Below are 57671 nucleotides of genomic sequence, written 5' to 3' on the forward strand. Positions count from 1 at the left end.
TGAAACGACTCCACGCCGATGATAGTGCGGATACCCGTGTGAAAGTAGGTAATCGCCAGGCTCTCCCTTGAAACCCCTCAGTACGAAAGTACTGGGGGGTTTTGCTTTTGCGGCTGGGGTTTCGCGGCAGTGATTTTACGGCTGCGATTTGCGGCAACGATTTTGCGCGATCACGTTTGCCAAATGAAATGTGAATCGCGGAGCGCGAAACCCAACACCCCGCGATTCAGGCCCGGCCTCAAGCCTTCTTCAACTGCTCCCGGATCGGCAGCGCGCGGATGCGCTTGCCGGTAGCTGCAAAGATCGCATTGCACAGCGCAGGCGCGATGGTCGGCATGGCCGGCTCACCAACGCCGCCAAGCGGTGCATCGAACCTGCCCGGCACCAGATGCACATGGATCTGGCGCGGCGCCGAGGGCGCGCGCATCACCTCGTACTGGTGGAAGTTGTCCTGCTGGGCGCGCCCGTCCTTGAAGGTGATCTCGCCCGTGGTGGCCAGGCTGATGCCCATGATGCAGGCGCCTTCCACCTGTGAGCGGATGCGGTCCGGGTTGACCTGGGCGCCGCAGTCCACCGCCATGTCGATGCGCGGCACGCTGATGCTGCCGTCATCGGCCACCACCACTTCGACCACTGCCGCCACGTAGGTCACGAAGCTGTAGCAGACAGCCAGCCCCAGCCCGCGTCCCTTCGGCAGCGTCTTGCCCCAGCCAGCTTCGTGCGTGGCCAGTTCAATCACGCCGCGCAGGCGGCCGATATCAAGCGGGTACTGCTGTGGCGATTCGCCGTAGTTCCAGGTATCGGACAGCTGCGTCGGGTCGATGCGCCGGTCCGGGCCGAGCAGCGCCAGCAGGTAGTCGCGATGATCGTGCCCGGCTGCCGTCGCCAGTTCGGCCGCGAACGATTGCACTGCGAAGGCGTGGGGGATGTTGGACACTGAGCGGAACCAGCCGATGCGGGTGTGCGCCTCCACTTCGGGGTTCTCCACGCGCACGTTGGGGATGTCGAATGGCATGTTCACCGCCGACATGCCAAGCTCGAACGTGGCTTCGTTCTTGGCGCCGGCCACGAAGGTCGACGTGATGGTGGAGGCGGCGGTGCGATGCAGCCACGCCTGCGTCTTGCCGTCGGCGCCGAGCATGGCTTCCATGTGCTCGACGGAGACGGTGTGGAAGTAGTCGTGATGCAGGTCGTCGTCGCGCGTCCAGGTTACCTTGACCGGCTTGCCGCCCATGGCCTTGGACAGCAGCGCGGCCTCGGCGGCGAAGTCCGGCTTGGACTTGCGGCCAAAGCCGCCGCCCAGCAGCGTCACGTGCACCGTGACGTCCTCCGGTTTCAGGCCGAGATGCCCGGCCACGGTTTCGCGCGTGGCCTGCGGCGCCTGCACCGACGTCCAGACTTCGCACTTGCCATCGGCGATGCGCGCCGTGGCAACCGGCGGCTCCATCGTGGCGTGCGCGATATGCGGCAGGTAATACTGCGCGGTGATGCGCTTGCCGGGGCCCGACAGGGCGGCCATCGTGTCGCCCTGGTTGCGCACCACCTTGCCGGGCTGGCTTGCGGCCTTTTCCATCGCGGCACGGAACGCACCGGACTCGTAGCTGGCGTTGGGGCCATCGTCCCAGCGCAGCTTCAGCGCCTCGCGGCCCTTGATGGCCGACCAGGTATTGGTGGCGATCACCGCCACGCCGCCCAGTGGGTTGAACATGGCGGGCACGGGGCTGCCGGCCAGTTCCACCACCTTGATCACGCCGGGCACCTTCATCGCCTGCGTGGAGTCAACGCCGGCGAGCTTGCCGCCGAACACCGGCGGGCGTGCGATGACGGCGTACAGCATGCCGTCGAGCCGCACGTCGATGCCGTACTGCGCGCGGCCAGTGGCAATGCCGTGGCCATCGATGCTGCGCGTGCTGTCCTTGCCGATATAGCGGAATTGGGCCGGATCCTTCAGCCTGAGGCTGGCGGCCGCCGGCACGGGCAGGCGCGCGGCATCCTTTGCCAGCGCACCAAAGCCAAGGCTCTTGCCGCTCGGCACGTGGACCACCGCGTGGTTGCGCGCCTGGACTTCGCTTACCGGCACATTCCAGCGGGCGGCGGCAGCAGCTTCCAGCATCATCCGCGCACTTGCGCCTACGCGCCGCATGGGCTCGAAGAAATGCCGCACGCTGCGCGAGCCGTCGGTGTTCTGGTTGCCGTAGCGGATTTCATCGCCGGGCGCCTGCACCACCAGCACCTGCGCCCAGTCGGCTTCGAGCTCGTCGGCCACCACCATCGGCAGGCTGGTGCGCACGCCTTGCCCCATCTCGGAGCGGTGGCAGACGATGCTTACCTTGCCATCTTCGGCAATGGAGAGGAACACCAGCGGGCTATCCACGGCGCCGCCAGGCATGCCGTCGCGGCCGTACTTCTTGGGCTCATCCGCTGCCAGCACGATGCCGTCCAGGCCAACAGTCAACGTCAGGCCGGCGAGGGCGCCCATGCTCTTGAGCCAGGTGCGGCGCCCGGCAGATTGCAGCGTGCTCATTTGGCGCTCCTCTTGCCCGTCGGCTGGGCAGACGGCTTTGCAGCCACGTTCGATTTAGCAACGTGCTGGATGGCGGCGCGGATGCGCGTATAGGTGCCGCAGCGGCAGATGTTGCCGCTCATGGCCCCGTCGATGTCTTCTTCGCTCGGGTGCGGGTTGGTGTGCAGCAGCGCGGTGGCAGACATCAACTGCCCCGCCTGGCAGTAGCCGCACTGCGGCACGCCGAATTCCTCCCACGCTGCCTGCAAGGCCTGCCCGATCTTGTCGGCCGACAAGCCCTCGATGGTGGTGATCTTCTTGCCGGCTACTGCCGAGATCGGGGTCACGCAGGAGCGGATCGGCTGGCCGTCCAGATGCATGGTGCAGGCGCCGCACAGGGCCATGCCGCAGCCAAACTTGGTGCCGGTCAGGCCGAGGTGATCGCGTACCGCCCATAGCAGCGGGGCGTCATCGGGCAGGTCGATCTTCTGCGGCTTACCGTTGATCGTGATGGTTCTCATGTTTTTTTGTGGGGGTGGTGCAACGGGGACGAGGGCTGGCGGACGAGCCAGGTGCCTGCGCTGCTTTGCGCAAAGCGCATTGTGATGCCGGCGGCTGGTACTGGGGAATGGCGTTGGCGGGATTTGTTAATTCCACAAACTGGAATGATGGCACTGCGGAGAACACTCTCGCGCCATCTATACGGCGATTGTCGACAATCGGAATGCGGCTGCCAGAGCCTATGGACCGGCAATCCGACGGTAGAATCCGACTAGCATTCCGCTGACACGATCTGGAGATTGCCGATGGTTCGCCTGCTGATGCTCTTGCTTGGCGTGGATTACTTGCGTATGCGATGGCGCACGCTGGCTTGGGCCGGATCCATCAGCGTGATCACCGGGGGTGCACTGTTTATCGACGCACTCGATGGCCGGCTCGATTTCCCGATCGAGCCGTTTGCATGGCTGCTGTTGCTCGAAGGGCTGGCTACCATGGCGGTGGCGTGGACCGGAATGGGCGGCCAGCGCACGCTGCGCTATGTCAAGGGTATGGCGTTCAGCGTGGCGGCGATCCTCGTGCTGGCCGGCCATCACCATGGCCACATGATCCTGTCGCTGTTGTTCGGCCTGCTGTTTCTGGCCGACGGACTGCTGCAGGTGGCATCGGCACGCCTGGTGCGCTTTCGTACGTGGCGGCTGGCGATGGCAGGTGGCATCGTCGAGATTGCAGTGGCGATCTTCTTTGTCCAGCCCTACCCCACGCACTACGCGGGCACCGTGCCCTACTGCGTGGGCCTTGGCCTGCTTTTCGGTGGCTGGAACATGCTGCTGCTCGCATCGCGCGTGCGCAGGCTGACCGGAAATCCGGGACTGCCGGGCACATCGGAAGCCGGCTCGGCTGATGATGCGGACCAGCGACTCACGACATGGAGCGGCCCGCCCGCAGCCAACGAACACGCGTTGACCGTGCACGTCTGGACGCCGGTGGGATCGGCAAAGACCGAAGCGCGCCGCCAGCCGATCATCGACCGCTATATCGCCGCGGTGGACCAAAATGGCGTGATCTCCACCGGCCACGCGGCACTGGAATCGCCAGAAGGCGTCTACATCAGCCTCTACCCGGCGGTCGAGATCGACCGCGCGCCCGACGATTTCACCCGACTGCTGCGCGCCACGCGCGAGAACGACGTACCTGGCACTTTCCAACCCGACTATCCGACCGAATCGAAAGCGTGGTGTCCGTCGACGGTGCAGGTGCGCATCCGCAACTACGACGCGCAGCGCCTGCGCGAATTCTGGGATGCCTATCAGCGTGACACCACGTACAACCTGACCCACCGCAACTGCTCAAGTACAGTGGCACGGGCGCTCGATGCCGCGCTGGAAGGCGCCGGCGCGCGCGTATGGACGCGGCTGGACGGGTGGTGGCCGTTGTTCCGCCTGGTACTGACTCCTGAACTATGGGTCGCGGCGCATCTACGCAAGCGCGCCGCGACGATGGCGTGGACGCCGGGCCTGACCCTCGACTACGCGCGCGCCATGAGCATGCTGGCCGATCCGCGTCCCTTCGCCTGGGCCACGTTCATCGGCACGCTGAAGCGGCGCAGTTCCGCCAGCCCGGCGGACGATCGAGACGCCTAGGAGCTGGCGACGGCGGAGCCAACTATAGCTTCGGACGCGTCACCCCCCTTCCGGTGCCGAAATTCGTCTGGTGGCAGGCCCATCAGGCGATGGAACATAGCGATGAACGCTGATGCGCTGCCGTAACCGAGGCGGGATGCAATCTCCTCGACCGTGTGCGATGCATTTAGCAAAGGTATCGCTTTAACAACCCGTAGCCGTTGCCTCCATTCGGCCAATGACATACCTAGATTTTTCCGGGCGCGCCGTGCTAGCGTCCGTTCGGTCGTTTTGGCCAGCTCAGCGAGCGCGGGCAGTTGGGGAGTATCACCAGGAGCATTTTCCAGGAGTCGGAGGATAGGTTCTAGCAGTGGGTCGGTTGTGTACTGGAGGTAACTGCCATCGCCTTGCTATGATGCGGGAACGCCCCGCGGACTCTACAGCCACGGGGCTGTTTCCTGTGCCGGGACCGTCAGCTTGCGCTGCTGTCCCGGCGCCGTTCAATGCAGATACGGCAGTACCTTGGTGTGCTCGGCCTGCACCGCCTGCAGCTCGTGCGGCTTGAGTCCAAGCAAAGCGAGGATGGTCGGCGCGATCTGGTTGGTCTGGACCGGTTCGTCGACGATGTTCTGGTCGATGCCTGCACCCCACACAACGATGGGTACGTGACGGTCCTGCTTGGCATCACCGCCGTGTTCGGCGATCTTCGACAGTTTGCCGCCGGCCCAGACGGTACCTTGCTGCGCAATGCCGACGAGATCCGGCGCGCGATCGTCGCCGTGCGCCACGCCGAACAGGTCAGCGGCTTCTTCGCTGGCGTAGATCTTTCTCACCCCTGCCTGGCTGAAGGCCTTGGCGATGGCGTTGCCAGCAGCGTCGGAGCCGAGGCCGTTGCCGGAATAGCCGAGCAGGAAGCTCCTGGCAAAGCTGATCGCGGCGGGGGAACGGTCGTTGAACCACATCAGGATCCCGTCATCGTCGATCGCATGGGCCACCAGATGGGATCTGGACGAGTCCTTGCATGTGGCGGCGTATTTTTCCCAGGCGCAGTTCAGCGCATCGATCATGTCGCCATCGTTGATGATGGTGAGATCGGCGCGGTTCCGCGGGGACTGGCCGTGCTTGGCCGACAGGACTACCACGGTGCTGGTGCGGTCGAGGGCGCCGACCATTGTCGCCAGCTGGTTGTTGACGAAGGTCAGCGCGCTTTGCAGCACCACGCCGGGCGTGGTCCCGTTCATGGTGTAGCCGCCCAGGCCGCCGGCAACCTTGGTGGCGGTGTTGTTCGGATCCGTGTAGTAGCTGGATTTGTTGAGCTTCTGCGCGGTCGACACGGCCTGGAAGTTCATGCCGAAGATGGCGGGGGTGCCCGGTGAGCCGTTGCCGGCATGGTCGTGGCCCTTGATCCAGTTCAGGACGGCTTGTACCTTGAGGCTGTCGTAGCGCTGTGTGTTGGTGTTGTCCTTGGTCCAGTCGTCACCCGGGCCGGCGGGCAGCGACGGATCGGTTACCGAGCTGTTGATTTCGGGGGCAAACAGATCGTCGATACCCTGGCCGGACGGCCCGTTGAGGATCTCGTAGGCGGCGTGCTTGTCCGACCAGGCGGTGCGCAGTCCATGCTTGTGCGCGACCTCGAATATCGTGTTGACCTTGAGATACTGATGCGGATAAACCGGCTGGCAGGTCTGCGCAGAGACCGGCAGCAACGCCGGGTTGATCAGGTCTTGCGGGTGCCCGGTCAGCTGCGAAATCCTGGAAAAATCCGAGTACAGGCCGGGGATGCCTTGCCCGCTGTCCAGCCGGTTCAGGTCTTTCGCAATCACTTCGGCGTAATACACTTCAGCGCCTGGCTTGGTGCTGCGGCAACTGGCTGCCTTGGTGCCGGCCGGCAGCAGGCTGCGGCTGTAGGCGTCGTCGTAGTAGATGCCGGTGGTCCTGGGGTTGCCACCCGTGGCCTGGCCGACCATGCCGGGGAAAGAGTCCGAGGGGAACGGCGTTTGTGCATTCCGGTAGGCAACGCCATGGCGGACAAGTTGCGCAAGGCTGGAGGCCGGATTTGCGTTGACGAACCAGTCCAGGTCGGCCTGATGCAGGCCATCGACCGAAACCAGCAGCACATGCTTGGCACGCGGCTGACGGGCGTCGTCGTCCGCGCGTGCGGACGTGGCCAGTCCGCATGACAGCGACAGCGCCACGGCCAGGGTAAGCCTTTTTGTTGCTCGCATGATATCTCCTCGAATGACTGCCACAGGGCAGCCGGGAGACGCTATCAACCGCCCATGTCCGATCGGTGTCAGCGAATGGCCGGAGAGGTAACAAATTGTATGGGTGCCTTGAAGCTCCCGGAGTCGGGCATGCCCCGCGTCGGCAAGCCGCGAGGCGAACAAGCGAATCGAGCACGAGGCCGGCGGGCTTTGACGCCGCGGGCATGCCACGACACCGCATCTCAGGCGGTGTCGTGGCGGATGGCCAGTTGCGGGTACGGCATCAGACGTTGGCGCCTTCGGTGAAGACATCGACCTTGCCGCTGCGAGCGCCGTCGGTGTAGGCATCGAAGCTGCGGGCCGGTGTAGCCGAGACGCCGGTGCGATCCAGGCCGGCAACCAGCGCGCCATCGGTGTACGGGTCAAACTTGCCGGCACGTGCGCCATCGGTGTAGGCATCGAAGCCGCGAGCCGGCGAAGCCGAAACCCCCGAGCGGTCCAGGCCGGCGATGCGTGCGCCTTCGGTGAAGGTATCCAGCTTGCCGCTGCGCGCACCGTCGGTGAAGGTGTCGGTGGACCGGAAGTCGTAGCCATACTTGTCGGCGGGGACCGAGGTGCGGAATTCATAGCCGTACTTGTCGCCGGCGAGGGTGTCCTTGGCGGAGGCGGCCTGGGCGGCGCCAATGGCGGCGAGCGACAGCACGAGGGTGGAAGCGAGCTTGAGGGCGAAGGTCTTGGTCATGATGTTCTCCAGTATCTTAAAATTCGTTGAATTTCGTTGATTGTTCGCTGCGACTGCCAGAACGTTGCTTTGTTTGTGCGCGCCGTCCATGTAACGAACTATAGGAGAGTCATCGGCGCGTTAGACTAGTCTTATCCGGATAGTTTATTCAGAATTTTTGAATTAACGTCGGCGGCATCAGGTTGCTGGCAGCGCTCGGCGCTGACAAGGTGCCTTAGCGAGGTCGCTGCTCTGCGCAATGGCACGAGCGCCCCGGCTCGCAAGCCGGATCTCCGGGTTTCCGGCTCCCGCATTTTCCAAGGCGCCCGGCGCGTGTATCCCGCCGTGGCCGGCTCCTGGGGCCATCGTTGCTTTTTTTCCACTTCGGCTTCCTGTAGAAAGTCACGTTAGACTGGTCCCACTGTTTGATCGGGCACGTTTCAACTGGTGCACGATTTCGGCTGAAACGCGCAAGGCCAGCGGTGAGAGTCACATGGGCAACTGTTTGACGTCGAGGGCGGTGAATCATGGCATTTACATACACGCTGATTGATCTCGCTGGTTCCATAGCGCTGCTGCTGTTGGGCACCCAAATGGTTCAAACCGGTCTGCAGCGCGCCTTCGGCGCCGGCCTTCGGTCCCTCCTGGGTCGGGCGCTAAGCGGGCGATTCCGCGCCTTTCTCGGTGGAATGGGTGTCACGGCGATATTGCAAAGCAGTACGGCGACCGGACTCATGACTGCCGGCTTTGCTGCCGAGGGGCTCGCCGAGCTTGTCCCCGCCCTTGCCGTCATGCTCGGCGCAAACGTCGGCGCGACTTTTCTCGTGCAAGCGCTGTCCTTTGAGGTCGCGGCAGTCTCACCTGCGCTGATCCTGGTTGGTGTGCTGATGTTCCGCAAGGTATCGAACACGCGTGCGCACGATCTGGGCCGCATGTTCATTGGTTTGGGCTTGATGCTGCTCGCGCTGAACCAGCTGCTGATGTTGATGACGGATTATGAGGATGCCCCCAATCTTCGCATGCTGCTGGGCGCCGCATCCACCGTACCGGTGGTCGATGTTCTGCTGGCCGTCGGCTTGACCTGGGCCGCAAATTCGAATGTGGCGATCGTTCTGCTCGTCACGGCGCTTTGCGCAAAGAACGTGGTCCCGCCGGATACCGCTTTTGCACTGGTATTGGGTGCGAACCTCGGCACCGCGATCAACCCCGTGCTGGCAGCAACCACGCCGAGCGATCCGGCATCAAGGCGACTACAGGTTGGAAACCTGCTCATGCGCGCGGTCGGCGTCGCGGTGGCACTCGCTGCGCTCGGGCCAATAGGCCGGTTCATGGTCACGATCGAACCTGACAATGCGCGTGTGGTTGCCGATTTTCATACGCTATTCAACCTGGCTCTCGCCTGCCTGTTCCTGCCGTTGCTTTCCGTCTACGCGGCCCTGCTAAGGCGGCTGATGCCGCCGCTTGTGGAGGTCTCCGACGCATCACCGCCACTTCACCTCGATCCGGCTGCGAGGCGGATTCCGATGATGGCGCGCGGCAACGTGGCGCGCCTGGCTGATGTCCTCGGCGAGATGCTGTCGGGTCCCCGCGACGCGTCGGTTGAACGCGACCGAAAACGCATCGCGGAGGTCGGTCAGCGTGACGACATCCTGGATAGCCTGCATGGCACGACCGGGCCGCACCTGAGGTCTCTCGATCCCGAGCATTTCGTGGAGAACGACCTTCCGCGCTTGAGCCAGAGAAGATACGCGGCGTATGGCGAAGAGAGCATTGAATTCAAGATCAAGGAACACCGAGGCTACACGCTCGAACACGTTGGCGCATTTGGCAAGCCGCAGACATTTTACCCCGCGAAGTCACTGTGGCTCACTTTGCAGGATCTCCAGGTCGTCCAAGAACTAGAGCCAGCTGGAGGTGCAACGCAATCGACGCTCGCTACCTACATCCACGGGACCGCGCGCTTCGACGACAGTCGCTTGTCCATTATTGGTGAATCCGAGAACGGCACGCGTACGGTCCAGATCTCCTTCGCAGCCCGCGAAATCGGCGTGGCGGACCAGCAAGGCCTTCGTGAATGGCAAGAAGCGCTTGGCATTACCTTCTCCGACGCGCCGCTTGGCACAGCAAGGCTCGGCTATAACCGCTCTGACCGCGAGATGCAGGAGCCGGACCAGTGGTGGGCGTCGTGCCACGTGCCAGAAAGCAGCCTGCAAGCGCTTTGCGAGGGCGTTGAGAGCGGCCGGCTCACCGCCGTTAAGGTCGGGCTATGCCTGCGCAACATTTACATGTCCGACCAGGGTATGGCTGCGCTGCCAGGGGAGGCATGCCTGTTCCTTAGACCCGGCAAGAGCGATAACACCGTGGAGTCGCCGGAAATCGCAAGCGGATATGTTGTTCATCTCTCGCTGGATCTGTCGAAAGTCAGCTTGCGCCGGCTCGAAGAAGAACAGGGTTCGCACGAGGTGCCGCCGCTTCAAGAGCAGATAAACACTACTGGGACAGATGCCATTGGCGTACTGGTGGAGAAGCTCGGCAAGCTGGTCGCAAGCTTGAAATGGCTGGCGGCGCTTGTCGCTATCCTGGTTATCGTTTTTGCATTGAAAAACCGATGATCGAGAGCGTGTCGCATATTGCGTAATTGCTCAAGAAGAGCAACCGATGTCTAGGCTCTACGGCTTGAGGAGCGGCATCACCTGCGTCTCAAGTTGCGGCAGGTCGATGGTCGGCTCAGCGTGCCAGCCGTCCCGTTGCAGGATGCCGTTCCGATCGATTACGAACGTGACCGGGATCCGCCATAGGCGGCCAAAAGCCTTCACGTCAGCATCGCCGATAAAGGCCAGCGCAAAGGAGAAGGATTTCATCACCGAAAGTGCTTCCGCCTGATCGCTGGCCTTGTCGATATTGACAGCGATGACGTCCACCCCCAGCTTGTGATTCTTTTCGTAGAACGCCTCAAGCGCGGGCATCTCCTTGCGACACGGCGCGCACCAGCTTGCCCAGAAATTGACAATCGTAACGCGGCCTGCCGCAGTGGCTGGCGTTACGTGCCGCCCGTCCGCGAGCTTGATGTCGAAGGCCGGGACCGGCTCACCGACCTTAAGCTCGCCTGCGATAGCCGGCACCGGCACTGACAACAGGGCGGATAGCAACATTGGCAGCGCGCGCATCATTGACTCCTCGTGGCACTGCCGGAAGGCAGCCTTGCTGCGGGATGCGGACTCAGCGGCGCGAAAACGCCATGCACCACCCGTGAGGACTGATAGGGCCCTCCAGGATCTTGCAGGTGCCAGTATCGGAATCCGGTGCTGTCGAGGGCCTGAATGAACTACAGTCGGAGCACGAATGCCCATCCTTAGGGCTCTCCTGGTAGTGGAGCATCCCCTTCGTCGCGGAAGCGGACTTGGCGGCTGGCGAGTGAATCGCGATCGGAATCAGAGCAATGGATCCGAGCATGATGGTGCCGCGACGAAGCAAGTTTCGGCGGGACAACGGTATGATTTTCTTCACGGTGTTTCCTCCCTGATACAGGCTTAGAACATGAACCACGCATAGAAGAACAGGGTGTTGTTATCCGCTGCGCGTCTGAGCGTCGAATCGTAGTTCGAGTGGCTACCATTGAACTTGGTATAGCCCGTATATTGCAGACCAAAACGCACGTTCATTTGCGGGTCCCAGGCAAATTTAAACTTCGGCCAATAGTTCAGCTCGACGAGATAGCCCGTCGTATCCGGCTTGCCCGTTGTCGTGCCAAACCTGGCGAAATCGGCGTCGCCTGTCACCTTGAATGCACCGGCGGTAATGCCATAGGTGCGGTCGAATAGATAGGTGATCTTCGCTCGGGTCGAACGCAGGCTCGAGCTGGGATTGTCATTGCTCCCGTTGGGAAAGCCGGATCGCCAGTCGGTTTTTTCGTTGATCATGGCAGCCTGCGCGCTGATGATGTGGCGATCATCCTTGCTGAAGAACTGGTATTGGGCATCGAATCCAAGATCGCGAAACCGGTCTGCGGGTGTTCCGCCGCTGTCCGGCACTTCGACCGAGGCAATTGTTCCAAAGTGACCGATCATGAAACTCTGGTGTTCATCGCCGATGGTATAGGCGATTCGCCAGTACGGATTGGCACCAGAGAGTGAAACTCTTTGACTATCCGGGGTGCCCGCGCGCAAGACAGAGAGTGCCCCTTTTGCCGTTTGATATGAGGTCGCCTCAAGGTATAGGGAATCCAGCACGTGCGCATAGGCACCAATCCCCGCAACCCGGGCACCCGACTCCAGGAACGTTAGTGTGCCTCGGCCCGGGGCTGCGATGCTCGGGCTCCAGTACGGAAAGCTCCAGGCCGGTGCCGTATTGAAAACGTCCTGAACGGTGGGGTTGTTGTGCAATGTCAGGCCGACAATCGTTGGCTTTTCTTCCGACCCGAACATTTTCACCACACGTAGATCCGTATTGTCGAGCGCACTGTGCCCGGCGAACGTCTGGTTATCCGTGGTGCTGATATTGTTATAGGTCCACTGGATGAAAGCACCGGCGTTGTCCGTGATCTTCCCGCCGGAGAACAGGCTGATGGCTTCCGCAACAAACTCGTTGTTCTTGCCGTAGAGCTTATCGCCGGTCGATTTGTCGGTGTTGTCGTTGATGGAGTTGCGCGAGAAGACTGCCATCAGCGCTAGCGGAACCTTCTCGCGTTCACCCAGCGTGTATCCGCCAAGTTTGAATTTCCGTCCGAATGGTGTCAGCTCAGGATAGATCGTGTGACAGGACGCGCAATTCAGGCCGGTTTGCCTGGCAAAAAGCGGATTGGCCTCTGTCCGCGGAATGAAGCCAAAAATGACGATCAGCCAAAGCGCAAGCACGGGGCTTCTAATGACAGCACAGAGGGTCTTCATTGCGGTTCTCCCGTCGGCCTTCCGCTCGGCTTCAGTCTTACAGAAAACTCTAGGTCAGCCACGCGCAGTCGTTAAGGGGGAGATCTACTCCTGCTCGCTTGGGTGCATCCATCCTTCGCTTGGGATAGAGCGCATCGCGAGCGCGCCCTCGCGCGAGGGCGTAACGGGATGGGATGGTTTGCCCTACCACAGCTGTAGGGAACCAACCCATGCCGTATCTCATTGCTCATCTGCACAATGCAGTCTGGGGGATCTCCAGATGCGTGCTCGCGTGTTGCCGCCCTTGCTGAGAGTTGGCTTTTTCATTGCGTCCTTCGCACTGGGCCTGGCTTGCCCGCGCATGGCAAAGGCCCAGATATTCGGCGCCGTCGGTGCCGATGGATCGATCATGCTGACAGACAGACCGGGCAATCCGGCGCTGCACCTGGTTGTCACTTCCAGCGAGCCGCCAGCGCGGGGTGCAAGAAAGGACAATGCCACCGGTGCTTCCGCGACGATGGATTCCGCTCAGTATTCCGAGATCATCGCCGAGGCGAGCCGCGATGCCCGGGTGCCACCGGAGCTGATAACGGCGGTGATCGTGGTCGAATCCGGATACAACCCGAACGCGGTGTCCAAGAAGGGAGCGCGTGGCCTGATGCAGTTGATGCCAGAGACCGCCAGGCGGTTTTCCGCGGGAGACATCCTCAATCCCCGCGACAATGTGTTGGCCGGCGCCAAATACCTGCGCTTTCTCCTGGATCTGTTCAGAGACGATGTTGAGCTGGCACTGGCGGCGTACAACGCGGGAGAGAATGCGGTGATCCGGGCGGGCTATCACATCCCGGCGTATGCGGAAACGCAAAGCTACGTGCCGATGGTGATGGCGCACTACCGGCGCTTGAGCGGTAGCAGGAGCCCCTAGGCAGCGGGTGCGCGCGCATGGCGCTCGGAGCGATTGATAACCCGCTTCTCGCCTCCCGCCGGCGGGCCGGAGGCGCCTGTCGTCCCTATTGCTGAATCGTCGCGCGTTGCATCTGGGCACTGATGAACCCGGCGCTCGCGTTCTTGAGGGCGAGCACTTGCAACTGCTGGCGAATTGCGCCCTTCATCTGATCGAATGTCGGCACCCGGGTCGCACGCTTGGCTTCCAGCTTGACGATCACGCGGACGTTATCGACGGCAATCGGCGCGGGCGTAACGCCGCCGGCGGAGAGTTGCGTCACGGCCTGCGCGACCGCTAGCGGCACACCTTGCGTCTTTCCCTCGGCCGCGGGCGTTTTGAAACTGACCCATGGCATTTCACCACCGTCTTCCTTGCTCGAAGCAATGCTGTACTCGCGCACGAGCGCGTCGAAGGCCGCACCTGAGCGCAATCGTTCAAGCACTTTCGCTGCCGTAGCATCGTCAGCCACGGATAGAATCCGCAGCTTATACTCCTCGTCGCCCATCAAGCCAACGATCTCGTGGTAGCGCGCGTTGACCTGCGCGTCGGTGATCGGCTCGGGATGGATGTTGTCCCGCAAGTAGAGTTCTGTCTCCGCAGCAACCTTGCTGGCATTGACCGCTTCCTGTACCGCCGGCTTCATGCCGTAGTTCTGCTTTTCGGCACCCTGGCGCAAGACCTCGCGCGCAATGAGTTCCTGCTTGAACAGCCGGCGCAGCTCGGGCGTATCCGGCTGACGCGCCGCGCGCATGGCGTCGCCGAGCCGCGCTAGCGGAATTGCCACGCCATTCACGATCGCCAACGTGTCCGTTGGCAAGCTGCCGCCTTCCTTGCTGATGGCCTGCTGGGCGAAAACGGGTGCTGCTTGGCCAAGCGCGAAGGCGATGGAAACGGCGATGACGGTCAAGGCATTCGTTTTCATTTGCATCTCCCAGTTGCGTGTCGTCAACAAGATCGCTGCCGTGGGTCGAGGGATGGCAGCGGCACGCCGCGGCGCTTGATTCCTCCCGGCCTTTGCATTTTGCTGGTGGCCGGTCAAGCTCGCCATGGGTCAACACCCTACAGATGAGGTAGGGCTACCCACCAAGGAGCCGCATCGTACAGGCGATGAATGATGGGGGGCGTGATCCGCACCGCCTTGCATTGGGGGATCTTGCCCATGCCTTTTGGCGTGGATTACCACTGTTCTTGTTACCCGCTTGGCCGAGCATAGTGATAGAAGCCCGGGACTGGCGTTGCCTCGCTTCGCCCCCGGATGTCCCGGGCCGTTATTGAATCGCTGAGGGAGACCATCATGAACAAGCTCACCGCCGCCGCACTTGCTTGCAGCTTGGCGTTCACAGCTGCAGGCGTTCTTGCTGCCGATGACACGGTTGGCGACATCGCCATCAAAAGCCTGATGAATCACGAAGTCACGGCCCAGGAAGGAGCTCCGAGCGATGCGGAGAACAACCGTGGCATGGCTGCGGAGCCGATGAAGGACGAGCCGGCGAGTCCCGACAGCATGAGCGAGCAGCAGATGAAAGACGAGCCGATGAGCCACGACAGCGTGGCCGACGATGGCGCCAGGAATCCGACGGAGCAGTAGTCCGGATCGCTGATGGCGAGGCGCCTGCGCAGCTTGCCCAGATCGTGCCGCTATTCCGGCCCGGCCTTGAACTGGTCATGACGCGAGGCCTTTCTCTCTCGGCACAAGCAGAACACCCAGGCCTTCAGGGACAGCTAGCCCCGTGTGCCAAGCGCCTTGGCGCGTACCGTTGCTTGCCGCACAGAGTGCCGGGCGTCCACGGCATTGCGCGTCAAGCGCCGTTTGGGCCGATGCATGGAACGTCCGCATTCGCTATATGCAGGCCAACCGTGACGTTATTGTATTAGCGGCAATGCATTGAGCTTGTGTTTGAATGGGTTGTGCCGAATACAGCCCTAATCCATCTGGGTGGTGTATCTCCGTGAATTTAGTTCCTAGCCTTGTATTACAGAAAGTTACGAAACGCGAAGACCAGCTGGGAGAGGTCATGATGAGCAAGCGCCGGGAGGGCCGCACCGACCTGCTGCGACATCTCCATGTCAGCGGAGAATCGTGCCGAAGCCATCACCATCTGGCCACCAGGCGTTGTGGGCGCGGCTCCTCGTCAGGTCCCTTGATTCCGAGTGGGTGCTGGCCGGCCAATGCTCCGCGTGCGCGCCACAGCGGCAGCCTAAGGCGTACCTGCATCGTTCAGACCAAGCGCATAGCGAGAATGATCGCGTGACGCAGCACGGTTTCGCGCCCCGTCCCCCGGAGGGCACTTTTTTCATGCCGGCGGCACTTACGGCCGCACATTGTTTCAAGCCATGCTTTATAGGAGATTATCGCTGATTTTGGCAAATCGCAACAATGAATAACAGAAGAAAATAGGGTGGTAAAGGGAGGGGGAAGTGAATATAAAATATAATGTTCTGATCGTCGAAGATCATCACCTTCTACGAAGCGGCCTACGCTCGATGGTATCCGGCATCGGCGAGTTCAATGTCGTCGGTGAGGCGAAAGACGGCAGAGAGGCGTGTCATCTTGCTATCTCATTGAATCCGGACCTGATCCTGATGGATTTATCGATGCCCGGCATGAATGGAATCGATGCGATCTCCGCGATCCGACGCCGAACGCCAGCCGTTCGGATCATTGCGCTCACTGTTCACCAAAGCGACGAGTACGTCCGGGAGGCGCTGCGCGCTGGAGTGGACGGCTACGTCTTGAAGGATTCTTCATTCGAAGACCTGGTTTTTGCGATGCATGCCGTCATGCAGGGCAAGAAGCATCTGAGTTCGGAAATGTATGGAAACCTGGTGGAATCGTTTGTTAGCGGAAATGACCATTTGGCTTCGAATAAGAATGCGTGGGATGTGCTTACGGCCAGGGAACGCAGCGTCCTGAAGCTCGTTGCGGAAGGACGATCCAATAAGCAGGCTGGGCAATACCTGAACCTCAGCCCAAAGACCATCGAGAAGTATCGTGCCAGTCTGATGCATAAGTTAGGGATCACAAATCTGACTGGGCTGGTTCTGATCGCAATCAACATGGGCCTGATCACCTCCCTGGCCAAGCGATACTATGATCCGAATCGCAATGAAGACCCGCCGCTGACGCATGCACATGAAGCGCCCAATGACAGCGCGAGCAGCGCCGATGACGTTCGGGATGGCCAGTCCGGCAGCACCGCCGGAAACGAGGATCGGCTTGGTTGTCCTCGTCGCGACGCTCAAGAGTAGGTTGGTTGGGGTGGGCGGCGTGCATATGGCCGCCCGCACAGCTTGCACAGTTTGCGTGGCAACGAGGTACATGTCCGGACCACAAGCCGATGCAGGGACGTTGTCGTTGTCCCGCGGCGGATCAGGCTCTCCACGTTGCCGAGACGAGGGTCCCGCTGCACTCGCTTGACTGGAGCGAGAAACTTCCGCCATTCGATTCGACCCGCTCTTGCATCCCGATCAGGCCCAGCCCCGAGAAGGACGCGTCGTCGGCCGAAAGGGGAAGCTGCTCGAAGCCGATGCCGTTGTCTTGTATCGTTAGCAGGATGTCGCTTGCGTTGCGTTGCAATGTCACCCTGATCTCGGTCGCCACCGCGTGCTTCACGACGTTGTTCATTGCCTCTTGCGCCACCCGGAACATATCCGCTTTGAGACTGTCCGGAATCTCGTCTTCCCTGACCCGGCAATCGAAGATGACGACAACCTTCCCGCTGCCGCGCTCTATCTGCCTGCACAGGGATGCCAACGCGGGGACCAAGCCCAGATCATCAAGCAGCCTGGGGCGTAGTTCGTTGCAGATCTGGCGCACCTCGCCGATGGTTTCACGGATACGCAGTACCGTGGTATCAAGTAACGCAACGGCCTCCTCGACGTTGCCGCGCTCGATGCGCAGCAGTGAGTCTTCAACCATCAGCTTGATCAATGTCAGTGCCTGCCCGAGGCCATCGTGGAGCTCCGAGGATACCCGCTTGCGCTCTTTCTCCTGTCCGATCATCAGGTGCGTGTAGAGGCGACGAAGGTCCGATTCAGGACGGCTCAGCGCCTCGATGCTGCCATTTTGCAAAATGACGGGTTCCTCGAAGACAACCAGGAACGCGCTGAAATTGCCCTCGCTATCCGCAATGGGTTGTTTGTGCAACAGGATATCGGTGTCCCGGCCTCCTCGTCCGCGCAAGACCGCACCAAAGGAGTGAAACGCACTTGATGCACTGCCGGAGAATCCCTCGCTAACGCGTTTCTGATCGCTGTCCTGAACCAGTTCGACAAGCGATTTGCCTATCAAGTCCGCAATCGAATAGCCAAACATCGCCGCGGCGCTGCTGTTCGCCGACAAAAAACGTCCGCCCGGCGCGAGAATGGCCAGAGCGGTACCGTGAACATCTGTTATCGCGCGCAGGACCCTGTTGCTCGAATCGATCGCGGCCATCATCTTGCGCATTGCATCGGTGACGTTACGCAGTTTCAGATGCTCTCCTCCGTGGGGAGTGCTTGCGCTCATCGGAACTCCTAAAGTGCTGCTGCGGCCGCGGTCCGCGCGAGATGGACGGAAAGCGCCAGTCACCTCCTTACGCAATGGCGATGTCCAGGAACACGGAACGACGCCGCCTAAGGGCATTTCCCTTCAGGTGTGTCTTATTGTATGTACCCGGAAAGCCAAATGCCAATACGGCTCATTGCCGTAGCAATGTGGAGGGTCTCTACCCATGTCGTTCGGCGGGTATCCCTACTTCTTTCCCATCGTTCGCTAGCCAAGAATGAGAAAAAGGCCGCGGCTGGGCCGAGGCGATCGTCCCGAGGGCAGGGGGTTTTCCATGCGCATCGATACGCAACTGAAGAATTTGGGGCGAACCAAGGGCTTCACGCTGCTGGAACTGCTGGTCGTCCTGGTCATCATCGGCTTGCTGGCAGGCCTCGTTGCACCAAAGTACTTCGCTCAACTCGGTAAGTCAAATATCAGCATCGCCAAGGCGCAGATCAGTTCCCTGGGCAAGGCGCTGGACCAGTATCGCCTGGATGTGGGGTCCTACCCGACCACGGAAGAGCGGCTTGAAGCCCTGGTGGCAAAACCACAGAACGAGCCGCGCTGGAGCGGGCCCTACCTGGAGAAGGCCGTGCCGCTGGATCCATGGGGCAGACCCTATCAATACCGCTCGCCAGGCGAGCATGGTGACTACGATCTGGTCTCCTTCGGAAAGGATGGCCAAGTTGGAGGCGATGGCGAGAACGCGGATGTCACGTCCTGGTAAGCGTGCCCTGCCTGCGAAGAGGTAGCGCGCTGGTTGTATGGCCCGACAGGGAGAACGAGGTGAAGTACCTGATGCGCGTCTTTGATACCTGCGGCGAGGTGCAGTCAATCCACATCGACAGCGACTCGCCGGCCAGTGCGGCCGCAACGGCGCGCTCGCGCGGGCTGCGCGTGGTATCGATTCGGCAAAGCGCCGGCGCCAAGCGCGGGCCTGGCCGCTGGACGGCGCTGCAGGTAACGAAGTTCGACGTCGAGTTGTTTGCGAGAGAGCTGGCCGCTTTGCTGGACGCCGGTGTTGGCGTGATCGACGCTTTACGCACGCTGGGCAGCAATGAGGGCCGCGATGCCTCGGCAAGAATCTACCGGCAACTGCTAAGGCAACTGGATGAAGGCCACGCATTGTCCGCCGCGCTCGAGCATGCGGAGGATGTCTTCCCGACGGTCCTGATAGCCTGCGTAAAGGCCAGCGAGCAAACTGGTGGCCTTGCCGAAAGCCTGAAGCGCTATTCGCGCAATAGCGCCACTCTGCGAGAATTGCGTGCCCGGGTGGTTTCCGCGGCCATCTATCCGTCCGTCCTGATGGCAGTTGGCCTGGCCGTGGTTTTCTTCCTGCTGGCTTTTGTCGTCCCGCGTTTCGCGAACCTGCTCGAGAACAGCGGCCGCGAACTTCCGCTGCTGTCGCGATGGCTGATGGCCTGGGGCGGCTTGGTCCACGCGCACGGGTCTTCGCTGGTAGCAGGCTTCGCGGTGATTCTGCTGGGATCGATCGTTGTGCTGCGCCGGCAGGGCGTGCGCGACTGGATTGCCGATCGCATCCTTGCGTTGCCCGGCATCGGCATGCATTTCCGTATCTATCGCCAGTCGCAGTTCTTCAGAACCTCGGCGATGCTGGTCGATGGCGGCATTCCGGTGGTCCAGGCACTCGATCTCGCCCGTGGCCTGATCGGCCGTGGCGACCGCGTGGCGCTCGCCACGGCGATGAATGCCATCCGGAACGGCGGAAAGATGTCCGACGCATTCCAGGATTGCGGGCTGGCAAGCGCGATTACCTATCGATTGCTGACCGTCGCCGAAAAGACCGGCGGCCTGGGCCCCGTGCTCGACAAGATCGCCGGATTCCAGGAGGCAAAGGTGTCACGGGCCATCGACGTGATCTCGCGATTGGTCGAGCCAATGATGATGATCTTCATCGGCGTGGTCATCGGCGGCATTGTTGTCCTGATGTATTTGCCAATTTTTGAAATAGCCTCCAGCCTCCAATAGGTACGTCATGGATCCGAACGGCGCGAATATGGAAAGAGGGAGCGTTCAGTTCCGGGCCACCCTGCGCGAGCTCGGCGAGCGCCACGGCTCCGGGATACGCGCCCTCGAGGCACTGTTTGCACAACAGCCCATGGGTGCCGACGAGGTTCTCGCGCAACTGGCGGCCGAGTTCAGGATGGTCCCGATCAGTATCCGTGAGCTCCATCAGCTTGAGCCGGAGTTTGAAGTCCTTCCCTTTGTCGAGGCGGCGACCAGGCTGTGCGTAGGGTTCCGGCAGGGAGCCGGCCTGCTATTCGTGATCGCCGACCCGCTGGACACGCGTACACGCAGCTGTGTCGATCAACGCATGCGCGCACGCCCTACCGTGCACTACAGTTGGTCGCTGGCCAGCGTTGGCGATCTGACTGCCTACCTGGCCGCACGTGAAAAGGATGTGCGTGCCCTGGACACGCTCGCTTTCGATGACCCGATACAGCGTACCAACGATCCGTCCGCACTGGCCCTGACGCTACAGGGCATCAGCAGCGACGACAGTGCGGTGGTGCGCCTGCTCAATTCGACGATCTACGACGCATTGAAAATGAAGGCCAGCGATATTCACCTTGAATGCCGGGCGAACGGCCTGGTGATCAAATGCCGTGTGGATGGTGTGCTGACGGTGGTCGGCCGGGCGGAAGGGCGAGGCGTCGCCGACCAGGTGCTATCGCGCGTCAAGGTGATCTCGGAGCTTGATATCGCCGAGCGGCGGGTGCCGCAGGATGGTCGCTTCAAGGCCCAATATGCGGGGCGAGACATCGATTTTCGCGTGTCGATCATGCCGAACCTGTTCGGCGAGGATGCCGTTCTTCGCATTCTCGATCGCTACCAGCTATCGCAGGCGTCGGGTGGCTTGACGCTCGAGGCGCTCGGCTTCCAGGAGGCTGATATGCGCTTCATGCGCTCGGTCGCATCGATGCCGTACGGCATGCTGCTTGTGACGGGGCCCACGGGCAGTGGCAAGACCACCACCCTTTACGCAATCCTGACCGAAATCAACGACGGCCTCGACAAGATCGTGACGATTGAAGACCCGGTTGAGTATCAGTTGGGCGACATCCTCCAGATTCCGGTGAACGAAGCGAAGGGGCTGACGTTCGCCCGGGGGCTGCGTTCGATCCTGCGACACGATCCCGACAAGATCATGGTCGGCGAAATCCGCGATCCCGAGACCGCGCAGATCGCCGTGCAGGCGGCGCTCACGGGGCATCAGGTCTTTACGACGGTGCACGCGAACAACGTGTTCGATGTGATCGGCCGCTTCACCAATATGGACGTCGATCCTTATAGCTTTGTGTCCGCATTGAACGGCGTGGTGGCGCAACGCCTGGTTCGCCAATGCTGCGCCGACTGCGCGATCGAGGAGGCGGGAGACGCGGACGCGCTGGCACGCGCCGGGATCGATCCCGAGGTGGCAGCAGGCTTTCGCTTCCGCAGGGGGCTTGGCTGCGCCGCCTGCCGCGGCTCGGGCTATCGTGGGCGACGCGCCATCGCGGAAGCGCTGCGGATGAACGACGAACTGCGCGAACTGCTGTCGGAGCGGGCACCGCTCGGCCGCATCAAGAGCGCGGCGCTGCGCCACGGGATGGAAACCCTGCGCACCGCGGCGGTCCGGCTGATGGCGAAGGGCGAAACGACCCTCGAGGAGATCAATCGTGTCACGATCGTCGAATGATGTCCTCGCAATCGGGCTGGGCACCTGTGCAGCCGCGGTCGGGGTGCGCCCCACAAGGCTGCAGTATCTGCTGCGCCTGGCGCAGCGCGCGCGCCGGGGGGCAAAAGCTGTCGCCGCGCCGCCGTCCCTGCCACCGGTCATCGAGCACGCCAGCATCGCGATGGCCGAGACACAGCATTTCTCCGAGCAAGGAGCGCTCGACGTCCTGCGTCAGGCGTTGGCGCAAGCCCCCGGTGTTCCTGGACGGGCGACAAGATCGAAGCGCCGTGCGTTCATTGTGCTGGATGATTTCTGGGCCAATCACGGGATTCTGCGGGGCGACTTCCGCACCATGCGCGCGCGGGAGGTCGACGATATCGCACGCAGCTATTTCGCGGAGACATTCGGGCTGGATGGTGATGCCATCATGATCCGCACCGTGGTGCAGCGGGGCGGCAGGGCCGTGTTTGCCAGCGCGCTGTCGAGATCGCTGCACGATGGTATCCGCGATGTCAGCACGGCGGCGAGCGTGGAAGTGCAAAGCCTGATGCTCGGGCTGCCTCAGGCGATGAATCGGGCCCGCCACTGCGTTGACGGTAGTGCTTCGATGCTGGTGGTGGTGGCCGAAACCGTACTGCACGCCGTGCTGATGAACCATAGCCGCTGGGTCGCCTATGGCGCGCATCGTCTGTTTGCCGACGATGTCACCGATACATTGCGGCTTGCGGCCATTGCCGAGCAAGTCTTCGAACGGTTCTCGAATACGCGGCGAGAGGACTGCAAGATCTATCTGGGCGGGATCGACCTTGATCCTTCTGCGTTCGAGCAACGGTTCGCCACCGTGCGCTGCCTGCAGGAGATCGTGTCGAGCGCTTCAGCCCCGCTGCGCTTGATGGGGTTCGCGCTATGATGCCGCCGCTCAAGATCGATTTCAGCCGGCGCCCGGCAACACTGGCGCCGAGCGGCGTCGTGCTGCTGGTCTTGGCGGTATTGATGCTGCTGCTCGGCGCCAGGGCTCTGTGGCTCGCGTATCAGGACAACGATCGTGCCCGAACCGAGTTCGGGATAGCAGCGCGCGAAGAGAACGCCAGTAAGCGCCCGCCCAAGACCGCGCCCACGCCTGCCGCCAAATTGGCTGAAAGGCAGGCCGAGGCGATCCTGCGCGAGCTCACGGTGCCATGGCAGAGCCTGCTGTCCATCGTTGAAGATTATCCTGCCCGCGACGTTGCGCTGATCGGTATTGATCAAAGCCCAGCGCAGAGCCAGATCCGCATCACGGCGGAGGCCAAGGATGCCGACGGGATGATTGCGTACCTGAAGTATCTGCAGGGCAGCGTGCTCCTGCATGAGGCGGTGTTGAGCGGTCACCTGATCGAGACCAACGTGCCCGGGACGCCGGTGCGCTTCCAGATCGTCGCAGTGTGGAGAAAGCCATGACGACCCACCGGCTTGCCGATCTGCTGCTGACGCTGCATTTCGAGATGCGGCGCACATTTGGCGTGCCAGGCCTGCTTGGCGCGCTGGCGCTAGGTGTGGCCGCCGCGACATGGACCGCGATTCCCACCGTGGAAGCGCAGACCAGAGGCTTGCTCGACAGCGCACGGCAGGCCCGTGCTGCGAAAGCACGATATCCCGGCGGCGCTGGCCGGGCGCCGGCCGACGTGAATTCCCTGGGCAAGCTGCCGGCTTTGTTCACGACCTTCGCCGAGAGCGGGAACGACATCGCCGTGATCTTCTCCCAGGCGCGTGAGAGCCATCTGACTCTGGGATCGGCACAGTACCAGATCGTTACGGAGCCTGGGGCAGGATTTACGCACTACCAGGTCGTGCTGCCGGTCAAGGACCAGTACGGCACGATTCGCCGTTTTGTTGCATCCGTTCTCAACAGCGTGCCAAACGCCGCGCTGCAGGAGATTCATGTCGAACGGCCAGCGGTGGACGGCAATGTTCTCGAGGCCCGTATCCGCTTCGATCTGATCTATCGGACGAGCCGGCCATGAACAGCGCTTTGGTCAGGAGAATATTGATTGCCGGCACGGGTCTGGCGACCGCCGCATTGATTGGTTGGGACCAGGCGCCGGAGCACCGCGCGCCGGCCGTGGCCTCTGCCATCAGGGCTGCCTATGGGCGCAGCCTGCCGAGCAGGCCAGGCGTTTTGCCCGCCGCCCCTCCGGCTTCGATCGCGCAGGCGCCGCGGCGCACGCAAGCTGCGGCGAGCGAGCCTGCGGCGCGCCCGGTTGCCGAAGTCGCGCCGCGCGAACGGCTTGCGGCGTTGCGTGCGCCGCTGTCGCCAGATACGGGCCACGATCCATTCAGCGTTTCATCCTGGCTTCCCCCGCCTGCGCCACCGGCCCCGCCCGCTCCGGCCCCGCCGCCTCCGGCACCCACGGCGCCGCCGTTGCCGTTTGCCTATGTAGGCGCGCTGGGTGCGGACGTATCGAAGGAGCAAGTGTTCCTGAGCAATGGCGACCGTTTGTTGATCGTATCGCTGGGGGATGTGATTGACGGGCAATACCGCCTTGAGGCGATCACGGCAACAGGTGCGACCTTTACCTATCTGCCGCTTAACGTGAAACAGGTCATGTCCACCCAGGGCGAAGGAAAGTAAATGAAATCCCGGTGCAGATCGGACGCTGCCTGCAGAGTAGAGCGCTGCGACGCGTCCCTCAGGTCAATAGCCGCGTCAGGTTGCACGGCGCCTCGCGCGTCTTATGCCAGCTACCACGCGCGTCGATTCAGTGCGGCCCTGATCGCGATGGTGCTCGGTGGCTGTGCGGTGGAGCCAGGCGCGCTGCGTAACGCAAGCGTTCGCCAGCCCACCGATGCGCAGATACAGCTGAACTACATGCACGAACGCAACGGCCAGATGAATGCGATTCTGGATGAAGTGGATCGGCTGCGAGCCAGCTACCAGTTTCATGAAGCCGTGCTGAAGCTCGATGAGGCGAGCAGGATCGATCCCACCAGCGAGCGAGGGCGGAAGCTGGGCGCGGCGCTACAGATCGATATGCGCGATCTTGTCATCCTGGCGGAGGTCCAGCGGATGCTTGAACGCGGCTCATACGACAGCGCGGCGGAGCGTGTGCGTGAGGTGCTTGCGGAGAATCCGACCAACGTCCAGGCACAGCAGATGATGAGGCTGATCGAAGACAAGCGGCGGCAGCTGCGGGCCGCGCGCGAGGAGAAAAGCGCGGCCGCGTCGATCATGCGTACGCCGGTGACGCTGCAGTTTCGCGACGCGAACGTGCGGATGGTCTTTGAGGCACTGTCGCGCACGTCGGGCTTGAATGTCATCTTTGACCGTGATGTGCGCACCGACCTCAAGACGACGATCTTCGTGACCAACGCCGCGATCGAGGACGCGGTCAATCTGATTTTGTTGCAGAACCAACTGGACAAGAAGGTCCTGAATGCGAACACGCTCTTCATCTATCCAGCCACGCCAAACAAGCAACTGGAGTACCAGGAGCTGAAGGTCCGAACCTTCCAGTTGTCGAACATCGACGCCAAACAGGTGCAGGCCTTGTTGAAGAGCTTGCTGAAGATCAAGGAGATCGTGATCGACGAACATGCCAACACCCTGTCGATTCGCGGAACGCCCGACACCATTCGGCTCGCGGAACAGCTGATCGCCGCACAGGATCTTCCCGAACCCGAGGTCATGCTGGAGGTTCAAGTCCTGGAGGTCTCGCATGAACGGCTGACGGACCTGGGAATTGCATGGCCGAACAGCTTCACGATGGCCACGCCAAGCACGGCGTCCACTTGGGGCGCCCTGCACACGCTGCCGATCAACCAGCTGGTGGTCAGCGGGCTGTCGGCGACGGCGAATTTCAAGCTGACGGATACTGACGCGAACCTGCTTGCGAGTCCTCGCATCCGTACCCGTAACAAGGAAAAAGCAAAGATCCTGATTGGCGACAAGGTGCCGGTGATATCGAGTTCGAGCACCCCGAGCACCAGTGGTCCGTCCTATGCGCAAAATATCCAGTACCTGGATGTCGGTATCAAGCTTGAGGTTGAACCGCAGGTCTACCGCGACGACGATGTCGGCATCAAGATTAGTCTCGAGGTCAGCAACATCACGAAGACAATATCGAGCAGCAACGCGCAGACCGGCCTCAGCTCGCTGGCTTACCAGATCGGCACGCGCAGCGCATCGACCAGCCTGCGTCTCAGGGATGGCGAGACACAGGTGCTCGGCGGCCTGATTTCGGATGCCGACCGCACCACGGCGGACAAGGTGCCTGGCCTGGGCCAGTTGCCGGTGCTCGGGCGCTTGTTTTCGGATCACAACGGCGACCACGTCAAGACGGAAATCGTTTTGCAGATCACCCCGCACATCATCCGTCCTCAACGCGTCGCGGATGCCGATACGCGTGAGATCTGGTCCGGCACCGATGCCAATGTGCGCACCGAGCAGTTGCGTCTCGATCCCGCCAGCGCCCCCGCGCCCGCAGTTGCCGCTCCCATGGCGCCGGTCAAGCCAGGCAGGGTTGGCGGCGGAACCGTGGCACCCGTGGTGCCCGTGGCACCGGCGAGTGTCGGCGGTGCGGCCATTGGAGAGGGAACACCTGCTGCCGCGGGTGGCGGCGCCTCTCCGCCCGCGCCTCCTCCGGTGCCGCCCAGAGGCTCGCTCGGGCAGGCTCCCGCGGCGCCGCGGACAACCCCGCCGGTGGATCCGTATGCGGGGAGGTTCCCGGCGATCCAGGCCGCGCCGGCGGCACCGGTGGCGGCGGCGCCTGCTGATGCGAACGCGGTCGTTCCGGACGCGACCGGCACGGCAGGCGCGACGCAGGTGCCTGCACCCGCGGCAGGGCCATTTCCTGCGCCAGCCTCAATCCTGAAGATGCCGCCCGGCGACATGTCCAGCGACAACCCACTCTATCCGGTCCCCAACGGGACGCATTGACTCATGACGCTCCAGGCCCAGTCTGCACGTTGCCGCGGCCGTCCGCTCCTTCATGGCCGCGGTTTCACCTTGATGGAGCTGGTGGTAACGCTGGCACTTGTCGGCATTGTCGCGCTGGCGATCCTGCCATTTTCCGAATTGATGGTGCAGCGTGAAAAGGAGCAGGAGCTAAGGCTTGCGTTGCGGCAGATCCGTACCGCGCTGGACGCCTACAAGGACGCCAGTGACTACGGGTCGATAGAAAGAGAAGTCGGTGCTTCCGGCTATCCGCCGACACTGACCGTGCTGGTGACCGGCGTCAAAGACGCGAAGGATCCGAAGGCCGGGCTGCTGATGTTCCTGCGCAGCGTGCCGCGCGATCCGTTCTTCAACGGTGACGCCTCCACGCCGGCGGAGGACACCTGGAACTCGCGTGCCTACGGCAGTGTGGCGAGCGGCCCGCAAGGCGGCAATGACGTGTTTGACGTGTCATCCAAGACTGACCGCCTTGGTCTCAACGGCATTCCCTACAAAGATTGGTGAGGCCCATGATGAAACCCGCTCGCAGCCGCAGGCTCCATGGGTTTACCTTGATCGAACTGATGGTCGTGATGGCGATCATCGGCTTGCTGCTGACCATTGCGCTACCGCGCTACCTTCGCAGCATCGATCGTGGCAAGGAGCAGGTGCAGCGGCAGAACCTTGCCGTAATGCGGGATGCGATCGATAAGTACTTCGGTGACAATGGCCAGTATCCGGAGAATCTCGACGAACTGGTGCTAAAGCACTATCTGCGCAGGGTCCCGGAAGATCCGGTCACGGGTGGCACCAGCTGGACGGTCATCGCGTCGCCGGATACGGACAAGGCCGGCGTCTATGACGTCGCGCCGGCGGTGCCGGCCGCTGCCGTGGTGCCGGAAAAATGAACCGCCTTCGCTGTGTGCGTCGTTCAAGGCGGCATCGCCAGGGCGACGGCGCCCATGGCCTGGTCCTGCTGACGCTGCTGATCGCCCTGATCCTTGTTTCCGTGGCATTGCTGGGCGCGCTCGACGTCTGGGCGCTGCAGCGGCAGCGGCTGCAGGAAGAGGAGTTGCTGTTTGTCGGCAACCAGTACAGGCTGGCGATCCAGCGTTACTACCAGGCGGGCCGGACTCTGCCGGCATCGGTCGACGACCTGCTGGAAGACAAGCGCTTTCCGGTGCCGCTACACCATCTGCGGCGTGCTTACCCGGACCCGATCACCGGGAAGAACGACTGGCTGTTTCTCCGCGACGGCGACCGTATCTACGGTGTGTATAGCAAGTCCACGGCGCCCGCGATCAAACACGCGAATTTCCCCCGGCGCTATGCGGATTTCGCCAACGCGAAAACCTATGGCGAGTGGCAGTTCCTTTATCTGCCGCCAGGTCGCCGAAGCCGCGCGAGTAGTGCTATTCCGAGTACGCAGGATTCGATCGGACAAGCCGACGCAGCTGCCCGGCGCACAGGCGTGAACAACGCCTCTCCATTTAGTCCAAACGGACGGTCCAGATGATATCGCCGGCGCAGGGAAACCTTCGATGGATTGCCCTACCGCATCAGTAGGGTGTTGACCCATGCAAACCTGCATCGGCGTTATCCACAATACAAGCGTGGGGAGAGAACCGCAGAATGGGCGTCCCCGAAACGAGACGGTTGAAGGGGCGTTGCGCTACTTCGTTCATCGGGCCGGGGACCAGGGCCAGGGATTTTACAGGCCCAGGGAGTTTGCTTATCCCGGCGCTGGTGGCGCGCTTTGCATTGATCAGTGATGACCGGCAAGGACGGGTGTCGTTGCCGCAGGCGTGGGAATTGATGTCCTACGGGAATTGCGCTGGCTGACCCGCAGGAAGGAGGTTATATGTTTAGTACTCGCATATATCGCGGCGGCCTGTCGGCGCTGGTTTTGCTTCTCTTCGCTCTACCTGCGGCAGCCCAGTCATTCCGGGTTCAATGTCCTGAAGAAACGCCGCTTCATCCAAAGTCGGCCACAGGTGTGATCAGCGATGGAATCAAGTGTCAGCAGATCTCCGGTGGTGACGGCTACGCAACGATGGGCGATGGCACGCAGACCTACTTGTTTGCCTTCGGTCCACTATCGGGCCTCACTGATATCAAGAACGGCCTCCCGGGAACGCAGAAGGCGTCCGTGTTTCGCACGCCAGAAGATCCGAATGGCGCGATCGGCCTTGTCCCGGATCCGAATGCCGGTGGCGCCATCACGGGACACGTCGATGCGCGGGCGATCATGGATGTCGGCGTCATGAACGGCAACATGCCGGCCCCTACCATGGCGATCGACGAGGACGACGAATTCTTCCTGACCCTGACGAACGTCGGAATGATCATGCGCCCGGACCTGTTCGAGCAGCACACTGTGCACTTCCACGGCTACCCGAATGCATCCTCGTTCTACGACGGTGTGCCGGATGCCTCCGTCGCCATCAACATCGGCGGCAGCTTCACTTACTACTACCTGGCGCCGGACGCGGGAACCTACTTCTGGCACTGCCACATCACCCCGCCGGAGCATCTCCAGATGGGCATGGTGGGTCAGATCTATGTGCGGCCACGCCAGAACCGGGTCCCTTTGAACGGTTCGCTGTACACCGCGTTGCAAGCCCAGCAGAGCGATCCGCGCACGAAGTGCGGCGGCGACATTCTGTGCTCGACGCCGCTGCCGCGCGTGGACAATGGTGCTACCCACCAGCCCAACAAGAGTAACTCACCGACGCTGTACGCCTACAACGACGGCGATGGCACCACTGCCTACGACGTCGAGTACCCGATCCAGATCCATGGTTTCGATCCGAATTTCCACTTCGTCGGCATGACCTTCAACCCGGAGCCATTTACCGACATGAAGGACAAGTACTTCCTTTTGAACGGACGGAGCTATCCGGACACGGTAGCGCAGGGGGCCATGAGTACACAGGTGGCGGATGGCACAGCGCATTTCTCGCAGCCGCTGCCGACCGTTATCAACATTCCACTCGGTGGAAAGGCGTTACTAAGGATCTCGGATCTCGACGTCAGCGAGTTCCAGACGCTGGCTTCACTCGGCATACCGATGCATGTCGTCGGTGTCAACGCGCGATTGTTGCGCGATATGACGGGCAACAATCTGGCCTACGACACGAACTCGATCACACTGGGGGGCGGTGAATCGATCGATGTGATCCTGGACGCAAGCAACAAGAACCTGTACCCGGTGGGATCGACGTATTACCTGTACACGCCGAATCTGGATCACCTTTCGAATGACGCCGAGAACTTCGGTGGCTTGATGACCGAGGTCCACATCTGCAATGTGGTGGACCCGACTACCAAGTCCTGCAATTAGGAGAAGCGCCGTGGGCCACTCTACCAGCAACCCGTGGATTGCGACTTTCGCGCGGCTTGCCTGCGCTATCGTTGCCGTGCTGTTCTGCGTGCCGGTATACGCCGCGGCGCCAGGCATTACGGGGACGAGTTTCGATCTGACTGCCGAGGCGGCGCGTATTAGCCAGCCGGATGGATCCAGCATCTACTCCTGGGGCTACGGCTGCCGTGCCGGCGGCACTGCGCCGGCCGGCTTTTCCCCTGCGGCCATCCCCGGTGCGACCTGTCCTAGCATGCAGATACCGGGCCCGACGCTGATCGTCAGAAAGGGCGATACCGTGACGGTGACGCTCAGGAACAACCTGCCGGCGGCCGCCGGCAATACCTCGATTCTCTTCCCCGGGTTTCAGGTCACCACGTCAAACGGCGTGCCAGGCCTGCTCACCGGGGAGGCCGCGCACGGCGGGTCGGTCACCTATAGCTTCGTCGCAACGACGGAGGGTACCCATGGTTACTACAGCGGCACGCAGGGCGACCTGCAGATAGAGATGGGACTGTATGGGGCCATCATTGTCTTGCCGACCACCATACCTGCTGGCTGCCGGGCCGTCGGCAGCACGCTGCCGGACGGACAGACCGACTTCCGCAACGCGGCGGCAGCCTACACCAACAGCGCGTCGTGCTACGACCGCGAGTACCTGTTTCAGTTCGCCGAGATGGATCCCCGCATCCATTCCCAGGCGGAGCAGCAGGTCGGGACACCGGCCGGGAAGGCGTGCACACGGCCCAACGGCTGCATGACCGTCGAGACCGAACCCTATCATCCAGCGTATTTCATGATCAATGGCCGCTCCATGCCCGACGACATGGATCCGAACTATGCCGTGCAGTATCCGCACCAGCCGTACAACGGCAATCCGCATATGCACCCCGGAGAGCTCGTGCTGCTGAGAATCATCGGTACCGGCCGCTGGCAGCATCCGTTCCATGAGCACGGCAATCATGTGCGGGTGCTGGCCCGCGACGGCAATTTGATACTCAGCCAGACCGACAATGTCTCGCCTGCCGGGCCGCTGCTGTTCACTACGACGACCACACCTGGCGTGGCGATGGATGGCATCTTCTACTGGACGGGCCGAGGTCTCAACTGGGACGTGTATGGCCATGTCGACGGTGGCTTGTACACCGACCCGGCGTTCCCTGCATACCTCGGCAAGCCGGTGGTATGCACCCCGGACGCAAACGGTTACTACACGGCAGACCCGATGGCGCCGAACTACTACGAGTGGTGCCAGGATCATAACAAGGCCCTCGAGACCCATCCGTTCGGCCAGGTCGGCAGTGGCGGCCCTGTAACGCTACCCGATGCGAACATCCTGACGAACGGTACCTGGTATGGCGGCAGTCCCTATCTGGGGCCCGATGCGACGGTCCGCGCTGTTGGGCCTACGGGCACTACGCCGCCCTCGGGCACGATCGCGAATCCTCCGACGAGCGAAGCTGGGTTCGCCTTCATGTGGCACTCGCACAATGAGCGTGAGATCACCACGAACAATATCTTCCCGGGCGGGATGATGATGATGATGCTTGTCGATCCACAAGCCTTCACGATCAACGAAGCCAATTAGAGGTCAGGGGAAACGCGATGAGATCCAATCAGTTCAAGGCGAGCCTCTTCGACTTGGTCAAGACAGGCCTCGCTGCATCGATTCTATTGATGGCGAGCTGCGCGTCGTTCGCGCAGAGTGTCAACCTGACCGCGAGCGCGACAAGTACCACGCTGCCCGACGGACAAGTTGTGCCGATGTGGGGCTACACCTGCACCGGCGCCGCTGCGCCCGCCGCTTGCAAGGGCTTGAATCCGAATGCCGGGACGAGCTGGACGCCAGTGGTGATTACCGTCCCTCCTGGCAATCTGACGATCAACCTTACCAATAATCTGCCGGTGCCTCCGGGCGCCACCTCGGGAATTCCCACGTCGCTGGTGATCGTGGGTCAATTGGGCGGCGGTTTGGGCGCGGCGCGAACAACAATGCCCAGCCCGAACCATGCGGTCCAGGCCGTGACCTGGCCGATCGCCGGGGATAGCAATGGCGCTACCTTTAGTCCGCCCAATCAGGGGCCCCGGGTCCAGTCCTTTGCAACCGAAGTGGCCACGGCCACAGGCGCAAGCCCAACGGCGCTGACATGGAGCAATCTCAAGCCCGGTACTTACCTGATCGAATCGGGAACCCACCCGTCCATCCAGGGTCCGATGGGTCTTTATGGCGTGCTGGTGGTTACCACCGCTCCCGTAGTGCCCGCGCTGGGCACCGCCTATCCGGGCGTCACCTACAACGCGGACGTTCCTCTGCTGCTCAGTGAAATCGATGCCACGCAAAATGCCGCCGTGGCTACGGCTGTGTCGACCGCGAATTTCAGCGAAACCTCCTCCCGCGTCCTCAGGGACTCTGTCAGTTCCATCTCGGTGGCGCTCGACTCCGCCGGCAACCCCATCGCGGGTACTGGCTACAAGGCTGGCGATTTCGTCGCGTTCTCCGGTGGCGGCGCTTCGGTAGCGGCGACGGCTCATGTCGCAAGCGTGGACGGCACCGGCGCTATCACTGGTATCACGGTCGACAGTGCCGGGACGGGCTATTACGCCGTTCCCGACGTTACGGTAACGAGTACCACCGGCACCGGGGCGCAGGTCGTTGCGGCGTTGACCTTGACTGGCGTGATTTGCAGCGACCGCGCAGCCGCGTGCTATCCGCCTGCTGTCAACTACGATCCGCGCTACTACCTTATCAATGGCATCGCTTTCGACAGGACCAAGACCGCCACTTCGCTATTCTCGACGAACCCTGCCAACGCCACCGGCAGTGTCCTGGTGCGCTTCGTCAACGCTGGTCTGCGCATGCACGTACCGTCCATCGTAGGGGCGCTGACAACCGACAACAGTTCGGGTACGCCCAAGGTGGTTTCGGGACTGTCGCTGCTAGCGGAGGACGGCAATCTCCTCCCGGGGACCCGGCGAGTGCAGAATGAAGTATTCCTGGCTGCAGGCAAGACGTATGACGTACTGATCAATGCCCCCGTGGCTGTCGCTCCGGCGACCGCGCCAGCAGCCCTGGCGGTGTTTGATCGCCAGCTGAGCCTATCCACCAACAATCAGCGCGACGGCGGCATGATGGCATATATCGGTGCCAATGGCGCCACACTGCCCGCCAGCGGGGTGACCGCGAAGGCCAACCCCGACTCCTACTTCCTGGTTTCGGGCAATAGCCTGACGGTGGCGGACCCTGCCAAGGGCGTGGTCGCCAACGACGTGGGCGTCTACGGCGTCAAGCTGCTGACAGCACCCACGGGCGGCACGGTCACCTTGAATCCTGATGGTACGTTTACCTACGTGCCCAATACTGGCACTGCGTCCGACAGCTTCACGTACCAGGCGAACGGAAACGCCGCGCTGACGGCGAAGGTGACGCTGGCCGCCTGTACCGGTAATTGCAAGGGAGGGGCGCCCACAGCCGGCGGCGACAGCTTCCTCAGTAACATTGCATCGCGGTTGCAGATCGGCGCGCCCGGCGTGCTGGCGAACGATAGCGATCCTTCACAGCTTCCGCTGACTGCCGCGCTGGTCGCCGGCAGCGCCACGGGCGGCACGGTCATGCTGAACGCGGACGGCTCGTTCACGGCAATACCCACGGCTGCGCCGGGCCCCGCAACGACGGCTAGCGTGACCTTCAAGTACAAGGCGGTGAATTCGCAGAAGACATCGAGCAATGCTGCCACGGTGACGGTGACGTTCAAGGGCGGCAGTGGCCTTGTCGTGAACGTATTTGACGCGCCGAGCGTGCGACCGGGGGCAACGCCGGTCAAGATCACCGACTACCGCTGGATCATCGAGGAAGACCGCACCTTCCAGATCGACCTCGCATGCCAGGTGAACTCCGCCACGCGGCCGGCCAATTGCCCGCCGCTGCCGGTGCCGAGCCTGGGGACCAGCTTCCATACCAGCTACATGCCTGTCATTGCCGCGGGCTGTGTCGGTCAGGTTGCTTGCGAGGCGGGGCAGACAGTCTTCGACCCAGCGAGCAATTCGCACATGCCAGCCGTGTGCGATGTTGGCAATGGCGTCTGTCGCACGGACTCCGCGCAGCAGGCCCCGGTCGACCCGAGCCAGGTAGCGCTCGACCCGGCCAAGCACTACTACATTTCGATCTTGCCCGGCGATGCCGGCAACCCCTTCGCTGCGGGCGCGGGCGCTCCCCAGCCGGTCGATCCAGCCAAGCCCCAGGGGTTGCAGAGGCCTTTCAGTATTGCCAAGGACTGCCCGTCGGTCGCGGATTTCGCCCCCGGAACGGGAACCTGTGGCCACGGCATGGGCGGCGCGCCGATCGCGCCTGCACAGAAGACGGTCAACATACCGCTGCAACAAACGCCGCTGGCGACGGCGAAGGTCTCGGTGTTCGTGTTCGAGGATGATGCACCGCTTAACGGCGAAGTCGACGTCAGCGGCGGCACCGAGGGCTTCGGGACGTCCCGGGAGCCGGGACTGGGAGGCTTCGAGATCAAGCTATTCGACGACGCCGGTGGCACGGGCGATCCGACCGGACAGATGACGTACGACATGTTCAACATGCCGCTTTCCAATTCGCTGCAGGGGATGATCGATCCGATCACGCACCTGAATGCGTGCCCGATCTCGCCAACGCCGAAGTCGGCGAAAGACGGACTGGTCGGCATGATTCCCACCTGTCCGAAATATGAATCCGATGGCACGACACTGTCCCCGCTGGTCGGCCAGGCCATCATCGCCAATCTGATGCCCGGCAGATACGGCGTGGTCGCAACGCCGGCAGCCGACAGAATTGCCAAGGGCGAGGAGTGGCTCCAGACGAATACGCTCGATGGACAGAAAGCCCATGATGCCTTCATCAAGGTAGGCGGCCCGGCGTACTTCCAGGAGTTTGGCCCGGCCGGCTTTCACGTCTCCGTCGGCTTCGCCAACGCGAAGATCATCAATGATCGCAGGACCAATGCCGCGAAGTCTGGCCTATGCGACCGTTCCGGAGCCTCGTGCGCCAATGCGGTCAATGGCAGAATCACCAACCTGCACTACAGCCGGCCGCCCAACCAGCATCTCTACGGCAGCGGCTCGCGCGACTCCCTGGCTTTCACGCAGTGCTATGTGAGCCTGGGGGATCCGGACGGCGAGGACATCGCCTTCACCAAGTGCAACGACAAAGGCGAGTTCAGCTTTTCCGGTATTCCCGATGGCACTTTCAGGCTAACGGTCTTCGACCAGTGGAACGATCAGATCGTCGATGGCCTTGCCACGGCGGTACAGCTTGGACCTAACGCGAGGAGCGTCAATGTCGGGGATCTCGCGGTCCTGCAATGGCACACGAATCTCTATACCAGATCATTCATCGATCTGAACCGTGACGGCGTCTCGCAGGACGGCGAGCCTGGCCTCACGCTGGTGCCGACCAACATCCGCTTCCGCGACGGCAGCTATTCCAATTTCAACAATACCGACCTCAACGGCTACGCCGCGTTCAACGAGATCTTCCCGCTGTTCAACTGGTATGTGGTGGAAGCCGATACGACCCGTTTCAAGCAGACGGGTGTGCACGTGGTCTATGATGCCGGCGGTCCGCCGGATGGCACGCCTGGCGGCGGTAAGTCGAGCATTGCGGCGAATTTTGCCAACACAACGGAATCCGCGACTGCACATCTGCCAGACAAGCTACGGGTCCCCGGCGCGGTGTACTGCGACAACGCGGATTGCACTGGCTATTCGATCCTGCACCCCGGCCACAGTGCCGCCAACCCGTCGACCGGCCGGATCGATCCGCCGTCGGTGACCACCCTTGGCTGGCAAGGCTTCTCGGGCCAGAGCTCGTTCATCGAGTTCGGCAAGACGCCGTTCGCCGCAAACGAGAACGGTGGCATCAAGGGTGAGGTGATCTATGCCTCCACGCGGCCGTTTGACGACCCCGCGCTGCTGATCCACACAAGCTGGACGCCCAACGTGCCGAACGTGACTGTCAACCTGTATCAGGAGGGCACTGCTAAGGATGGAACGCCCAGCCTGACCCTGGTGGATACCACCACGACCAGCAGCTGGGACGATTGGGCGCAGGGCTTCCGCAGCGACGGCGTGCCCAATATGAACTGTCCGGGCCAGGAAACCACCGACCCGTACTTCTTCACACTGCAGAACAGCACCCAGTGGCTCGATCCGAAGCACACTGCCTTGCCGGCAAAGTCCCAGTTCAAGTGCTATGACGGCATGCATATGTTCAATCAGCTGCAGCCCGCGCCTTACGATGGGATGTACCAATTCCCCAGCGTGAAAGGCAGGAATCCGCAAACCGGAAGGCCGATGGGTACCAACTGCAGCATCTGCGTGCCGAATCCCGCGGGTGGCGGAGTCTTTGAGGCCGGAACGCCCATGCTGCCCCCCGGCAAGTATGTGGTCGAGGTGGTTGTGCCCCCGGGCTACGAACTGGTGAAGGAGGAGGACAAGAACATCCTCATTGGCGACAACTACATCGCGCCGGTGACCCAGCAGTTCGCTGGCCTGGGCAGTATCTTCATCCTGCCCGACCAGGCGGCGGTGAATGCCACCTATAACGCCAACAATCCGCAGAACCCGACCACGGATCTGGGATCCACGCCCAGGCATGAGGGCGATACCGGGAGCGTCGAGACCTTCTGGCCCTGCGTCGGTGCGCTGCGCATCGTTCCCGACTATATCAGCCTGTTCCCGGGCTCGCAGGAGGTGGCGCCGTTCGCCGGTGCGTCGCGGCACCTGTGCGACCGCAAGGAGGTCACGCTTACCGATCAGATGACGGTGCTGGCGAAGTTCTGGGTATTCAGCTCAACCCACGTCGCTGCGCACTTCACCGGCTTCATGCTGGACGACTTCTCTTCGGAATTCGACCCGTATTCGCCGCAATTCGGCGAGAAGTTCGCCGTACCCAACGTGCCGGTGTCGATGAAGGATTTCGGCGGCAACGAAGTGGCCCGTGTGTACTCCGACCAGTGGGGCATCTTCAATGGCCTGAACTATTCGACCTGGGAAGTCAATCCGCCGAATCCGACCGGCTATGCGCCGACCATGATGGTCGCATGCATGAACGACCCGGACATGCCGGATCCCGCGCACCCCGGGCAGACCATCAGGGATCCCATGTACAACCCCGCGTACAGCCAGTTCTGCTACGAGATTCCCTTCATGCCAGGACAGACCCAGTACATGGACACGCCGGTGGTGCCGGTGCAGGCCTTCGCGGATGGATATAACCAGCCTGACTGCGCGTATCCGGATGCCACGCCTGCGATCTCGAAGGTCGTAGGCGATGCCAGCAACGGCGGTGCCGGTCCGTGGGTCAGCGCTGCGGGCCACACTTTGACCATTAGTGCCTTGGGCGACCAGCAGGTAACCAACCATGCCTATAGTGGACCAGGGGCGAGCAAGGTCCCTTACAATCAGAAGTTCATCACGCGCCACTATGGTTTCGGGAGCTGGTGTACCAGCGTCGGAGGCGCCTGCACTGTGCCTTCGAGCGTAACCATCGGCGGCACGCCTGCGCAGATCACGGCGTGGACCGACCAGTCGATCACTGTCACGGTGCCTGCGCTGTCATCGGACCATGGCGAACTGGTGATCACCGCGGGCAATGGCAAGAAGTCCGTCGACACCGTCAGCGTCAGCATCGGCGGCAAGGCGCCGACCTACGTCGCTGGCGAAAACGCCACCGGCAACGCCATCCAGACGGCGATCGACAAGGCCGTCCCCGGCGACTTGATCATCGTCGGCCCGGGTGTCTACCAGGAGATGCTGCTGATGTGGAAGCCGGTCCGACTGCAGGGCGTTGGCGCTGCCTCGGTGACTGTCAACGCGAATACGCACCCGTCTGGCAAGATGGACCCGTGGCGGGCGCAGGTCAGCTGCCTGTTTGGCATGTCGCGCAACGGTGGGGTGATCTCGCCGACCAATCCGTTCGACCCGACCAACACCTATAGCTGTCCCACGGGCCTGGCAACCGATCCGCTGGCCATGCAGCGGCGGATCGACCCAATACCGTTCGAGCCCACCCTCGGCTGGGACAGCACGCTCAACGGCAACCTGGGCGAGCTTCTGATCGAGCCCACGCTGATGGGCGCGTACGAAGGCGCGGCCATTACAGTTCTGGCGAAGGGCGTGCAAGACGTCAACGGACAGCCCGACCCGAACTGCACCGCGAACGGCATCTGCACGCCGTTGACGGCAAGTGCCGCGGATTGCGCGAACAATCCCAGCAACTTCCTCTGCAATCCGTCGCGTATCGATGGCATCACCTTCACCAACAGCTCGCAAGGTGGCGGTGGCATCTTCCTGCACGGCTGGAACCACAACATGGAGATCTCCAATAACCGCGTCTTCGGCAATGCCGGCACGCTCACGGGCGGCATCACGATCGGCCAGGTCGAGGTACCGGACGGGACCATCGGTGCGGACGGCGTGACGCAGATTCCGTTCGGCTTCAACATGAACGTGAATGTGCATCACAACGCGGTCACCTCCAACGCTTCCTACGGTGATGAAATCAATTCGACCACGCCATCGGCGGCCGGCGGCGTGACCTTCTGCTCGGGAGCCGACAACTACCACTTCAACTACAACTGGGTGTGCGGCAACATGAGTAGTGGTGACGGCGGCGGCGTGGCCCACTTCGGCTTCAGTTATAACGGCGACATCTCGCACAATCTGGTGCTCTTCAACCAGAGCAACAACCCGACGCTACCTACCTACGGGGGCGGCATCATCGCCCAGGGAGTACCGCCGGATGGCACCTTCTGCGAGAACCAGACCGTCGATGTCGATTGCGCACCGCAGCTGTCCGACGGCGCAGGCCCGGGCCTCACGATCGACGGCAATCTCCTGATCGGCAACACGGCGGAGAGCGGTAAAGGCGGTGGTCTGCGGCTGCAGGGCATCAACGGCACCGATGTACAGCGCAGTCCCAATGACGCGTCGAAGTGGTACCGGGTTTCCGTCACCAACAACATCATCGCGAACAACGTCGCGGGGTGGGCAGGGGGCGGTGTGTCGATCCAGGATGCGGTGGGCGTCAACTTCATCAACAACACCATCGTTTCCAACGACGCGACGGCGTCGGCAGGCGTGCTCTTCAACACGCCCGCGGCCGCTCAGTCCAATGTACCTCCGCCGACGAAGTGCACCACGGTGGGCGCGGAAACGACTTGCGATCCGATCACCACGTCGACCTACCAGCCGGCTGGTCTCGAGACGGCGCGGCACACGCCGAACTTCATCGCAGCGTTCAGCAATGCAGGGGTCACCTGCCCGGTTGGAACCTCTGCCTGCACGACGTTCTCGAACCCGGTGATGGCCAACAATCTGTTCTGGCAGAACCGTTCGTTCTACATCACGGTGGGCGGCCTCAATCCGTCGATCCCTGGCTTGCAGAACGTGGTGACGCTGAATCCGACGCTGAACCAAGCTGGGAAGACGACGGGCTATTGCGACCCTAAGGCTATCTACTGGGACATCGGCGCCTTTGGCGACTCCGGACCGAGCAAGCATGAGTCGGGCCTGACGCTCAGCCCGCAATTCTCGATCCTGACTGACGCCGCCGACTACCAGGGGGCAAGCAACCTGGGTTCCAACCCCGCTGTTGTCAGCCAGTACTGCAATGGCTCGCGGGTTCCGCCGGAAGGTGGAGGGGTCGGATTCGCCGTGCCGCCGGGTATCTCGGATACAGTCTTGCCCAACCCGCTCTTCGGCCTGATGCCGACGGCGACCCCGGATGAAGGCAATCAGTGGATCAATATGTCCTACGGACCGCTCTCCCTGTTCAACGCCAGCATCTCGTCTGGCAGCCCGGGCTACAACGTGCCACTTGGCAACTACGCGATCACGTCGGGTTCGCCGGCAATCAATACCGCGACCGACGCGGGTGCCCCGAATCACGACTTCTTCGGTACCGTCCGGCCGCAAGGCGGCAAGTTCGATATCGGAGCGGTTGAGTTCGTGGCAGGCGCCTCGCCCAGCGCGACCCTGACGCTGTCGACCCAGGACTTCGGCAGCGTCGCGCGGGGCGATGCGGGGCCGGTTCATGTCTTCACGCTAAAGAACACGGGTAGCGTACCGCTGACAGGTATTGCGAACCCGGTGATCACCGTGGATAACACGAACTTCTTCATTGTTGCGCAGCAGACGACGTGTGGCAGTGTCAACCCAACCGGGGCCAGCAGGATCACCAGCCTGGCTCCGAACGGCACCTGCGCCATCGCCGTGCAGTTCAGGCCTGCCGGCCGGGATGCAGCAAATTCCACGCAGAACGGCACGCTCAGCATTACCGATAGTTCCGGTACGCAGACGTCGGCCTTGAAGGGGGTGGCAGTTCGTTAGGAATGGGTGGGAGCGCGAAGTCGAGGCGCGAAGGGGGAAGGGGGCGCGGCACTTGTCGCCCCCCCCCAATGTCGAAGAAGCAGGAACCAGTGGCCATCCGGGAGTGGCGTGCGAACATGTCCAGTCATGCAAGGAACTTGACGAGGATCTCGATGCTGCTTGCCGGCTGCATCTGGGGGGGAACCGCCCTGGCTGAATGGGCCTTCCCGCAGGAAGGGCCCCCGGCGGGGCCAGTCCGTGCCGCGACGACGCCGGCCAGGACCTCGCCGTATGCGCCGGTGAAGCTGCCAAAACACGCGAAGGTCTATTACGATCTCTACAGAGGTGTCGAGGATCTGCACGTGCGCCAGACCGCATCGGGCAACCTGATCCGCTTTAGCTATCGCGTGACCGACCCCAGAATCGCCCAGATGCTGAGCGACAAGAATGCGACGCCCTACCTGTTCGGGCGAAGGAGCCAGGCGCTTCTCCAGATACCGGTCATGGACAAGATCGGCCAGCTTCGTCAATCGGGCCCGCTGGCGGTTGGCCAGGAATACTGGATGGTGTTTTCCAACAAAGGCAACCTGATTAAAACCGGGGACCGCGTCAACGTGATGATCGGTTCCTTTCATATCGACGGCCTGGTGGTTGAATGAACGCGCGCGGGCGCGATCTTTGAGGCATGGATTGGGGGGTGTGCTCATGAACCGAATTCTCTTCCTGGCATTGGGCCTGGTGTCTCTGGCGGGATCAGCCGGCGCGGCGACGGAAAGCGCATCGGGGAGCCGGCTGACGGCCGCCCAGATCGCCGACCGGAATGTGGCTGCCCGCGGCGGGCTTGAAGCCTGGCGGGCGGTAAACAGTCTGACCATGTCGGGCCAGATCGATGTCGGCGGCAAGAAGGACGTGATGCTGCCGTACGTGGCCACGATGAAGCGGCCGCACAAGAGCCGCTTCGAGCTTCGCTTCCAGGACCAGACGGCCCTGCAGGTGTACGACGGGGCGCAAGGGTGGAAGGTCAGGCCCTTCCTGGGGCGCGATGAGGTCGAGCCGTACAGCGCAGCCGAGGCCAAGATCGCCGCGCAAGCCGCGGAGCTGGATGGCCCGCTGGTCGATTACGCCAGGAAAGGCACCAAGGTCGAACTGCTGGGGATGGAGTCCGTGGAGGGGCACCAGGCCTACAAGCTCAAGCTGACGATGAAAGACCGCGTGGAGCGGCGCTTGTGGGTCGACGCAACGAGTTTTCTCGAACTGAAGATGGAGGGCGAGCCGCGCAAGCTGGACGGCAGGATGCATAGCGTTGCCGTCTATTACCGGGATTACAAGACGGAGGGCGGGCTGAAGATGCCGCATGTCATGGAGACCGCTGTCGAAGGTGTCAAGAAGGCCCACCGGATGACCGTCGAGCACGTGGCGATGAACCCGCCGGTGGACGATGCCGTGTTTGCGAAACCGCAGTTGGCGTCGGCCAGGTTGCCCGGCAAGTAAGGAGGGGGGCTATGACGATAAGACGGATCGCCCTTGGGGTTCTCGCTGCTTGTGTCTCGATGGCGGCGATGGCGGCTTTGGCGGTGTTGGCGGCGCAGCCATCGGCGTCGCCCGATTTGAGCGTGGCCCAGATCGTGGAGAAGAACGCCGCGGCACGGGGAGGGCTTGAGGCCTGGCGGAAGATCCAGACCATGGTCTGGGTCGGACACGTGGAGAGCGCGAATGCGCCTGCACGTTTTTTGCTGGCCATGAAGCGTCCCAACAAGACTCGCTTCGAGATCACCGCGCTCAATCAGATGGCCGTGCGCGTCTTTGATGGCAGCCATGGCTGGAAGCTCCACCCGACCCAGGGCGGCAAGCCGAATCTGCAACCCTACTCGATGGAAGAGGTGAAGTTCGCGCATGACGAGCAGGTGATCGACGGGCCGCTCATGGACTACGAGGCCAAGGGTATCGCCGTGACGCTCGAAGGTGTCGATGAGGTCGAAGGGCACAAGGCATACCGCCTTGGCATCCGGCTACCTTCGGGCGGGAGCCGCCGCCTGTGGATCGACGCGAAGACATTCCTGGAACTCAAATACGACCGCGAATCTCGCAATGTCCTGGGACAGTCGCACACAGTCACTGTCTTCTATCGCGACTACAGGGCAATCGACGGGCTCCAGATTCCGTGCACGATCGAAAGCGGCGTCGCGACGGCCCAGGCAACGGACAAGCTCGTGATCGACGAAGTCTCGTTCAACCCCTCGCTGGGCGACTGGATGTTCGCCAAGCCCGGCACGCCGAGGCAGGATAAGCCGGTGTCGATCGATGCCCAGGCGCGGCCAGGTCCGGGCGATATGGCCCGGCCGGCGCCATAGCGATGAGCCGGGGACTATCCGCCCTGCGGGCGCTCGCAGCGGGCTTCGTCGCCGCTGCGCTGACGGGGTTTGGCGGCCAAGCCAGCGGCGCTTCGGCAACGGATGCCGGCGAAGCGATTTTCCAGCGTGGCGAGCTGCCTTCGGGGGCGCCGCTCGACGCGATCCGCGATGGCGGCATGCGGATGCAGGGGGCCGCCGCGGCCTGCGTCAATTGCCATCGGCGCAGCGGGCTCGGCGCCAAGGAGGGCTTTGGCACCGTGCCGCCGATCACCGGGCGCTATCTCTTTCACCCGCGCGCCAAGAGCCTCGAGGACCTCGACCTCCCATACGTCGAGGGCATGCGGGCCGATCGCGATCCGTATACCGATGACACTGTTGCCAGAGCCATCCGCGAGGGCTTGGACTCGGAAGGCAGGCCACTCAATTACCTGATGCCGCAATTCGCGCTGAACGATGCCGACATGGCCGCACTGATCGCATACCTGAAGCGGATGGACCAACGCAGGCCGCCGGGGGTCACGGACACGGTACTCCATTTCGCTACCATCATCACGCCCGATGCGGATCCCGTGAAGCGCCGCGGCATGCTGGATGTGCTGGACCACTACTTCGCCGACAAGAACACGTTTCCGCTCGGGCCGACCCCTGCGCTACGTACCTCGCGCAAGATGATGTTCATGGTCAATCGCCGCTGGCAACTGCATGTCTGGGAACTCACCGGCCCGGAAGCGACCTGGCTGGATCAACTCAAGCGGCATCTGGCGGCGGAGCCTGTCCTTGCCGTGGTGTCCGGGCTCGGTGGCAGGAACTGGGCGCCGGTCCATGCTTTCTGCGAGCAGGAATCCGTGCCATGCCTGTTTCCGAATATCGAGGTGCCAGTCAACAGCGATACCGATTTCTATTCCCTGTATTTCTCCAGCGGCGTGCTGCTGGAAGCGGACCTGATCGCGAAGAAGATCCTGGATGCGGGCAGTGGCAAGGTGGCGAAGTCGGTGCGCCAGTTCTATCGTGCCGGCGACAGCGGGGAGCCGGCGGCCAAGGCGCTCGCCGTCAAGCTGAAGGGGCACGGCGTCGCGGTATCCAGCCACGCTCTCGCCAACGGCGAGAGCGTGGCTCAAGCGCTGCGCGGCGCAGCGGGCGCGGACGCGCTCATGCTGTGGCTGCGGCCTGGCGACATCGCCGCGCTTGGCAACGCGCCGCCGCCGCGCGCCGACGTGTTCATGTCTGGCCTGATGGGCGGGCTCGAGCGCACGCCGTTGCCTGCGGGCTGGCGCGGTGTGACTCGCCTCGCCTATCCCGTCGACCTGCCGGAGCGCCGGCGTGTGCGCGTGGACTATGCGCTGGGCTGGTTTGCGATCCGGCGTATCCCGGTCGTCGCCGAGCAGACGCAGGCGGACACGTTTCTTGCCTGTGGCCTGCTGGCCGAGACGCTGAGCCACATGGTCGACGCGTTTGCGCGCGACTATCTGGTGGAGCGCATGGACGACATGATAGAGCGCCGCATCATCACCGGCTACTATCCACGCCTGACGCTTGGGCCGGGCCAGCGTTTCGCTTCCAAAGGGGGATACATCGTCCGGTTCGCGGAGCCTGAGCATACACGGCTGACCGTGGACGGGGAGTGGACGGTGCCGTAGCGAAGCATCCAGGTGAAGGTCCATCCGGAGGGATGTGCGGATTGCCAAGATCCGCTAGCGCAGCGTGTCGATAATTGCTGAAGGAGGTTTCCATGAGCGCGTTCAAAGAACGATGGGGCAGGGCGCTGGTATCGGCCCTTGCGGCGGGGAGCACGATCGCGGCGGTGATGCCGTATGCGCTGGCGCACGATGGCGCCGATCCGCATGCGCATCACCACATGATGCGGGACACGCGCACATCCACCGCGGCCTACTCACTGCCATCCGTGACGCTGGTACGAGACGATGGCCGTACCGTGTCGCTGAAGGATGAACTGGACGATGGCCGCCCCGTGGTCCTGACGTTCATCTATACCACTTGCACATCCGTCTGCCCGGTGATCAGCCAGACGCTCTCGCAATTGCAGGGCGAGCTTGGCCCGAACAGGGACAAGGTGCACATGGTGTCGATCTCGATCGACCCGGAGCAGGACACGCCGTCGCGCCTGCGGGAATATGCGACGAAGTTCGGAGCGGGTCCCGAATGGCAGCACTACACCGGCGCTGTCGCCGCGAGCGTTGCCACGCAGCGCGCATTCAACGTCTATCACGAGGACAAGATGAACCACAGTCCCGTGGTATTCCTGCGTGCGGCGCCGGGCAATCCATGGCTGCGGATCGATGGCTTTGCTACCGCGGACGAGCTGTTCCTTGCCTATCAGAAGCTGGTCGCAGCTAACTGACTGGAGCATGATCCGGCTTCTGGCGCCTTGCAGGGATCTCCGTCAGGTCCCTGCAAAGCGCCGGAATGCCGACAGTAGACGTTTCGCTGGCCGGCAAGGCGGATGCCGGACGTCCCGTCTCAGCGCTCTGCTTGCGCCGCCGGGCTAGCCGCCATCACCGCCGGCGCCACCATCTGCGCGAGCAAGCGCAACACGGCCACCTCGGTCTGCGTCCACGCGCCGCGCGCCGCAAGGAAGTTGAACGTCCCTACGCATTGTCCGCGCTCACATACCGGTACATTGACCACGGCCGAAAGCGCAAGCCCGCGAATCGTCGAGATATCGTCGAACACGGCTTCAAGCGCCGCGTCCCCCTCGCCCACGAAGACCTCGCCCTGATGCAGCACGCAACGTGTCCACGGCGTATCAGCCTTGTACTTGCGGCCGCCCACTGGGTAGGCGGCGGTGTCGGAGGACCATAGCCGCACCACTTCGGAGCTGGCGCGCCGGTAGGCGTTGATGGTGAGCAGCCCCGGGCCCAGCAGCGCGGCAGTGGCGCTGCCGATCGCATCGAAGGCGATGGCGGGCTTGGCTGCGCGCGCCAGCGTGTCGCATAGCGAGGCTAGCAGCGCCACAGGCAAGGTCACGACGCAGGGCGCGGCGTCATTCACGATATCGGTCACGGTTTCACTCCCCCTTGATGCCCAGGTCCCGAATCAACTTGCCATAGCGGTCCGCGTCGCGGCGCAGGATGGTGCCGAACTGCTGGGGTGTGGAGGTGGCGGTTTCCACGCCGATGGCGTTCATCTTTTCTTTCACGTCCGGCAGCGACATGATGCGGTTGATCTCCTGGTTCAGGCGCGCCACCAGCGCCGGTGGCATGCCGGCCGGGCCGAAGGCGCCGTACCACACGGACAGCTCATAGCCGGGCACGGTCTCGGCCACGGTGGGCACATTGGGCAGCAGCGGCGAGCGCTTGGCTTCGGTCACGGCGAGCAGGCGCAGCTTGTTGGCCTTGACGTGGGGCAGGGTCTGCGTGCCGGCGGAGAACAGCAATTGCGTTTGCCCGGCCACGGTGTCGACCACGGCGGGCGCGCCGCCCTTGTAGGGCACGTGCAGCATCTGCACGCCGGCCATCTTCTCGAACAGCACCGCGCTCAGGTGGTTGGTGGAGCCAGGGCCGGCGCTGGCATAGGCCAGCTTGCCGGGGTTGGCGCGCGCGTAGGCGATCAGCTCCTTGACGTTGTGCGCGGGCACCGATGGGTTGACCACCATGGTGTTGGTGACAAAGGCCAGCAGGCCCAGCGGGGTGAAATCTTCCACGCCGCGAAAGGGCATGTTGGGCATCAGCGCGGGGTTCATCGCGTGCGTGCTCATGGAGCCGACCAGCAGCGTGTAGCCGTCTGGCTTGGCGCGCGCCACCATGGCAGAGCCGATATTGCCGGAGGCGCCGGGCTTGTTGTCGACGATCACCGGCTGGCCGAGCGAGCGGGTCAGGTGCTCGGACAGCACGCGGGCAAGGATGTCGGTGGAGCCGCCAGCGGCCCACGGCACGATCAGCGTGATGGGCTTTTGCGGGAAGGGATCGGCGGCGCCGGCGCCCGAGGCGGCGGCAAACAGCGAGAACGTGGCAAGGCCCAGCAAGCAGTGCTTCAAAACGGCTTTCATCTCTTTCCTTCTCCGATGGCTATGCGAACCGCACGGTGCGATCCGGTTTGATTCGATCCTGCAAGTCGGGTCCAGCAGACAGTGGACCAGTGAGCCAATGCACCGTCAGCGGCCCACTGCATATCCCTGCATGCCACGCGCATTGGCGCCGGCGCGCAGCACCAGCCGCCCCTGCGCATCGCGCTCCCGCGTGCAGGCGGACATCCGCCCCTCCGACCACGGCTCGCCTACTTTGACCTCGTGGCCGCGCGCGCGTAGCGCCGCGATGGTGTCCTCGGGCAGCCGGGACTCCACGCTGAGCCGGTTGAGCACCACCGAGCGCGGCCAGAACGAGCCGGGGAAATGATCGACATGCCAGGCAGGCGCATCGATGGCTTCCTGCAGGTTCATGCCGTGCACGGCGTGGCGCAGGAAGAAAGCGACGGACCATTGGTCCTGCTGGTCGCCGCCGGGGGTGCCGAAGACCATATAGGGCTCGCCGTCGCGCAGCGCGAGCGAGGGTGACAGCGTGGTGCACGGGCGCTTGCCCGGCGCTAGCGTGTTGGGCAGGCCCGGCTCCAGCCAGGTCATCTGCAGGCGGGTATTGAGCGCGAAGCCCAGCTCGGGAATCACCGGGCTGGACGACAGCCAGCCGCCCGATGGCGTGGCCGCGACCATGTTGCCCTCGCGGTCGATCACGTCGATGTGGCAGGTGTCGCCGACGAAGATCTCGCGTTCGGCCCATTCCGCTACCGGCGGCATGGCCGCAAAGGTGGGCTCGCCCACGCCGAAGCGCACATCGGCGCGGCGCAGCGTGCGCTCCGCCGCGCCGAGGTCGGGCAGGCGGGGCGCGCGGCCACCGACCGTGCCCGGCAGGATGTCGAGCGAGGCGCGTTCGCCGATCCGGCGTGCGCGTGCGGCGAGGTAGCCGGGATCGAGCAGGCCAGCCAGCGGCGCATCGCCAAAGCTGGGGTCGCCGTACCACGCCAGGCGGTCGGCCATGGCCAGCTTGGCCGCCTCGGCAATGCGGTGCACGAACTCGGGCGAGGTGGGTGCGTGCGCGGCGAGATCGGCGTGGCGCAGCATGCCGAGTTGCTGCAGGAATGCCGGGCCCTGGCTCCAGATGCCGCACTTGGCCACCGTATAGCGGCCAAAATCCAGCGTGGCGGGCGCTTCCACGGTGGGCACCCAGCGCGCCATGTCTTCATGGCGCAGCAGGCCTTTATGCCGCTCGCCAGTGGTGTCGCGCACCGCCTGGGTACGGCAGAAGCTGTCGATTTCCTTGGCGACGAAGCCCCGGTACCAGCAATCCAGCGCGGCGTCGATCTGCTGCTCGCGCGTGCCGCTGGCGGCTTCGGCCGTCTCGACGATGCGTGTATAGGTGCGTGCCACGCCAGGCACCGTATGCAGGCTGCCCGGGCGGGGCACGCGGCCGTCAGGCAGCCAGACATCGGCCGAGCTGTGCCATTCGTTCTGGAACAGTTCGCGCACCGCCAGGATGGCTTGCGAGATGCGTGGCACCAGCGGGAAGCCGTCGCGCGCATAGCCGATGGCGGGGGCCAGCACATCCGCCAGCGTCCAGGTGCCATAGTCGCGCAGCATGGTCAGCCACGCGCCGAAGGCGCCGGGCACCGTGGCGGGCAGCAGGCCGATGCCGGGCACCAGGTCCAGCCCCATGGCGCGCATCGCGGCCGGGTCGGCCAGCGCGGGCGCGGGGCCTTGCCCGCAGATGGCGCGCACCGCGCGTTCGCGCTCGCTCCACAGCAGGATGGGCACCTCCCCGCCCGGTCCGTTCAGGTGCGGCTCCACCACCTGCAGCACAAAGCCGCCGGCAACGGCCGCGTCGAACGCGTTGCCGCCGCGCTCCAGCACGCTCATGGCGGTTTGCGAGGCCAGCCAGTGGGTGGACGAGGCCACGCCAAAGGTACCGACGATTTCCGGGCGGGTGGTGAACATGGAGACTCCGTGGCGGATCGGGCAGGGTGGCGAAACGCGCTGGCGCTCAAGCGCGCAACGCAAGCCGAGTGGGGTTGGTGCCTGGGAGTATAAGGTCACCGGATAACCGCTTTTGGTCAATAATTTATCGTTGCATAACGGATTGGTTATGCATGGCACGGGCCATGGCCGCACTCGGACTACCCCTTCGCCAACGCGAAGAGCAGAAGCAGGACATTCACAACGATTAACGCGTACAACACCAGCATGGGCGCCGGCGTGCTCCGGCACTGCGCAACCACTTTGCGCAAGCGCTTGTCCCGTCCGCGTTTGAGCAGGTAGGCCAGGCTCATGCCGAACGCGCCAAACCAGGCCAGGTTGCCAAGAGTGCCCTTGGGGCTGGAAGCCGCCTTGTTAGCGAGTGGGGGCGCAGCGGCGACAGCCGGCGAAGCGAGGAACGACGTGTCCGTCGTGGAGGCGATCATGGCCGGTGGCGCGTTGTGCAGCGCGGCCATCGGCTGCGCCGGTGCTGGTGGATTCTGTCTGAGCGGCATTGGCCTTGCCGCTTCGCCGCGTCGTGGACTGTTATGCGCTTCCAGCCTCTCGCGCTGCTTGCCGGAGCGATCGGCGTCCCGGGCTGACTTCGGCCTGGCATCGTGCTGCGGCCATTGCGCGAAGACACCGTCAAGACAGTGCACGGAGTCGCAAGCGTCCCGCTTCTTGCGCCAGGCTACGATGTCCGCTTTGCGAATTGCACCTGCGTGGAGCAGCCGTTGCTGGTCGGCATAGATGCGCTCATAGCCAATCGACAGAAGGGCGTAATCGCAGATGAGCCGCGCCGCGCGCGGGCGTTTGTCTGTTTGCCGCGCGCACGCCGGGCCTTGGCAGCCGGCAGGGGCCGCACGGGGCGCTGTTTTACAGACGATGTCGGACGCCTGCGCACCAGGAATGGCAAACAGGCTCAATGCGAGGAGGACGGCCAGGTGGCCTGTGACCCTGTTCATCGTGTCTTCTCATAGAAGTGATGATTTCGGCGCTGAGGTCCGGCCGGGATCCGCCAAACATTGTGCTACAACGTCACCACCGCGGTCCGCGCGTTACCGCACGTACGCTGCCGGTGCCGGTGGTTCAAAAGTGCCTTTGTAAAATCAAAGGCTTGCAATGCGCACAGGCCCAGGACTTTCATTGCCCTCACCAGTCGACAAACTCCAGCACAACCTCATCTCGCGCCTGCGCCTGAAGCACCTCGCGCTGCTCCTGGCGCTGGACCGCCAGCGCTCGGTCTCGCGCGTGGCGGCCGAGATGGACCTGACCCAGCCTGCCGTGACCAAGGCGCTGCGGGAGATCGAGGAGATCTTCATGGTGCCGCTGTTCGTGCGTTCGCGCCGGGGGCTGGAGCCGACGGGCACCGGCGCGGCGGTATTGGCGCACGCGCGGCTGGCCATGGCGGATACGGAGGCGCTGGGGCGGGAGCTGGCGGTGATCGGCGCCGGACTGCACGGGCGGCTGCGCATCGGCGTGATTCCCTATGTGGCGCCGGTGGTGCTGGACGCGGCCTGCTCGCACGGCCTGCTGCAGCAGCCGCGCGTGGCGGTGCTGGTGCGCGAGGGCACCACGGATGAACTGGTGGCGGCGCTGCGCGCGCACGAGCTCGATTGCGTGATCGCGCGGTCCTTCTACGCGCCCGGCGACGACATCGCGCAGACGCCGCTCTACCGCGAAGAGCCAGCGCTGGTGGTGCCTAACGACGCCGCCGCGCGGCTCGCGCGCGGCAAGCTGGACTGGCAGCGCCTGGCGGCGCTGGACTGGATCCTGCCGCCCGCGCACACGCCGATCCGGCGCACCATCAACACGCTGTTCGCCACCGCCGGCGCGGTGCCGCCCACGCCAATGGTGGAAACCTATTCGATCAAGACCATCGCCACGCTGATGCGCAACCAGCCACGCGCCATCACCATCGTGCCGCGCGCGGTGGCGGCCGAGCTCGCGGCCACCGGCAGCGCGGCTGTGCTGCCGCATACGCTGACGTGGGACCTGCCCGCGGTGGGCGCGATGTGGTTGCGGCGCACGGAGCATAGCGAGCCGCTGCAGGCGCTGGTGCGGGCGTTGCTGGAGGCGGTGGGGGTGAAGGCGGGAGGCTGAAGGGGAGACGGCCGGCACAGGGTCAATGCGCGCGCCTCCAGATTTGCAGTATCTCGATGGACGTCGCTTTCGCGTCTGATCGCCTAAAGGGCTGATCGATCCATGGATCCGCGGCTATCGCACGCCGCCACGGTCTGTCGTGTTGGGCCACCGTCGCGCGGCATGCAATACACGCAATATCTCCACGCTATCGTCCGCAATGCGGTAGACCATGATGTAGTTCGATCTCACCACGCACTCTCTGGTGCCGCCGACTCTGCCAGCCTTCTACAACTCCGGCCGCTGCTGGACCTGATCCACGAGGGCTTCAAAAGCTTCATCCAACTCCACCGCGGCAACAGGATTGTCTTCACCGATGTAATCCATGATTGCCGCTCGATCTTCAAGCGCCGCTGGCTGCCAGCGTAGCCGCATCACCCGGTAGCCTTGGTCCTGCGAAGCAGCGCATCACGACGCTTCGCGAAAATCCGGCGAGCCTCATCGTCTTCGACGCTTGGACGCGCGTCTTCAAGACTGGCCTGCACCTGCTGGCGAAACCAAGCGTCATGGTTAGCCGCCTCGTCCTGGCTGCGCTTGACATAGTCGCGCATGAAATCACGAAGCAACAATGATGCGGGCCGGTTATGGGCCTTCGCAGCCTCGGTGAAAAGTGCTTTTAGCGCATCGTCAACGCGGAAGGTGAAGGTGGTTTCGGACATGAGCGACGATCTCCATGCAGATACTAGGTATGTATTTTGCATTAACAGTGCACTGCGAACAAACCGAATCGAACAACTACGTCGTGGCCGCATCGGACACAGCGCACTGTTGATGCGCGCTAGTGCGCGCACAATGATGTGCCGGTGGGCCATCGTGTGGATGGCCTGCCGCCCTATAGCGCTCGCCTGGCGGTTTGCTGCACCATGTCGCGAAACACCTTGGCCGTGGGCGAGAGCGGTACGCTGTGCCGGGTGATCAGGCCCAGGGTCCGCGACACCTCGGGCTCGACCAGCGGGATGCCACGCAACGTGGCATGCCCCTTCACGGGCAGGGCCAGGCGCGGCACCGCGGCGACGCCCAGCCCGGCTTCGACCAGCCCGAGCAGCGTCGACACATGGGCCACTTCAAAGAAACTTGTCGGCCTGCGTTCGCAGTTTGCCAATGCCGAGTCAATCAGCACGCGATTGCCGCTGGAGCGGTCGACGGTCATGAACCGCTCGTCGGCCAGCTCCGACCACCTTACGCTTTTGCGGCGCGCAAGCGGATGCGCATGCCAAACGGCTAGCACAAATTTCTCGCTGAAGATCCCTTCGAAGGCGACATCCGGCTCCTGCGTTCCGATGAAGTTGATGCCGAAGTCCGCGCGCCCGGTGATGACGGCATTCAGCACGGTGTTGGCGCTTTCATCCAGTACACGGACACGGATGCGCGGGTAGTGCTGCGCAAATCGCAGGATCACCGATGGCAGGAAGTAGTAGGCGGCGGACGGCACGCAGGCCACCGTCACCAGGCCGCTGCGTTGCGCGGCAAGGTCCGTGATGTTCAGCACCCCTCCCTCAAGCTCCTCGAGTGCTGCCCGTGCGTGATCCAGGAACAGGCGTCCGACGTTCGTCAATGCAACGTGGCGCGTGCTGCGTTCGAACAGCTTGACACCCAGGATGCCTTCCAGCTTTTCAATGCGCCTGCTCAGTGCCGGCGGCGAGAGGTGGAGGTCGTCCGCGGCCGCGCGGAACGACAGTCGGTCTGCTACGGCCACGAATGCCTGCAGTTCCTGCAAATCGAAATTGATGCGTGCCATGCAACGATGTCTCCTGGGATTGCAATATACAAATGATTACCTTGAGGACATCATAAATGCATGAGCAAAGACATTCCCTGTGTATTGATGCGTGGCGGCACTTCCCGCGGACCCTTGTTCCGTGCGGACTGGCTGCCCGAGGACCCGGCCAGGCGGGATCAGGTATTGCTGTCGGCGATGGGCTCGCCCCATGCCTTGCAGGTCGATGGGCTTGGCGGTGGCAGTTCGCTGACCAGCAAGGCGGCGATCGTATCGTGTTCGCTTCGGCCAGGATGCGATATAGATTATCTGTTTGCGCAGGTTGCGGTTGACAGGAATCGGGTAGACACCCGTCCCAACTGTGGAAACATGCTCGCCGCCGTGGCGCCATTCGCCATCGAGGAGGGCTTGGTCCGGGCCGGCCAGTGCGCGACTACCATCCGCATCTTCAACGTCAATACCTCGTCAGTCGTCGAAGCCGTGGTCCAGACCCCGGGCGGTCAGGTGACCTACGCCGGCGATACGCGGATCGATGGGGTTGCCGGGACAGCAGCCCCGATCATGCTGAACTTCCTGGATGCATGGGGGCGCGTGACCGGCGCCATGTTCCCGACCGGGAACACGATCGACGTGATCGACGAGGTCCCGGTTACCTGTATCGATGCCGCCATGCCTCTCGTTGTCGTTCATGCGGTGTCGCTCGGCGTGCGTGGAGACGAAACACCCACGGCGCTCGATGCCAATGCGCAGATGCTCGCGCGGCTGGAGTCGATGCGCAGGGAGGCTGGTCGCCGGATGGGCTTGGGCGATGTCAGCAACAGCGTCATTCCCAAGCCCGTTCTCGTCAGCCGCTACGGCAGGGCGAATGAGATCACGTCACGCTATTTCACCCCTTCGCATTGCCACGCGGCACACGCCGTGACCGGTGCAGTCGGCATTGCGGCGGCATATTGCGTGCCTGGGACAGTGGCCAACGGGCTTGCTTCGACGCCCTCGCCGGAAGGCCGCATCGTGGTGCATCACCCTGCCGGCAGCATCGAAGTCCACGTCGAGCTGGAGCGTGATGGCGGCCCGCCGCGCTTCCGGCGTATCGGGCTCGTGCGCACCGCCAGACGCATCATGAAAGGCATGCTGTCCGTTCCCGACGAAGTGCTGGGCTGACGCCCAGGGTGCTTCGACCTGCATCGCATCACGAAAAAAAACACCAGGAGACCATCATGGCTTGTACCTTCAGGCACGCCTGTGCCATCGCGCTGGCCCTCACTGTCGGCGTGGCGCACGCCTTCCCCGACAAGAACATTACGATCGTCGTTCCAACCTCGGCGGGTGGCGGCAACGATGCCATGGCGCGCGTGATCGCCCAGCGCATGAGCGTGTCGCTCGGCAAGCCGGTGGTTGTGGAAAACCGTGCCGGCGCCAACGGCGCGATCGCTTCCGAGTATGTCGCGCGGGCCAAGCCGGACGGGCATACCATCCTGTTCGGATACATCGCGACGCATGGGATCAACCCGGCTCTTCAGAAGCTGCGCTACGACCCGGTAAAGGATTTCGCGCCGATCGGCATGGTCGCAAGTTCCCCCACCTTGGTTGTGGTCAACCCGACGGTGAAAGCCGGCGACATGAAGCAGCTGATCGACCTGGCGCGCTCCAAGGATGCCAACCTGAACTACGCCTCCGCGGGCAATGGCACCGCGCCCCATGCCGCCGCGGAACTATTCAGGCAGGCCACGCAGACGCAGATGGTGCACGTGCCCTACAAGGGATCCGCGCCGGCGCTGGTCGATACGATCGCCGGCAATACGCAGATCATGTTCCCGAGCTTGTTCACCGCCTACCCGCAGATCCGCAACGGCAAGGTTCGCGTTCTCGCCGTGGCCAGCAGCAAGCGCACGCCGCTGCTGAGGGACACGCCGACACTGAACGAGCTGGGGATCGATGTCGCGGTCGATCAATGGTATGCCATGTTCTCCCCCGCGGGCACGCCCCCGGAGATCGTCGCCCGGCTGAATGCGGAACTCAATGCAGCGCTGCGCGATCAGGAGGTCGCGGACAAGATCGCGGAGCAAGGCGCCTACGTGCAGACCAGCACGCCACAGGAACTCGGCGCGCTCGTGAGCGCCGAGCTCGCCAAATGGAAGCGGGTGGTTCAGGCGGCCGGCATGACCACGGACTGACTCCGGCAATTCCCGGTGTGCGGCGCCAGCCCAGTCAAGCTCGGTGCATCGCGCGATTCGCACACGCCCTTGCCTCACAGCATGGCCTTGCAACATGGCCTCACAAAACCTGACCACGGGGGACAAATGAACCAATACCGGCTCGCCATTCGCGTCGCAAAGCACACTTCGCTCGGTGCGATCTCTACACTGATGGCGTGCGCCGCGCATGCCCAATCCAGCGTGGCGCTGTACGGCATCGTCGACGCCGGCATCCGGTACGCGACCAACGCTAATACGGCCAGGGACGGCAAGCTCGAACTATCGGAGGGCGCGCTGAACGGGTCGCGATTCGGACTGCGGGGTAGAGAGGATCTCGGCGCAGGGACTGCAGCGGTCTATGTGCTGGAAGCGGGCTTTGACCTCGGCACCGGAAGCGCCCTGCAGTCATCCGTCGCGGGCTATGGCCAAGCGTCATCCGGTGGCACGGGGCGCTTGTTCGGCCGGCAGGCTTTTGTCGGGATGCAAAGCCGTTTCGGCGCGATCACGCTGGGCCGCCAGTATGGCGTCGCCTATCAGGCGATGGCAGGCGCGCAGATCTTCGGCAACCCGAACCTGGACACGCTGGCGATCGCTCGCGTCTATACCGGTAGCCGGCAAGACAATGCGGTCAAATATGAAGGAAAGGCCGGCAGCTGGAAGCTGGCCGCGCACCACGCCTTCGGTGAAGTGCCCGGCAACACGCGCGCCAATGCCGGTACCGGGATCAGCCTCGGCTACGATGACAAGAAATTCCAGGCGAGTGCGTCTTACCAGCAGGCCCGAAGTGCCAATGGCGCGCAGGCAAGAAAGACCGTGGGCGCTACGGCCGGATACGCGAGCGGCCGCCTGAAAGCGACTGCCGGATACCTCTCCAACCGCTACAGCGCCACTGGCACCCGAAACGAAGTCATCATCGGCGGCGTCAGCTATCAGTGGTCACCGGCCTGGCTGGTCGGCGTGGGCGCATTTCACGATGAGCAGAAGGACCCGGGCGGCCGGCGCTCGGCCGCCTATCTTCTCGCCGACTACCGTTTATCCAAGCGCACGGATGTCTATTTCGAAGCCGACTACAACCGCATCACTGGCGGATACGCGCTGATCAAGTCGCAAGGAAGGGTAGGTGGCAAGGTGGGTGCGATGGTCGGGCTTCGGCATGTTTTCTGATGCATCGCTCGCAACCGCGGCTTGCCGGAGCGCGCAAGCCGTTCGTCCGGATGCAGGCAGCGAATACGGGGCCGGCGGCGCCTGTCGCATGGCGCCGCCGGCCCTGTCCGATGCGCTCGGGCGCCGCAGACGGCTTCGGCCTCACTCAATAATCTCGAACTCCCCGAAATACGCTTCATTCAACGTCAGTCCCAACCCCGGCAAGTTATCGTCCAATTGCAGGTACCCCCTGTCCGGCGCCGGCTCCCCCTTGAAGATGTAATAGAACAGCTCATTGCCCACTTCCACGTCGTGCACCGGGAAGAACTCGGACATCGGCGATGCGGTCGAGGCCATGGTGAGGTGGTAGTTGTGCATCTGGCCCGCGTGCGGGATGACCGGCACGGACCAGGCCTCGGCCATGGCGTTGATCTTCTGCGCGGCGGTGATGCCGCCAACCCGGTTGGTGTCGTACTGGATCACGTCCACCGCGCGGCGCTCCAGCAGGTCCTTGAAGCCGTAGGAGGTGAACTCATGCTCGCCGCCGGAGATGGGGAAGGGGCTCATCTTCTTGAGTTCGGCGTAGCCTTCGATGTCGTCGGCAATCACCGGTTCTTCCAGCCAGCGCGGGTTGAATTCGGCCAGGCGCGGAATCATGCGGCGGGCGTACTCCAGCGTCCAGCCCATATAGCACTCCAGCATGATGTCGACGCTGTCGCCCACCAGCTCGCGCAGCAGGCGCACTTGCTCGATGTTCTTCTGCATGCCGGCGGGGCCATCCTTCGGGCCATAGCCAAAGCGCATCTTCATGGCGGTGAAGCCTTGGTCGAGATAGCTCTGGGCTTCGGCCAGGAACGCGTCGCGGTCGTCGTTGTTGTAGAGCTTGGAGGCGTAGCACCAGAGCTTTTCCTTGGTGCGCCCGCCCAGCAGCTTGAACACCGGCTTGCCCACGGCCTTGCCCATCAGGTCCCACAGCGCGATGTCGACCGCCGAGATCGCTGCCATGCCGATGCCCTTGCGGCCCCAGGCATGGGTGCGGCGATACATCTTCTGCCACAGATATTCATTGTCGAAGGGGTCCTGGCCGATCACGATCGGGGCCAGGTACTGGTCGATGATTTCCTTGGCCACGCGCGGCGCCAGCGCGCAGTTGCCGATGCCGACGAGGCCCGTGTCGGTCTCGACTTCCACCACCAGCCAGCCGTGGAAGCGGAAGGAGCCCATGGCGTCGCCGCGCTCGAACAGGATGTCGGTGGCGTTGGTGCAGAAGTGGGCCTGCGGGGGCACCGTCTTGCCCTTCCATTCAAAGACGCGGGTGCGAATGCTGGTGATTTTCAAGAGAGTCTCCGTGGGTTTGGTTGCCAGTGGCGAATGGGTGGCGGGCTTAGTGGGCTTACTGGCCTTGGCGGGCTGCGCGGCTGCTGCCCATCTGGCAGGCAATGCGGAAAGCCTGCAGCGTGGCGCCGAGGTCGGCGCGGCCTTGCTGCGTGATATCGAAGGCGGTGCCGTGGGCCGGCGTGGTGATCGGCACCGGCAGGCCGCCCTGTACGGTGACGCCGCGCGAGAAACCCATCAGCTTGATGCCGATCTGGCCCTGGTCGTGATACATGGTGACGATGGCGTCGAACTGCCGCTGCGCCGGGCCACCCTGCACCTTGAGGAAGATGGTGTCGGCGGGGAACGGGCCATCGGCCGCCACGCCGCGCGCCTGCGCGTCGGCCACGGCCGGCGCGATGATGTCGATCTCCTCGCGTCCGAAGGCGCCGTTGTCGCCGTTGTGCGGGTTCAGGCCACACACGGCAATGCGCGGGCGGGCCATGCCGGCGCCGCGCAGGGCCTGGTCGATCAGGTCGATGGCGTCGCCCACGCTGGCGCGGTTGATCATTGCGGGCACGTCCTTGAGCGCCACGTGCGATGTCACGCGGGAGGTCCACAGGCCATCGAGCACATTGAACTCGCAGAAGGCGCCGTGGTAGCC

46 protein-coding genes and 1 pseudogene (1 of these 47 running past the window's edge) are annotated in these 57671 nt (G+C 63.1%); 28 read left to right on the top strand and 19 right to left on the bottom strand.

Annotated elements, in window-relative coordinates; translation table 11 throughout:
- Window positions 1–238 precede the first annotated feature (238 nt).
- Window positions 239–2524 carry a xanthine dehydrogenase family protein molybdopterin-binding subunit gene (locus AC1RQK_RS35935; RefSeq protein ID WP_492814157.1) on the bottom strand — a complete coding sequence of 762 codons (2286 nt, stop codon included), beginning with the start codon at window positions 2522–2524 and terminating at the stop codon, window positions 239–241.
- Window positions 2521–3024 carry a (2Fe-2S)-binding protein gene (locus tag AC1RQK_RS35940; protein ID WP_174424795.1) on the bottom strand — a complete coding sequence of 168 codons (504 nt, stop codon included), beginning with the start codon at window positions 3022–3024 and terminating at the stop codon, window positions 2521–2523. Before AC1RQK_RS35940 ends, AC1RQK_RS35935 begins: the two co-directional genes overlap by 4 nt.
- A 285-nt stretch (window positions 3025–3309) precedes the next feature.
- Between AC1RQK_RS35940 and AC1RQK_RS35945 the strand changes: the two genes are divergently transcribed.
- The gene (locus AC1RQK_RS35945) at window positions 3310–4644 is read left to right on the top strand and encodes an HdeD family acid-resistance protein (RefSeq protein WP_492376757.1); all 1335 of its coding nucleotides are present in this window, start codon (window positions 3310–3312) and stop codon (window positions 4642–4644) included.
- On the opposite strand, the gene AC1RQK_RS35950 is transcribed toward AC1RQK_RS35945, so the two are convergent.
- From AC1RQK_RS35950 to AC1RQK_RS35960, 3 genes are all read right to left on the bottom strand, one after another.
- The gene (locus AC1RQK_RS35950; protein WP_492814203.1) at window positions 4641–4994 is read right to left on the bottom strand and encodes a helix-turn-helix domain-containing protein; all 354 of its coding nucleotides are present in this window, start codon (window positions 4992–4994) and stop codon (window positions 4641–4643) included. The two genes, AC1RQK_RS35945 and AC1RQK_RS35950, sit on opposite strands and share 4 nt — an antisense overlap.
- Before the next feature lie 129 nt (window positions 4995–5123).
- On the bottom strand, window positions 5124–6848 hold the full coding sequence (locus AC1RQK_RS35955; RefSeq protein ID WP_492814160.1) for an alkaline phosphatase family protein: 1725 nt from the start codon (window positions 6846–6848) through the stop codon (window positions 5124–5126).
- Between the two features lie 262 nt (window positions 6849–7110).
- Window positions 7111–7569: a hypothetical protein gene (locus AC1RQK_RS35960; protein ID WP_492387214.1), complete on the bottom strand. Its 459-nt coding sequence runs from the start codon at window positions 7567–7569 to the stop codon at window positions 7111–7113.
- Between the two features lie 506 nt (window positions 7570–8075).
- Between AC1RQK_RS35960 and AC1RQK_RS35965 the strand changes: the two genes are divergently transcribed.
- Window positions 8076–10160 (top strand): Na/Pi cotransporter family protein, encoded by a 2085-nt coding sequence (locus AC1RQK_RS35965; protein ID WP_492376461.1) that lies wholly within the window; start codon window positions 8076–8078, stop codon window positions 10158–10160.
- Window positions 10161–10217: 57 nt separating this feature from the next.
- Here the strand turns inward: AC1RQK_RS35965 and AC1RQK_RS35970 are convergent, their stop codons facing one another.
- The 3 genes from AC1RQK_RS35970 to AC1RQK_RS35980 form a co-directional block, all read right to left on the bottom strand.
- Entirely contained in the window at window positions 10218–10718 is a 501-nt protein-coding gene (locus AC1RQK_RS35970; protein WP_492376460.1) for a TlpA family protein disulfide reductase, read from the bottom strand.
- A 49-nt stretch (window positions 10719–10767) separates the two neighbouring features.
- Window positions 10768–11001 carry a high-potential iron-sulfur protein gene (locus AC1RQK_RS35975; RefSeq protein ID WP_492387220.1) on the bottom strand — a complete coding sequence of 78 codons (234 nt, stop codon included), beginning with the start codon at window positions 10999–11001 and terminating at the stop codon, window positions 10768–10770.
- Window positions 11002–11078: 77 nt separating this feature from the next.
- The gene (locus AC1RQK_RS35980) at window positions 11079–12434 is read right to left on the bottom strand and encodes a cytochrome C (protein WP_492376459.1); all 1356 of its coding nucleotides are present in this window, start codon (window positions 12432–12434) and stop codon (window positions 11079–11081) included.
- A 259-nt stretch (window positions 12435–12693) separates the two neighbouring features.
- Between AC1RQK_RS35980 and AC1RQK_RS35985 the strand changes: the two genes are divergently transcribed.
- Window positions 12694–13338 carry a lytic transglycosylase domain-containing protein gene (locus AC1RQK_RS35985; protein WP_492376458.1) on the top strand — a complete coding sequence of 215 codons (645 nt, stop codon included), beginning with the start codon at window positions 12694–12696 and terminating at the stop codon, window positions 13336–13338.
- Window positions 13339–13423: 85 nt separating this feature from the next.
- On the opposite strand, the gene AC1RQK_RS35990 is transcribed toward AC1RQK_RS35985, so the two are convergent.
- Window positions 13424–14281, bottom strand: a complete 858-nt coding sequence (locus AC1RQK_RS35990; protein ID WP_492376457.1) for a peptidylprolyl isomerase — start codon at window positions 14279–14281, stop codon at window positions 13424–13426.
- 372 nt (window positions 14282–14653) lie between these two features.
- On the opposite strand from AC1RQK_RS35990, the gene AC1RQK_RS35995 reads away from it, so the two are divergent.
- Together AC1RQK_RS35995 and AC1RQK_RS36000 are read left to right on the top strand one after the other, a co-directional pair.
- Window positions 14654–14947 (top strand): hypothetical protein, encoded by a 294-nt coding sequence (locus AC1RQK_RS35995; RefSeq protein ID WP_492376456.1) that lies wholly within the window; start codon window positions 14654–14656, stop codon window positions 14945–14947.
- Window positions 14948–15777: 830 nt separating this feature from the next.
- Complete coding sequence (locus tag AC1RQK_RS36000) at window positions 15778–16608, top strand: response regulator (protein ID WP_492376455.1); 831 nt, start codon at window positions 15778–15780, stop codon at window positions 16606–16608.
- A gap of 121 nt (window positions 16609–16729) precedes the next feature.
- Here AC1RQK_RS36000 and AC1RQK_RS36005 read toward each other — a convergent pair whose 3' ends face one another.
- Window positions 16730–17866, bottom strand: coding sequence for a PAS domain-containing sensor histidine kinase (locus AC1RQK_RS36005; RefSeq protein WP_492376454.1), 1137 nt, complete (start codon window positions 17864–17866; stop codon window positions 16730–16732).
- Between the two features lie 313 nt (window positions 17867–18179).
- Between AC1RQK_RS36005 and gspG the strand changes: the two genes are divergently transcribed.
- From gspG to AC1RQK_RS36100, 19 genes are all read left to right on the top strand, one after another.
- On the top strand, window positions 18180–18614 hold the full coding sequence (gene gspG, locus AC1RQK_RS36010; RefSeq protein ID WP_492376453.1) for a type II secretion system major pseudopilin GspG: 435 nt from the start codon (window positions 18180–18182) through the stop codon (window positions 18612–18614).
- 59 nt (window positions 18615–18673) lie between these two features.
- Window positions 18674–19876 (top strand): type II secretion system F family protein, encoded by a 1203-nt coding sequence (locus AC1RQK_RS36015; protein WP_492376452.1) that lies wholly within the window; start codon window positions 18674–18676, stop codon window positions 19874–19876.
- 7 nt (window positions 19877–19883) lie between these two features.
- The gene (locus tag AC1RQK_RS36020; RefSeq protein WP_492376451.1) at window positions 19884–21587 is read left to right on the top strand and encodes a GspE/PulE family protein; all 1704 of its coding nucleotides are present in this window, start codon (window positions 19884–19886) and stop codon (window positions 21585–21587) included.
- Window positions 21568–22476 carry a hypothetical protein gene (locus tag AC1RQK_RS36025; RefSeq protein ID WP_492376450.1) on the top strand — a complete coding sequence of 303 codons (909 nt, stop codon included), beginning with the start codon at window positions 21568–21570 and terminating at the stop codon, window positions 22474–22476. Before AC1RQK_RS36020 ends, AC1RQK_RS36025 begins: the two co-directional genes overlap by 20 nt.
- Window positions 22473–23003 carry a hypothetical protein gene (locus AC1RQK_RS36030; protein WP_492814166.1) on the top strand — a complete coding sequence of 177 codons (531 nt, stop codon included), beginning with the start codon at window positions 22473–22475 and terminating at the stop codon, window positions 23001–23003. The genes AC1RQK_RS36025 and AC1RQK_RS36030 overlap by 4 nt, the downstream gene beginning before the upstream one ends.
- Complete coding sequence (locus AC1RQK_RS36035; protein ID WP_492376448.1) at window positions 23000–23566, top strand: hypothetical protein; 567 nt, start codon at window positions 23000–23002, stop codon at window positions 23564–23566. Before AC1RQK_RS36030 ends, AC1RQK_RS36035 begins: the two co-directional genes overlap by 4 nt.
- Window positions 23567–23589: 23 nt before the next feature.
- On the top strand, window positions 23590–24174 hold the full coding sequence (locus AC1RQK_RS36040) for a hypothetical protein (protein ID WP_492814168.1): 585 nt from the start codon (window positions 23590–23592) through the stop codon (window positions 24172–24174).
- Window positions 24175–26478, top strand: coding sequence for a secretin GspD/PilQ domain-containing protein (locus AC1RQK_RS36045; RefSeq protein ID WP_492814170.1), 2304 nt, complete (start codon window positions 24175–24177; stop codon window positions 26476–26478).
- A 3-nt stretch (window positions 26479–26481) separates the two neighbouring features.
- On the top strand, window positions 26482–27000 hold the full coding sequence (locus AC1RQK_RS36050) for a type II secretion system protein (protein WP_492370957.1): 519 nt from the start codon (window positions 26482–26484) through the stop codon (window positions 26998–27000).
- Between the two features lie 8 nt (window positions 27001–27008).
- Window positions 27009–27383, top strand: coding sequence for a type IV pilin protein (locus AC1RQK_RS36055; RefSeq protein ID WP_492814205.1), 375 nt, complete (start codon window positions 27009–27011; stop codon window positions 27381–27383).
- A 65-nt stretch (window positions 27384–27448) separates the two neighbouring features.
- Window positions 27449–27991, top strand: coding sequence for a type II secretion system protein (locus AC1RQK_RS36060; protein WP_492370966.1), 543 nt, complete (start codon window positions 27449–27451; stop codon window positions 27989–27991).
- A gap of 345 nt (window positions 27992–28336) precedes the next feature.
- Window positions 28337–29818: a multicopper oxidase domain-containing protein gene (locus tag AC1RQK_RS36065; protein WP_492370956.1), complete on the top strand. Its 1482-nt coding sequence runs from the start codon at window positions 28337–28339 to the stop codon at window positions 29816–29818.
- 10 nt (window positions 29819–29828) lie between these two features.
- On the top strand, window positions 29829–31424 hold the full coding sequence (locus tag AC1RQK_RS36070) for a multicopper oxidase domain-containing protein (RefSeq protein ID WP_492814172.1): 1596 nt from the start codon (window positions 29829–29831) through the stop codon (window positions 31422–31424).
- A 17-nt stretch (window positions 31425–31441) separates the two neighbouring features.
- The gene (locus AC1RQK_RS36075; protein WP_492370954.1) at window positions 31442–40207 is read left to right on the top strand and encodes a cadherin-like domain-containing protein; all 8766 of its coding nucleotides are present in this window, start codon (window positions 31442–31444) and stop codon (window positions 40205–40207) included.
- A 152-nt stretch (window positions 40208–40359) separates the two neighbouring features.
- Window positions 40360–40845: a hypothetical protein gene (locus AC1RQK_RS36080; protein ID WP_492814175.1), complete on the top strand. Its 486-nt coding sequence runs from the start codon at window positions 40360–40362 to the stop codon at window positions 40843–40845.
- Window positions 40846–40891: 46 nt separating this feature from the next.
- On the top strand, window positions 40892–41677 hold the full coding sequence (locus tag AC1RQK_RS36085) for an outer membrane lipoprotein-sorting protein (protein ID WP_492370952.1): 786 nt from the start codon (window positions 40892–40894) through the stop codon (window positions 41675–41677).
- 17 nt (window positions 41678–41694) lie between these two features.
- Window positions 41695–42537 (top strand): LolA-like protein, encoded by an 843-nt coding sequence (locus AC1RQK_RS36090; protein WP_492370965.1) that lies wholly within the window; start codon window positions 41695–41697, stop codon window positions 42535–42537.
- 2 nt (window positions 42538–42539) lie between these two features.
- Window positions 42540–44174: a cytochrome c/ABC transporter substrate-binding protein gene (locus AC1RQK_RS36095; RefSeq protein ID WP_492814177.1), complete on the top strand. Its 1635-nt coding sequence runs from the start codon at window positions 42540–42542 to the stop codon at window positions 44172–44174.
- A gap of 92 nt (window positions 44175–44266) precedes the next feature.
- Window positions 44267–44896 (top strand): SCO family protein, encoded by a 630-nt coding sequence (locus AC1RQK_RS36100; protein ID WP_492370950.1) that lies wholly within the window; start codon window positions 44267–44269, stop codon window positions 44894–44896.
- Between the two features lie 119 nt (window positions 44897–45015).
- On the opposite strand, the gene AC1RQK_RS36105 is transcribed toward AC1RQK_RS36100, so the two are convergent.
- From AC1RQK_RS36105 to AC1RQK_RS36120, 4 genes are all read right to left on the bottom strand, one after another.
- Window positions 45016–45558: a GAF domain-containing protein gene (locus tag AC1RQK_RS36105; RefSeq protein WP_492814179.1), complete on the bottom strand. Its 543-nt coding sequence runs from the start codon at window positions 45556–45558 to the stop codon at window positions 45016–45018.
- Between the two features lie 4 nt (window positions 45559–45562).
- Window positions 45563–46543: a Bug family tripartite tricarboxylate transporter substrate binding protein gene (locus AC1RQK_RS36110; protein ID WP_492814181.1), complete on the bottom strand. Its 981-nt coding sequence runs from the start codon at window positions 46541–46543 to the stop codon at window positions 45563–45565.
- 105 nt (window positions 46544–46648) lie between these two features.
- A complete protein-coding gene (locus tag AC1RQK_RS36115) occupies window positions 46649–48478 on the bottom strand; it encodes a gamma-glutamyltransferase family protein (protein ID WP_492814183.1) in 1830 nt (609 codons plus the stop codon).
- A 179-nt stretch (window positions 48479–48657) separates the two neighbouring features.
- Window positions 48658–49461: a hypothetical protein gene (locus AC1RQK_RS36120; RefSeq protein WP_492370947.1), complete on the bottom strand. Its 804-nt coding sequence runs from the start codon at window positions 49459–49461 to the stop codon at window positions 48658–48660.
- Window positions 49462–49642: 181 nt separating this feature from the next.
- Here AC1RQK_RS36120 and AC1RQK_RS36125 point away from each other — a divergent pair, with 181 nt between their 5' ends.
- Complete coding sequence (locus AC1RQK_RS36125) at window positions 49643–50599, top strand: LysR family transcriptional regulator (RefSeq protein WP_492370946.1); 957 nt, start codon at window positions 49643–49645, stop codon at window positions 50597–50599.
- 114 nt (window positions 50600–50713) lie between these two features.
- On the opposite strand, the pseudogene AC1RQK_RS36130 reads toward AC1RQK_RS36125, so the two are convergent.
- The 3 genes and pseudogenes from AC1RQK_RS36130 to AC1RQK_RS36140 form a co-directional block, all read right to left on the bottom strand.
- Window positions 50714–51013, bottom strand: a pseudogene (locus AC1RQK_RS36130) (type II toxin-antitoxin system RelE/ParE family toxin).
- Window positions 51013–51297: a CopG family ribbon-helix-helix protein gene (locus AC1RQK_RS36135; RefSeq protein ID WP_492814185.1), complete on the bottom strand. Its 285-nt coding sequence runs from the start codon at window positions 51295–51297 to the stop codon at window positions 51013–51015. The pseudogene AC1RQK_RS36130 and the gene AC1RQK_RS36135 overlap by 1 nt, the downstream one beginning before the upstream one ends.
- A 173-nt stretch (window positions 51298–51470) precedes the next feature.
- A complete protein-coding gene (locus AC1RQK_RS36140) occupies window positions 51471–52376 on the bottom strand; it encodes a LysR family transcriptional regulator (protein WP_492814187.1) in 906 nt (301 codons plus the stop codon).
- Window positions 52377–52436: 60 nt separating this feature from the next.
- Here AC1RQK_RS36140 and AC1RQK_RS36145 point away from each other — a divergent pair, with 60 nt between their 5' ends.
- The 3 genes from AC1RQK_RS36145 (at window position 52437) to AC1RQK_RS36155 (ending at window position 55714) form a co-directional block, all read left to right on the top strand.
- Complete coding sequence (locus tag AC1RQK_RS36145) at window positions 52437–53516, top strand: 4-oxalomesaconate tautomerase (RefSeq protein ID WP_492814189.1); 1080 nt, start codon at window positions 52437–52439, stop codon at window positions 53514–53516.
- A 56-nt stretch (window positions 53517–53572) separates the two neighbouring features.
- Complete coding sequence (locus AC1RQK_RS36150; RefSeq protein WP_492814191.1) at window positions 53573–54529, top strand: Bug family tripartite tricarboxylate transporter substrate binding protein; 957 nt, start codon at window positions 53573–53575, stop codon at window positions 54527–54529.
- A 126-nt stretch (window positions 54530–54655) separates the two neighbouring features.
- Window positions 54656–55714 carry a porin gene (locus tag AC1RQK_RS36155; RefSeq protein WP_492814193.1) on the top strand — a complete coding sequence of 353 codons (1059 nt, stop codon included), beginning with the start codon at window positions 54656–54658 and terminating at the stop codon, window positions 55712–55714.
- 141 nt (window positions 55715–55855) lie between these two features.
- Here AC1RQK_RS36155 and AC1RQK_RS36160 read toward each other — a convergent pair whose 3' ends face one another.
- Entirely contained in the window at window positions 55856–57031 is a 1176-nt protein-coding gene (locus AC1RQK_RS36160) for an L-rhamnonate dehydratase (protein ID WP_492370940.1), read from the bottom strand.
- A gap of 55 nt (window positions 57032–57086) precedes the next feature.
- Window positions 57087–57671 carry the 3' portion of a 4-hydroxythreonine-4-phosphate dehydrogenase PdxA gene (locus tag AC1RQK_RS36165; protein WP_492370939.1) on the bottom strand. The gene runs 447 nt beyond the window's last position, so only the last 585 of its 1032 coding nucleotides appear in the window; the start codon falls outside the window, past its right edge — the gene reads right to left on this strand; its stop codon occupies window positions 57087–57089.

It is taken from the genome of Cupriavidus sp. GW822-FHT02D05 (assembly GCF_058802485.1).

Coding starts and splice junctions, on each gene's coding strand:
- AC1RQK_RS35995 (WP_492376456.1), top strand. CDS start 14,654: ATGAACAAGCTCACCGCCGCCGCACTTGCTTGCAGCTTGGCGTTCACA.
- AC1RQK_RS35965 (WP_492376461.1), top strand. CDS start 8,076: ATGGCATTTACATACACGCTGATTGATCTCGCTGGTTCCATAGCGCTG.
- AC1RQK_RS35975 (WP_492387220.1), bottom strand. CDS start 11,001: ATGCTCGGATCCATTGCTCTGATTCCGATCGCGATTCACTCGCCAGCC.
- AC1RQK_RS35945 (WP_492376757.1), top strand. CDS start 3,310: ATGGTTCGCCTGCTGATGCTCTTGCTTGGCGTGGATTACTTGCGTATG.
- AC1RQK_RS36075 (WP_492370954.1), top strand. CDS start 31,442: ATGAGATCCAATCAGTTCAAGGCGAGCCTCTTCGACTTGGTCAAGACA.
- AC1RQK_RS36005 (WP_492376454.1), bottom strand. CDS start 17,866: ATGAGCGCAAGCACTCCCCACGGAGGAGAGCATCTGAAACTGCGTAAC.
- AC1RQK_RS36085 (WP_492370952.1), top strand. CDS start 40,892: ATGAACCGAATTCTCTTCCTGGCATTGGGCCTGGTGTCTCTGGCGGGA.
- AC1RQK_RS35960 (WP_492387214.1), bottom strand. CDS start 7,569: ATGACCAAGACCTTCGCCCTCAAGCTCGCTTCCACCCTCGTGCTGTCG.
- gspG (WP_492376453.1), top strand. CDS start 18,180: ATGCGCATCGATACGCAACTGAAGAATTTGGGGCGAACCAAGGGCTTC.
- AC1RQK_RS36045 (WP_492814170.1), top strand. CDS start 24,175: ATGAAATCCCGGTGCAGATCGGACGCTGCCTGCAGAGTAGAGCGCTGC.
- AC1RQK_RS36135 (WP_492814185.1), bottom strand. CDS start 51,297: ATGTCCGAAACCACCTTCACCTTCCGCGTTGACGATGCGCTAAAAGCA.
- AC1RQK_RS36155 (WP_492814193.1), top strand. CDS start 54,656: ATGAACCAATACCGGCTCGCCATTCGCGTCGCAAAGCACACTTCGCTC.
- AC1RQK_RS35940 (WP_174424795.1), bottom strand. CDS start 3,024: ATGAGAACCATCACGATCAACGGTAAGCCGCAGAAGATCGACCTGCCC.
- AC1RQK_RS36030 (WP_492814166.1), top strand. CDS start 22,473: ATGATGCCGCCGCTCAAGATCGATTTCAGCCGGCGCCCGGCAACACTG.
- AC1RQK_RS35985 (WP_492376458.1), top strand. CDS start 12,694: ATGCGTGCTCGCGTGTTGCCGCCCTTGCTGAGAGTTGGCTTTTTCATT.
- AC1RQK_RS36035 (WP_492376448.1), top strand. CDS start 23,000: ATGACGACCCACCGGCTTGCCGATCTGCTGCTGACGCTGCATTTCGAG.
- AC1RQK_RS36080 (WP_492814175.1), top strand. CDS start 40,360: ATGCTGCTTGCCGGCTGCATCTGGGGGGGAACCGCCCTGGCTGAATGG.
- AC1RQK_RS36055 (WP_492814205.1), top strand. CDS start 27,009: ATGAAACCCGCTCGCAGCCGCAGGCTCCATGGGTTTACCTTGATCGAA.
- AC1RQK_RS35955 (WP_492814160.1), bottom strand. CDS start 6,848: ATGCGAGCAACAAAAAGGCTTACCCTGGCCGTGGCGCTGTCGCTGTCA.
- AC1RQK_RS36140 (WP_492814187.1), bottom strand. CDS start 52,376: ATGGCACGCATCAATTTCGATTTGCAGGAACTGCAGGCATTCGTGGCC.
- AC1RQK_RS35990 (WP_492376457.1), bottom strand. CDS start 14,281: ATGAAAACGAATGCCTTGACCGTCATCGCCGTTTCCATCGCCTTCGCG.
- AC1RQK_RS35935 (WP_492814157.1), bottom strand. CDS start 2,524: ATGAGCACGCTGCAATCTGCCGGGCGCCGCACCTGGCTCAAGAGCATG.
- AC1RQK_RS36110 (WP_492814181.1), bottom strand. CDS start 46,543: ATGAAAGCCGTTTTGAAGCACTGCTTGCTGGGCCTTGCCACGTTCTCG.
- AC1RQK_RS36120 (WP_492370947.1), bottom strand. CDS start 49,461: ATGAACAGGGTCACAGGCCACCTGGCCGTCCTCCTCGCATTGAGCCTG.
- AC1RQK_RS36115 (WP_492814183.1), bottom strand. CDS start 48,478: ATGTTCACCACCCGCCCGGAAATCGTCGGTACCTTTGGCGTGGCCTCG.
- AC1RQK_RS35980 (WP_492376459.1), bottom strand. CDS start 12,434: ATGAAGACCCTCTGTGCTGTCATTAGAAGCCCCGTGCTTGCGCTTTGG.
- AC1RQK_RS36095 (WP_492814177.1), top strand. CDS start 42,540: ATGAGCCGGGGACTATCCGCCCTGCGGGCGCTCGCAGCGGGCTTCGTC.
- AC1RQK_RS36100 (WP_492370950.1), top strand. CDS start 44,267: ATGAGCGCGTTCAAAGAACGATGGGGCAGGGCGCTGGTATCGGCCCTT.
- AC1RQK_RS36020 (WP_492376451.1), top strand. CDS start 19,884: ATGGATCCGAACGGCGCGAATATGGAAAGAGGGAGCGTTCAGTTCCGG.
- AC1RQK_RS36050 (WP_492370957.1), top strand. CDS start 26,482: ATGACGCTCCAGGCCCAGTCTGCACGTTGCCGCGGCCGTCCGCTCCTT.
- AC1RQK_RS36065 (WP_492370956.1), top strand. CDS start 28,337: ATGTTTAGTACTCGCATATATCGCGGCGGCCTGTCGGCGCTGGTTTTG.
- AC1RQK_RS35970 (WP_492376460.1), bottom strand. CDS start 10,718: ATGATGCGCGCGCTGCCAATGTTGCTATCCGCCCTGTTGTCAGTGCCG.
- AC1RQK_RS36150 (WP_492814191.1), top strand. CDS start 53,573: ATGGCTTGTACCTTCAGGCACGCCTGTGCCATCGCGCTGGCCCTCACT.
- AC1RQK_RS36145 (WP_492814189.1), top strand. CDS start 52,437: ATGAGCAAAGACATTCCCTGTGTATTGATGCGTGGCGGCACTTCCCGC.